Annotated in this window: 37 protein-coding genes and 2 pseudogenes (1 of these 39 running past the window's edge); 21 read left to right on the top strand and 18 right to left on the bottom strand. The window is 67.7% G+C overall.

Features of this window, described 5'->3' with window-relative positions; translation table 11 throughout:
- Window positions 1-330 carry the 3' portion of a GFA family protein gene (locus tag NR810_RS49160; protein WP_257462935.1) on the top strand. The gene continues 105 nt to the left of window position 1, outside the view, so 330 of the gene's 435 nt are visible here — the last part of the coding sequence; its start codon lies off the left edge, out of view; its stop codon occupies window positions 328-330.
- Between the two features lie 863 nt (window positions 331-1,193).
- On the opposite strand, the gene NR810_RS49155 is transcribed toward NR810_RS49160, so the two are convergent.
- On the bottom strand, window positions 1,194-1,502 hold the full coding sequence (locus tag NR810_RS49155; protein WP_257462933.1) for a hypothetical protein: 309 nt from the start codon (window positions 1,500-1,502) through the stop codon (window positions 1,194-1,196).
- 550 nt (window positions 1,503-2,052) lie between these two features.
- Window positions 2,053-2,440 (bottom strand): annotated as a pseudogene (locus NR810_RS52970) (helicase-related protein); the annotation flags it as partial.
- Between the two features lie 230 nt (window positions 2,441-2,670).
- Here NR810_RS52970 and NR810_RS49145 point away from each other — a divergent pair.
- The 4 genes from NR810_RS49145 (at window position 2,671) to NR810_RS49130 (ending at window position 9,217) form a co-directional block, all read left to right on the top strand.
- Window positions 2,671-5,541 carry an ELWxxDGT repeat protein gene (locus NR810_RS49145; protein ID WP_257462931.1) on the top strand — a complete coding sequence of 957 codons (2,871 nt, stop codon included), beginning with the start codon at window positions 2,671-2,673 and terminating at the stop codon, window positions 5,539-5,541.
- 942 nt (window positions 5,542-6,483) lie between these two features.
- Window positions 6,484-7,647 (top strand): hypothetical protein, encoded by a 1,164-nt coding sequence (locus NR810_RS49140; RefSeq protein WP_257462929.1) that lies wholly within the window; start codon window positions 6,484-6,486, stop codon window positions 7,645-7,647.
- 191 nt (window positions 7,648-7,838) lie between these two features.
- Window positions 7,839-8,630 carry a transposase gene (locus NR810_RS49135; RefSeq protein ID WP_257462927.1) on the top strand — a complete coding sequence of 264 codons (792 nt, stop codon included), beginning with the start codon at window positions 7,839-7,841 and terminating at the stop codon, window positions 8,628-8,630.
- The gene (locus NR810_RS49130; protein WP_257462925.1) at window positions 8,627-9,217 is read left to right on the top strand and encodes a DUF4291 domain-containing protein; all 591 of its coding nucleotides are present in this window, start codon (window positions 8,627-8,629) and stop codon (window positions 9,215-9,217) included. Before NR810_RS49135 ends, NR810_RS49130 begins: the two co-directional genes overlap by 4 nt.
- 362 nt (window positions 9,218-9,579) lie before the next feature.
- Here the strand turns inward: NR810_RS49130 and NR810_RS49125 are convergent.
- Both NR810_RS49125 and NR810_RS49120 read right to left on the bottom strand, forming a co-directional pair.
- Window positions 9,580-9,993: pseudogene (locus NR810_RS49125) on the bottom strand (protein kinase domain-containing protein); the annotation flags it as partial.
- A gap of 861 nt (window positions 9,994-10,854) precedes the next feature.
- On the bottom strand, window positions 10,855-14,739 hold the full coding sequence (locus NR810_RS49120; protein ID WP_257462924.1) for a DEAD/DEAH box helicase: 3,885 nt from the start codon (window positions 14,737-14,739) through the stop codon (window positions 10,855-10,857).
- 350 nt (window positions 14,740-15,089) lie between these two features.
- On the opposite strand from NR810_RS49120, the gene NR810_RS49115 reads away from it, so the two are divergent.
- The 3 genes from NR810_RS49115 to NR810_RS49105 all read left to right on the top strand — a co-directional run bounded on the left by NR810_RS49115 (window position 15,090) and on the right by NR810_RS49105 (window position 17,851).
- Window positions 15,090-15,356 (top strand): hypothetical protein, encoded by a 267-nt coding sequence (locus NR810_RS49115; protein ID WP_257462921.1) that lies wholly within the window; start codon window positions 15,090-15,092, stop codon window positions 15,354-15,356.
- Between the two features lie 32 nt (window positions 15,357-15,388).
- Window positions 15,389-16,492, top strand: a complete 1,104-nt coding sequence (locus tag NR810_RS49110; RefSeq protein WP_257462920.1) for a hypothetical protein — start codon at window positions 15,389-15,391, stop codon at window positions 16,490-16,492.
- 141 nt (window positions 16,493-16,633) lie between these two features.
- On the top strand, window positions 16,634-17,851 hold the full coding sequence (locus tag NR810_RS49105; protein ID WP_257462918.1) for a hypothetical protein: 1,218 nt from the start codon (window positions 16,634-16,636) through the stop codon (window positions 17,849-17,851).
- Window positions 17,852-17,936: 85 nt separating this feature from the next.
- Here NR810_RS49105 and NR810_RS49100 read toward each other — a convergent pair whose 3' ends face one another.
- From NR810_RS49100 to NR810_RS49090, 3 genes are all read right to left on the bottom strand, one after another.
- The gene (locus NR810_RS49100; protein WP_257462917.1) at window positions 17,937-22,034 is read right to left on the bottom strand and encodes a TOMM system kinase/cyclase fusion protein; all 4,098 of its coding nucleotides are present in this window, start codon (window positions 22,032-22,034) and stop codon (window positions 17,937-17,939) included.
- Window positions 22,035-22,127: 93 nt separating this feature from the next.
- A complete protein-coding gene (locus NR810_RS49095) occupies window positions 22,128-23,702 on the bottom strand; it encodes a protein kinase domain-containing protein (protein ID WP_257462916.1) in 1,575 nt (524 codons plus the stop codon).
- A 94-nt stretch (window positions 23,703-23,796) separates the two neighbouring features.
- Window positions 23,797-25,206 (bottom strand): FAD-dependent oxidoreductase, encoded by a 1,410-nt coding sequence (locus NR810_RS49090; RefSeq protein WP_257462914.1) that lies wholly within the window; start codon window positions 25,204-25,206, stop codon window positions 23,797-23,799.
- A 222-nt stretch (window positions 25,207-25,428) separates the two neighbouring features.
- Between NR810_RS49090 and ypfJ the strand changes: the two genes are divergently transcribed.
- On the top strand, window positions 25,429-26,307 hold the full coding sequence (ypfJ, locus tag NR810_RS49085) for a KPN_02809 family neutral zinc metallopeptidase (protein ID WP_257462908.1): 879 nt from the start codon (window positions 25,429-25,431) through the stop codon (window positions 26,305-26,307).
- A gap of 35 nt (window positions 26,308-26,342) precedes the next feature.
- On the opposite strand, the gene NR810_RS49080 is transcribed toward ypfJ, so the two are convergent.
- The 6 genes from NR810_RS49080 to bluB form a co-directional block, all read right to left on the bottom strand.
- Entirely contained in the window at window positions 26,343-27,440 is a 1,098-nt protein-coding gene (locus NR810_RS49080) for an ADYC domain-containing protein (protein WP_257462907.1), read from the bottom strand.
- A gap of 106 nt (window positions 27,441-27,546) precedes the next feature.
- A complete protein-coding gene (locus tag NR810_RS49075) occupies window positions 27,547-31,356 on the bottom strand; it encodes a bifunctional serine/threonine-protein kinase/formylglycine-generating enzyme family protein (protein ID WP_257462905.1) in 3,810 nt (1,269 codons plus the stop codon).
- 51 nt (window positions 31,357-31,407) lie between these two features.
- Window positions 31,408-33,360, bottom strand: a complete 1,953-nt coding sequence (locus NR810_RS49070; protein WP_257462902.1) for a CHAT domain-containing protein — start codon at window positions 33,358-33,360, stop codon at window positions 31,408-31,410.
- A gap of 186 nt (window positions 33,361-33,546) precedes the next feature.
- Entirely contained in the window at window positions 33,547-34,281 is a 735-nt protein-coding gene (locus NR810_RS49065) for an AraC family transcriptional regulator (protein ID WP_407653906.1), read from the bottom strand.
- A gap of 186 nt (window positions 34,282-34,467) precedes the next feature.
- Window positions 34,468-35,388 (bottom strand): NAD(P)/FAD-dependent oxidoreductase, encoded by a 921-nt coding sequence (locus tag NR810_RS49060; RefSeq protein ID WP_257462898.1) that lies wholly within the window; start codon window positions 35,386-35,388, stop codon window positions 34,468-34,470.
- Between the two features lie 60 nt (window positions 35,389-35,448).
- Window positions 35,449-36,129 (bottom strand): 5,6-dimethylbenzimidazole synthase, encoded by a 681-nt coding sequence (bluB, locus tag NR810_RS49055; RefSeq protein ID WP_257462896.1) that lies wholly within the window; start codon window positions 36,127-36,129, stop codon window positions 35,449-35,451.
- 345 nt (window positions 36,130-36,474) lie between these two features.
- Here bluB and NR810_RS49050 point away from each other — a divergent pair, with 345 nt between their 5' ends.
- Window positions 36,475-40,221 (top strand): globin family protein, encoded by a 3,747-nt coding sequence (locus tag NR810_RS49050; protein ID WP_257462892.1) that lies wholly within the window; start codon window positions 36,475-36,477, stop codon window positions 40,219-40,221.
- Between the two features lie 83 nt (window positions 40,222-40,304).
- Here the strand turns inward: NR810_RS49050 and NR810_RS49045 are convergent, their stop codons facing one another.
- From NR810_RS49045 to NR810_RS49035, 3 genes are all read right to left on the bottom strand, one after another.
- Window positions 40,305-40,811 (bottom strand): hypothetical protein, encoded by a 507-nt coding sequence (locus tag NR810_RS49045; RefSeq protein WP_257462890.1) that lies wholly within the window; start codon window positions 40,809-40,811, stop codon window positions 40,305-40,307.
- Window positions 40,812-40,886: 75 nt separating this feature from the next.
- Entirely contained in the window at window positions 40,887-42,041 is a 1,155-nt protein-coding gene (locus tag NR810_RS49040) for an SGNH/GDSL hydrolase family protein (protein ID WP_257462888.1), read from the bottom strand.
- A 47-nt stretch (window positions 42,042-42,088) separates the two neighbouring features.
- Complete coding sequence (locus NR810_RS49035; RefSeq protein WP_257462884.1) at window positions 42,089-42,976, bottom strand: oxygenase MpaB family protein; 888 nt, start codon at window positions 42,974-42,976, stop codon at window positions 42,089-42,091.
- Between the two features lie 225 nt (window positions 42,977-43,201).
- Here NR810_RS49035 and NR810_RS49030 point away from each other — a divergent pair, with 225 nt between their 5' ends.
- The 5 genes from NR810_RS49030 (at window position 43,202) to NR810_RS49010 (ending at window position 47,795) form a co-directional block, all read left to right on the top strand.
- Window positions 43,202-44,320, top strand: a complete 1,119-nt coding sequence (locus NR810_RS49030; protein ID WP_257462882.1) for a hypothetical protein — start codon at window positions 43,202-43,204, stop codon at window positions 44,318-44,320.
- Window positions 44,321-45,091: a hypothetical protein gene (locus tag NR810_RS49025; protein ID WP_257462881.1), complete on the top strand. Its 771-nt coding sequence runs from the start codon at window positions 44,321-44,323 to the stop codon at window positions 45,089-45,091.
- A gap of 174 nt (window positions 45,092-45,265) precedes the next feature.
- A complete protein-coding gene (locus NR810_RS49020) occupies window positions 45,266-45,715 on the top strand; it encodes a universal stress protein (protein WP_257462879.1) in 450 nt (149 codons plus the stop codon).
- A gap of 125 nt (window positions 45,716-45,840) precedes the next feature.
- Window positions 45,841-47,286: a M20/M25/M40 family metallo-hydrolase gene (locus tag NR810_RS49015; RefSeq protein WP_257462877.1), complete on the top strand. Its 1,446-nt coding sequence runs from the start codon at window positions 45,841-45,843 to the stop codon at window positions 47,284-47,286.
- A gap of 119 nt (window positions 47,287-47,405) precedes the next feature.
- On the top strand, window positions 47,406-47,795 hold the full coding sequence (locus NR810_RS49010; RefSeq protein WP_257462873.1) for a hypothetical protein: 390 nt from the start codon (window positions 47,406-47,408) through the stop codon (window positions 47,793-47,795).
- A 54-nt stretch (window positions 47,796-47,849) separates the two neighbouring features.
- Here NR810_RS49010 and NR810_RS49005 read toward each other — a convergent pair whose 3' ends face one another.
- Window positions 47,850-49,301: an amidase gene (locus NR810_RS49005; RefSeq protein WP_257462872.1), complete on the bottom strand. Its 1,452-nt coding sequence runs from the start codon at window positions 49,299-49,301 to the stop codon at window positions 47,850-47,852.
- A 264-nt stretch (window positions 49,302-49,565) separates the two neighbouring features.
- Between NR810_RS49005 and NR810_RS49000 the strand changes: the two genes are divergently transcribed.
- From NR810_RS49000 to NR810_RS48975, 6 genes are all read left to right on the top strand, one after another.
- On the top strand, window positions 49,566-50,354 hold the full coding sequence (locus NR810_RS49000; RefSeq protein WP_257462871.1) for a WecB/TagA/CpsF family glycosyltransferase: 789 nt from the start codon (window positions 49,566-49,568) through the stop codon (window positions 50,352-50,354).
- Window positions 50,355-50,422: 68 nt separating this feature from the next.
- Window positions 50,423-51,547, top strand: a complete 1,125-nt coding sequence (locus tag NR810_RS48995; protein WP_257462870.1) for an acyltransferase family protein — start codon at window positions 50,423-50,425, stop codon at window positions 51,545-51,547.
- Window positions 51,548-51,563: 16 nt separating this feature from the next.
- Complete coding sequence (locus NR810_RS48990) at window positions 51,564-52,844, top strand: carboxylate--amine ligase (protein ID WP_257462869.1); 1,281 nt, start codon at window positions 51,564-51,566, stop codon at window positions 52,842-52,844.
- Window positions 52,845-52,951: 107 nt separating this feature from the next.
- Window positions 52,952-54,187: an AAA family ATPase gene (locus NR810_RS48985; protein ID WP_257462864.1), complete on the top strand. Its 1,236-nt coding sequence runs from the start codon at window positions 52,952-52,954 to the stop codon at window positions 54,185-54,187.
- Entirely contained in the window at window positions 54,187-54,807 is a 621-nt protein-coding gene (locus NR810_RS48980; RefSeq protein ID WP_257462860.1) for a DUF4276 family protein, read from the top strand. Before NR810_RS48985 ends, NR810_RS48980 begins: the two co-directional genes overlap by 1 nt.
- A gap of 13 nt (window positions 54,808-54,820) precedes the next feature.
- Complete coding sequence (locus tag NR810_RS48975) at window positions 54,821-55,516, top strand: hypothetical protein (RefSeq protein WP_257462859.1); 696 nt, start codon at window positions 54,821-54,823, stop codon at window positions 55,514-55,516.
- 10 nt (window positions 55,517-55,526) lie between these two features.
- On the opposite strand, the gene NR810_RS48970 is transcribed toward NR810_RS48975, so the two are convergent.
- On the bottom strand, window positions 55,527-57,671 hold a 2,145-nt coding region (locus NR810_RS48970), incomplete at its 5' end, for a glycoside hydrolase family 44 protein (protein WP_257462858.1).

Raw genomic sequence — 57,671 nt, 5'->3', positions numbered from 1 at the left:
TGCACCTACTGCAGCAAGAGCGGATGGTGGGGGTGCCACACGAAGCCGGCGGCCTTCCGCCTCCTGAGCGGCCAGGAGAGCCTCGTCCGTCTCGGCAAGACGCCGGCCGCCGACCGGGACCGCTGCAAGACCTGCGGCCTGGAGCCGTTCGGGCACGGCGACATCCCGGAGCTGGGAGGGGAGTACTACTCCGTGAACATCCGGTGCCTCGACGGCGTGGACCTCTCCGGGGTGCCGGTGCACTACCTGGATGGGCTCCATGACACCTGGGGCCTGATCGCGGAGGGCTCCTACGTCAACCCGTTCGGCAAGGCGGGCGGCCTCGCCTGACGAGGCGAGGGGGGGTCAGGTCTTCTCTATGAAATTGTCCGCGGTGACCGGAATGGCTGGCGGATTGTTGATGAAAATCACGATCCGCTGCAGGTTTTCATCCGGGAGACTCGCTTCTCGGTTCCAACCTGTAGTCGGTCGAACACGCCCGGATGTGACACCGTGGCTGGCGGACGTCCGTGCACCAGAGGTGATGTCCAGGCGGGTCGAGCCGCCAAAGCCCCCCGCGATCATTGGCTGGTCTCGGTGACAGACCGGCCCAGGTAGGTCATGAGATGTGTCACCCGGTCTTCTCGTAGATGAGATTGACGGTATTTGCGTCGATGCGCGCGCGGTGGGACCCGGAAGGGCCGCCGGAAAGGGAGGGGGTGGCTTTTTTACAGGATGCCCGCGCAATCGTCCTGGAGTCGCACCTGGCCTCGCGGCCTATCTCCTTGAAATCAGAGGGGCTCAGGCATCACGGGAGTCCGGCACGGCGAATGCTATGGCTCTTCCCCGTGGTCGACAGGGGTCGACGAGCAGTACGGGGCAGGTCGGGCGGTAAGGGTTGGGCGGGTAGGGGTTGGAGGGGTTGGGCGGGTAGGGGTTGGGGGCAGTACGGGGCAGTGGCGGTAAGGGGTTGGGCGGGTAGGGGCAGTACGGATGTGACGAGGGGCGAAAGCCACTCGTGAAGCCGGCTCAGGGTATGGGGAAGGGATTGGGGCGCCGGTCCTCGACGGCACAGTCAAGTCGCGAGGACCGGTTTGCCTGACCCATGACGAGCCATTGAGCGCATGCCGAGTGTTACCGAGCACGCCGGATGAGGGAGAAGTGGGCCCGGGCGAGCAGGGGCGGGGCGAGCTCTACCGGGCGCTGGTGGGACGCTACGGGTTCCAGCAGTTGGCGGGTTGGTCGCTGATCCGAACCCAGAAACGCGTGTCGCTGCGGACGTTGCCGTACGAATACCAGGCCCAGCCACCACCGCTGTGGTGGAACTGTGCCATCTGCCAGCCCGCACCGAAATAACTGGCACAGAGTTGGTCCGCCGCCGATTGGCTGGTCAGCCACGTGCCAGGAACGGGTTGGGTCGTCGCGATGTTGCCACCGACCCATCCGTTATAGAAGTCGGTCCACAGGTTGCTGGGCTTGGGCGAGCCATCCAATTTGATACAGAGAATGGGCAGTGCCACCATGCATGAAGTATCCCCGGCATAGGCGTTACAAGAAACCCCGCCAGCATGGCACCCCACCTCGTCCACGCCAGGGGCGTCCCCGTGGTTCATCTTGCCCCACGTCATTCCCCTCCCGCCACTGGCGAAGGCTGGAATGGCACCAAGGGCAATGCACACCACTCCAGCTGCTCCAAAGCGAACAAACCTCATTCTCGCCCCTCCTTGAGTGTAAAAGGCTGGATTGCCTTGCTCGGCCGACATCTCAAGAGCCGAAATCTCGGCGGAGCGAGGAAAAGGTGAGGGGCTGCTCCTGAATTGGCAACTCAGGGCTGCTGAACAAAGACAGGAATTCCATGTCAATGACTGGGATTGTTCGTGGCGAATGAAGGAGTGGCTCGCGAGGGTGATGGGCTGAGTCGTACCGAAGGGCAATGGGACCGAGCGGTATCAGCGAAGTGTCCGGCAAATCCTTGGACATGACCTCGAAGCGACACGCGGAGGTGCTTCCGGGCGTGAAGTCGAGCAACTGGTCCGAGGGTCGGACCAGTTGGTGCAACTCGCGGCAGGCCGGTCAGTGCACCGTCCGGGGCGGTGCGTCTTCCCCGTCATCGCCCGCATCGCGCGGAGGTTCGCCCCCCGCGAGCAGGGCGAGCAGAGCCTTCGTCGTGAGCCGGGCCGCCACATCCGTGCCCTCGAGCACCTCCGCCACGAGCGCGCGCTTGTCCGAGTGCGGCGAGAGGAGCTGCTCCTCGAGCGACCCCCCGGGCGATGAGCCGGTACACCGTCACCGGCTTCGTCTGGCCGATGCGGTGTGCCCTGTCCGTGGCCTGGTCCTCGACCGCCGGGTTCCACCACGGGTCCAGATGAATGACGTCGTCGGCGGCGGTGAGATTGATGCCGGTGCCTCCCGCCTTGAGCGAGATGAGGAACACCTCGCCCTCTCCGTCCTGGAAGGCTTGATGGCCACCTTCATCGACTCCGTCCTGTTGGAGGGCACCCGCTACACGTCGCGCGGGAGCAGTGACCTGCTCTACCTGAAACTGACGCCGTAGGAGCCGGTGCCAGTAGGGCACGCGTGTCAGGGGCTCGCCACCCGGCGAGCCCCTGCACCCTCGGATTCCAAGGGGTTGGCGCTCGGCGCTCGCGGCGCGCTTCTTGCGGCAGGCCGTGGCCGCAAAGGAGAGCCGACATGCGTTCCAATCACTGGGTGTGGGGGGGCCTCGTTGCCTCGGTGTGGCTCATGGGCTGCCCCTCCACGGATGGACATGGTGGAAACCCCGAACCTTCTTCAGACTCAGGTACAGGGCCCGCCCCCTTCTTGATCAAGGACATCAACGAGACGATCCCTCAGGCCGCCATGCCGCGACAGGTCGTCACCGCGGGCGGTACCACGTTCTTCACGGCGACCGATGCCACCTCGGGCACCGAGCTCTGGAGGACGGATGGGACGGCAGAGGGCACGCAGCTCGTGAAGGACCTGCTGCCGGGACCCCTCTCCTCGTCTCCGTTCTCCCTGACGGACAGGGCCGGGACGCTGTTCTTCTTCGCCCAGAGCATCCTGGGCAGTCACACGCTGTGGAGGAGCGATGGAACGCCAGCGGGCACGGAGCCCGTGAAGGACTCGCTCGACCCGAGCTCGGGCCTGGAGCAGTTCGGCGAGCGGCTCTACTTCCGGAGCAACGACGGCCACGTCCTGTGGGAGAGCGATGGAACGCCGGAAGGCACGCGCAAGGCGCTCACCTTCATCGGCTACCAGTCCGAGGGCTCATACTGGGAGACGAAGCTGAACCGCCTCGCCGGGAGCGTGAATGGCACCCTCTTCCTCGATGTGCAGAGGAACACCCGGTCTGGCACGGGGTCGCGCTCGGCGCGGGAGCTGTGGCTGCGCGCCGACGACGGCATGACGACCGAGGCCTGGCTGATACTGCCTCCGTCCACCCCGTCCTCCACGTCGGGCTCCGACTTCGCGGTGGTGGGCGATGCGCTCTTCTACCGTGGGTTGTCCGATGACGGGACGATCGGCCTGTGGAGGACGGATGGGACGCGCGCGGGGACGGTGCGGGTGCGAGACGTCGAGCCGGTCGCGCTGGCCGCCGTGGGCGGAACGCTCTTCTTCCGGGTCGATGCCGGCGCGAGCGGCGGCACGGAGCTGTGGAAGAGCGATGGCACCGAGGCGGGCACCGTCCGGGTGACGACCTTCCCCCAGAGCGCGCGCCCCTCCGAGCTGACGGCCGTGGGTGGCACCCTCTTCTTCCGGCTCGACGAGGGCGCCAGCGGCGGCGCGGAGCTGTGGAGGAGCGATGGCACCGAGGCGGGCACCGTCCGGGTGCGCGCCTTCCCCGCGGGGGCATTTCCCTCCGAGCTGACGGCCATGGGCGGCACCCTCTTCTTCCGGCTCGACGAGGGCGCCAGCAGCGGTGCGGAGCCGTGGAAGAGCGACGGTACGGAGGTGGGCACGGTGCGGCTGAAGGATCTCGAGCCGGGGACGACGGGCTCGGGGCCCTCCGGGTTCGAGGACGCGGGAGGGACCCTGTTCTTCACCGCCCAGACGGGAGCCAGCGGCCCGGGGGTGTGGAAGAGCGATGGCACCGAGGCGGGCACCGTCCTGGTGCGCGCCTTCCCCTGGCCCACGGGTGACGCCTTCGAGGCGGCGTCCACGACTCCGCCCCCGTCGGCCATGCTGAATGGAACCCTGTTCTTCACCGCCCGGGACGAGACCACGGGCCTGGCGCTGTGGAAGAGCGACGGCACGGAGGCGGGCACCGAGCGGGTGTTGGACCTCTCTTCGGGAGCCTCTTTCTCCTCGATGCTCGCCACCGAGCGGATGCTGTTCTTCACCACCAGCATCCCGGGCATCCCCGGCACCGCCAGCCTGTGGAAGAGCGACGGCACGGAGACGGGGACGGCGCCGGTGGACTCCCTGGCGCCCGCGCTGATGGGCACCTCCACCAGCTGGTCCCGCGTCATGGATGGGATCGTCGTCTTCCAGTCCTCCGGCAGGTCGAGCGGCAGGACCGAGCTGTGGAGGACGGACGGAACGCAGGAGGGCACGGTGCTCCTGACGTCACGCAACCTCGCCATGCAACCCCTGGCGAGCCTCGACGGGGTGTTGCTGCTCACAGCCCCCAACTCGGACAACGCCCTGGAGCTGTGGCGCACGGATGGGACGGCGGAGGGGACCTTCCAGGTGAAGAGCTTCTCCCACGGAGCGCGCATCCTCGTCCACAGCCGGCGCGCGGGTGACGAGGGGCTGCTCTTCATCGTCCACGACCGGGCTTCCGGGCCGATGCTGTGGCGCACGGACGGGACGGAGGCGGGCACGGTACTCGTGAAGGGCTTCCCCATGCCCGGCAGTGAGCCCACCGTCGTGGGCGGACTGATGGCCGACGTGGACGGGACCGTCCTCTTCGTGCTGCGCGGCCAGAATTTCGACTCCGTGTTGTGGCGCACGGACGGGACGGAGGCGGGCACGGTGCCACTCAAGGCCATCTGGCCGGGCGCTCCCCAACAGGGCCAGGGCCAGTTCACCACCTCCGGCGGGAGGCTCTACTTCTGGACCGGCACCTGGGATTTCAATCTCTGGACGAGTGACGGAACGGAGGAGGGCACGGTCCTGTTGAAGGGCTTCGACTCGGGCACGCCCACGTACGAGCCCTTCGTGGTGATGGACGGGAAGGTGTTCTTCAGCGCCAGTGAGGGAGAGGCGGGCCGGGAGCTGTGGAGCACGGATGGGACGGAGGCGGGAACCCGCCGGGTGAAGGACCTCGCCCCGGGAGTGGCGGGCTCGGCGGTCGTTCCCATGAGCACCTGGAAGGGAAGGCTCGTCCTCCGGGCGACCCTGCCCGACAACCCGCGCATGCCGGTGCTGTGGATCAGCGACGGCACGGAGGCGGGCACGGTGCCCTTGCGAAAGGACGACATGGGCCGCATGCCCTACAACCCGTACGCGATCTTCCAGGTGGGTTCGCGGCTGCTCTTCCGCGCCACCACCCCCACCACGGGCTACGAGCTCTGGGGCCTGGAGCTGCCCGACCCTTCACCGGAAGACTCGAGCGGGTGAAGCGGGGTAATCCTCGCTGGCGTAGTGGCTCCCCCGGTCCGAGTGGTGCAGCAGCCCGCGTGGTTGCTGTCTCCCCTCGAGGGCCATGTCCAGAGCGCGCAGCGACAGGCAGGGGCTGGAGCGGCTGTGCCGCTATGGGGCGCGTGGCGCGCTCGTCGTCTGGCGTCGCTGGTGCCTCCGCCTCGGACAAACCTCACGAGGTTCCACGTCCACCAGCTCGCCCACCTTCCTGGAGAGGTTGGCGCGCAGGTACTACAAGGTGGAAGTGATTGGAGGCGAAGGTGAAGGCATATAGCCGGACGGTGTCGGCGCTCTGCTGGACGGCTCGCGCCAGCACTCCTCCCACCACTTCATTCACCTCCGCACAGGGGCGCAGCAACAGCCGCCCCTGGTAGCTCCTGAACATGACGAAGCAGTCGCCCTCCTCCTGGAACATCCTCAGCGGCCAGCCCATCCCCTTCCCCCTTCTTGCGCTTCGTTGACACCTTCTCGGGGGTTTTTTTGGGACGCAGGGCGCGTCATTCCCTCTTTATCCCCCGAGATGCCGAGGCGGCCCAGGTTGCCTCGTGCATGGAGCCATTCCAGCGGGAAAGGGAAGCCCATGGGCGGTATGGAGCCAGTCGGTGGAGCTAGCGACGCGCCGAGGAGGCCCGCCAGCAGAAGGCCACGGCCGACGCGCCGCCCCTCGGCCGTAGGGGCTGGCAGGACGAATTCGTGCATGGCTCGCCGCGAGCCTGTGTCTGACCCATGCGGAATAGGCCGCATGCATAGATGGAGGTGTACATTGACGAAGAATTCAGTGGCACTGTTTTTCGGCGCTGTTCTCCTTGTTGTCAGTGTGTGGGTAGTCCCCACTCCGGCGTCTGCGAGTGAGGGTATCTCGGTGCGTACCCAGTCCCGTGCGTCAGCGGCGCTCAGTCACACGGTCGTGCAGACGGAGGCATGCTCGTGATCGGCTCCATTCCTCGCCGAGTCACCACCACGGGTCAGACGGCGGTCACGAAGCCTCCGGCTGCCAAGCCGGAGGCTGCCAAAGCGCCGCAACGGCCACCCGCAGCCACGCCCTATTTCCAAGACACCCTGGAAAAAGGACGGCCCAGCCCCGTGAACCTCAGCGGCTTCGGGAAGGCGTCACCGGCCGCGGTTTCTGCGCGCGCGGCTCGTCCTGATCCTGCTCATTTTGACGGCCCGAGGTTGCTGCATCTGCCCAAGTGGACGCCACAAGGCCAAGGCTACGACGCCAAAAACGGTGAAGTGCTCACGACCTATTACGGCAAGGAAAAAGGCAAGGTTAAAGTGCTGCTTTCCGTGCAGAACAAGGTCTCGGGCAAAGAGACGCTGCAGGTCTTTCTCGGAGGGAAGGGTGCGATGGCTGGACCCACGCACGGCGGTGGCGTCTCGACGGACGGCGAGTTCGTCTACGTTTCCGACACCAAGCGGATCTACGTCTACACTCGCAAGGAGATCGAGAGGGCGGCGGATCCGAAGGCGAAGACCGAGGCCCAAGCCATTCAGGTGATGGATGTCGAACACCCCAAGGTGGTGGATCCGAATTCGAAAACCAAGGACTTCCTCGCGTCTGGTGGCAGCTACATGACCGTGAAGGACGGCTACGCGTACATCGGCGGGCACAGCGACAAGGACGGTAAAGAGAGGGCTGGTGCCGTCTGGCGCTACAAGATCAACGAGGCGACTGGCTTACTCGACAAGAACTTGAAGGAGGGTCCCATCCGTGCGCCGCACCGCGCACAGGGCATGACGGTGGTCGACGGCGGCCTGCTGTTCACCACGGGGGAGAAGAAGCTGATCTACCAGCCGTTCGACGCGGACACGTTCAAGACGGACTTCACGCGCCAGGTGGATATCAGCAGTGGGTTGATTGATCCCTACGCCCAGGGCGTGAACATCATTGATGGCCAGCTCTGGGTGACGTACGAGAGTGGCTCGTACAAGTACCGCGATAAGCTCAACCCAAAGGACAAGAATGGCGAGAATGGCGAGAATGGCGAGCGCGTATACGCGCCACGGGATCACATCCAGCGAATCCCGCTGGATTATCTGAACCTCAAGGCGGCCGAACTCAAGCCGGGACAACTCAAGGGCTGAGCGTCCGGGGCGGCGCATTCCCACCCCGTGAGGGCGGCCAATGAGCCATCCTTCCCCGCGGCACCATGAAGCTCGAGCGCCATGTCGCGTATAGCGGTGATGAAGCGGCTGGCTGGCCACGTGCGTGGAGGCCCACCGAGCCCTGACTTGCGGCGGCACGGAAGTGACCGCCGAAGTGGGGGGAGTGGGCGATGGAGAACATCGGCATCGACGTACACAAGCGGGACAGCCAGGTGTGCATCCTGGGCGAGGGTGGCGAGGTGGTGCTGGAGCAGCGGGTGCGCACGCAACGGGAGCGGTTGGGGGAGCTACTGAGCAAGCGCCCGAAGGCTCGGGTACTGCTGGAGGCCTCCACCGAGAGCGAGTGGGTGGCACGGTGCCTGGAGGGCTGGGGGCACGAGGTGGTGGTAGCTGACCCCAACTTCGCGCCTATGTACGCCACGCGCAGCCGCCGGGTGAAGACGGACAAGCGGGACGCGCGCACCTTCAGGCTGAAGGCGGAGGTGGCCCCGCTGTTGAGCCTCCTGCTGCACCTCAACGAGCAGATTGCCTTCCTGGACGGGATGCTCGAGCGAGTGGCCCGCCGGGACGAGCAGCTCGCGCGGTTGTGCACGGTGCCGCATGTGGGCCCGGTGACGGCGTGCGCCTTCGCCTCCGTGGTGGATGACCCCAAGCGTTTCAGCGGGCCGCACCAGTTGGAGGCGTACCTGGGGCTGGTGCCGAGTGAGAGAAGCTCGGGGGAGAAACAACACAGAGGCCCCATTACCAAGACGGGAAACAGCCGGGTGCGCTGCTTGCTGATTCAGGCGGCCCTCTCGCTGCCGCGGGTGGGGAAACCGCTCAGGCCTGGACCTGGAGGGCCGCTCCGTGGCTCGTCCCGCTCAGCGACGAGCCGCTCGCCTTCTCCCGTGCGCAAGAGCCCTGACGTCCCGGCCCGCCGTCCTATCGGGGAGCCATGGTGGGCGGCTAACCTGTCCGGATGACCCGCCGCCGAGAGATCCGTGCCGACCATGATCGGACGTCCATCGTCGTGTACCAGGCCTATCCGGACGCCATCGCCGATGTGGCGCTCGAGCGGCAGCGGTTCGGCCCCCCGTTCTCGCTGAACCGGATGACGTGGATCAAACCCAGCTTCTTGTGGCTGATGGAGCGCAGCAACTGGGGGCTCAAGTCCGGACAGGAGCGGATCCTCGCCGTGCGCATCCGGCGGGAGGGGTGGGAGGCCGCGCTGGAGCTCGGGGTGTTGACGGCCTTCGAGCCAGACGCCCACGGTACCCCCCAGAAGTGGGAGCAGGACTTCGCGAGCGCTCCGGTCCACATCCAGTGGGATCCCGAGCGCTCGCTGCGAGGACAGTCGCTCCTCCATGACAGCATCCAGGTGGGGCTGGGGCGGACGGTCATCGGCCGCTACGTCGAGGAATGGATCCTGTCCATCGAGGATCTCACGGAGCGGGTGAGGAAGATTCGCAAGCTCCTCGATGCCGGGCGGGCCGAACAGGCCACGCGGCTCCTCCCGCGAGAGTCCATCTACCCGGTCCCCGCGCGACTGATGCGCCAGCTCGGGATGTAACGGGAGTCACATGGCGTAGGGTGCTTCAACTGTTGCGTCTCGGAAGAGAATGCGGCCGATGAGGCCCTGGACGGCGGCTTTGGCAGTAGTCATGGCGGTCCCGAGCCCCTTCCCCGTCCAACCCGTCTACAGAGTCGTGCGTCGAAGCGCATCCTCGAGTGAGCGCGGCGCGCGACCGGTGAGCCAACGGTTGAAACGGGCCGCGCTTGTAGACGTCTGCAAGCAAAGCCGGCGAGCGCCCGCGAATCAGAATGCACGGCCGAGGCTCGCAGGGTGGGGCAGGAGGAGCGGACCCGATTGCCGGGCGCGAGGGGCCCGCGCTCCTCACTGCCCGAGCGACGAGGGCGGCGGCTTCGCGCTAAGATGCCGTCGCCATAGGTGCCCACGTCATAGAGGGTGACGACGTTGGAGTGGGAGAGGCGGGCCAGGGACTGGGCTTCACGTAGAAGCCGTTGCTGCAACTCCTGCCGTTGGTGCCCCTCGGGGCGCAGCACCTTGAGGGCGACGCGGCGGCCCAGCTCCGGGTCATCCGCCGGGTACACCACACCCATGGCGCCGGAGCCGAGGCGCTCGCGCACCACGTAGCGGGAGACGGTGGCGCCGGGGGCCAGCGGCGGGGAGGGGCTGGACGGCGCCTGAGCGCCATCACCTGCCGCCAGCACCCACTGGCAGTCCGCACAGTGTTCCACGTGTGCCAGGACTTCACCTCTGCGCTCCTCGGCGAGCAACCCCGCCAGGAAGTCACTCAGCGTCGTTTCTTGGGGGCACGTTTTCATGGGGTGAGACTCCATGAGGAGTTCTTGTTCTTCTGTGTGTCAGAGGCTGGGGGCGGTGGTCACGCGAGCGACCAGAAGATTTTTTGGGACGCCGGCCGGGTCATTCCCTCTTTTACCCCCGAATGCCCGGGCAGCCCTTGCCTGGCTGCCTCACGCACGGAGTGGAGATGAGCTTGCCTGGATTTTTGAAGCCTGCTGGCACCCCTCGCCCTGCTTCCGTATCGAGTTCATCGACGCGCCGCTGGACGGGGACCTGCGCGTGGAACGGTTCAGTCGCGTGGCGGCCTTCTCGAAGTTCCACTTCCACCGGCAGTTTTAGCGAGCCGGGGCGTGGGCGTGTCCGTGGTGGACCCCCGCCATATCGAACCGGAGAGTCCAAGGGGAGGGGAGCGCGGACTGCGGCTCCATTGCTGCTGAGTGCTTGCTTGACGGGAGATGGCTCAGGCGGCGAGGTGGCGCACCATTCCTGCCTCGGAATGAAATCAACCGGGACATGCAACACTTTATTCGTGGGGCCGATAAATAGAGCAGTTGTCAGCCTTTCTCGTGTTCCCTCTCGCCGTATCACCATGCGCACACGATGTGCGCCAATAAGGAGACGACAATGCGCTTACCCCCTCCCAATCCCCCTCGTCCCAGGCCTCCCAAGAGCCCAGAGGGACCAGGCAAGACAAAGAAGCCCGATAAGACAGGGAAGCCAAAGGCGCCAAAAAGTCCCGGTGGCAACAGCGTTACGTCCAGTCCGGGGAGTGCGTCCAAAGCCAAGGCCAACACCGACCGCCATCGGGACTCGTTCGAGCTGCCCATTCGTCCCCGGCCGGCGCACCGCACCTGACGGGACTCGTCCGGGTTGGGGGGATGTCAGTGCACCGTGCGGGCCGGCGCGTCTTCCCCATCATCGCCCGCATCGCGCGGAGATTCGCCCCCCGCGAGCAGGGCGAGCAGATCCTTCGTCGTGAGCCGGGCCGCCACATCCGTGCCCTCGAGCACCCCCGCCACGAGCGCGCGCTTGTCCGAGTGCAGCGAGAGGATCTGCTCCTCGATGGTCCCCCGGGCGATGAGCCGGTACACCGTCACCGGCTTCGTCTGGCCGATGCGGTGCGCCCTGTCCGTGGCCTGGTCCTCGACCGCCGGGTTCCACCACGGGTCCAGATGAATGACGTAGTCGGCGGCGGTGAGATTGATGCCGGTGCCTCCCGCCTTGAGCGAGATGAGGAACACCTCGCCCTCTCCGTCCTGGAAGGCTTGAATCCGTCTGGCCCGTACGCCCGCCGCCGTCGCGCCATCGAGGTACAGGTACTTGAAGCCCGCGCGCTCCAGCTCCTCGCGGACCAGCTCCAGGTGCGAGGTGAACTGGCTGAAGACGAGCGCCCGGTGCCCCTCGCTGCGCAGCTCCTCGAGCAGCTCCAGCAGGCGCCTCATCTTGGACGAGGACACGCTGGACTGTGAGTCATAGAGCCGCGGGTGGGACGCCAGCAGCCGCAGCCGGGTCAGCGCCGCCAGCACCTGGAAGCGCTGCTGCTCGTTGCGCAGCCCCTTGCCCTCGGCGCTCACCTCGGCGACCGCCGCCAGCCGCGCGTCCTCGTACAGCGTCCACTCCTCCTCCGAGAGCGCGACCGGAACCTGGATCTCCGTTCGCGAGGGAAGCTCGCGCGCCACCTCCTGCTTCGTGCGCCGCAGCAGGAAGGGGCGCAGCACCCGGGCGAGCGCGGCTCTCGCATCCGGATCCTTCCCGCGCTCGATGGGCCCGGCGAAGCGCTCGCGGAACTGCTCCCAGCTCCCGAGCAGGCCCGGAAACACGATGGTGTACAGACTCCACAGCTCGCCCAGGTGGTTCTCCAGCGGCGTGCCCGAGAGGGCGATCCGGAACCCCGCCTGGAGCTGCCTCGCCGCGCGTGCGCGCCGTGTGTTCGGGTTCTTGAGCGCCTGCGCCTCGTCGACGACGAGCGTGGAGAACGAGACCGCGGCGAGGCTCGCCGCATCGCGCACGAGCAGCCCGTAGCTGACGATCAGCACGTCGTTGTTCGTGAGCCCCGTGAGGCACTTCGTCCGATCGGCCTGGTTCGCATAGAGCACCGGCCGGAGCCCCGGCGCGAAGCGCTCGAGCTCCTGCACCCAGTTGTAGGCGACCGACGTCGGCGCGAGCACGAGCGCGGGGCCGAGCCGCGCCCGGTCGAGCAGGATGGCGATGGCCTGCACCGTCTTGCCGAGGCCCATGTCGTCGGCGAGGCACGCCCCCGCGCCCCAGGCGGCCACGCGGCTGAGCCACGCGTGCCCTTCCACCTGATAGTCCCGGAGCGTCGCCGCGAGCCCCTTGGGCGGCTTGGGCTTCAACGAGAGCGAGGTGGCCAGCCGCTCCGTCAGCAACCGCCACGCGGGAGCGGCCTTGAGCTCCGCGCCCGCGTCGACGAGCGCGCTGATCGCCGGCACGGCTCCGGGGGAGAGCTCGACACGGTTCTTGCCGGTGAACGTGTGGTCCGCCACCGCGAGCAGCCGCTGGCGCAACTTGTCGCCGAGCTCCACCCAGCGGTGGGCATCGACGCGGACGAAGCGCTTCTGCCTCCGCGCGGCATCGAGCAGCACGGCCAGCTCGAGCCGGCCCGCTTCGACCTTCAGCTCGCCCGAGACGCCGAACCAGTCCCGCTTGCGCTCGATCTGCACCCTCAACGCCTCGGGGCCGACGGAGGAGGTGATGTGCGGCTTCTCATCGAGCCACTCGACCTCGAGCCCGTTGGGGGGCTCTCGTAGCGCGGCCACGAGCCGCAGCGCGGCGTCCGTGTCCCCGATGCGGAAGCAGTACGGAGGGCCTTCCTCGGCATCCTCGAGCGGAAGCCCGGCGAGCGCGGCGCGTGCACGCTCGTCCTCGGTCAGGAGCTGCCGGCGCACGTAGACGCGCTCCCCCCCGCGAGAGAGGAGCACGTCCCTCGGTCCCACTCCGGGAGGGTACAGCGGCGCGCCCTCTCCCGGACGCACGAGCAGCTCGAGCTCCAGCGAGATGTCCGGGAGGAGCCGCAGACGCACGACGGTGCGCGTCTCCGTCTGCAGCTCGCGGCCCTTGAGCGTGTTCGGCACGACGAGCGGAAGGCGGGCCTCGAGGCGCGACAGCCTTTCGAGCAGCTGCTCGTGGCTCTCGGGGGGGAACCGGTCGCCGTGCTTCTCGAGCACGTTCCACATCTGCCGGGCCTCCTCGTTCACGTCGATGAGGAGGCACCGTGCGCGCTGCTCCTCGACGGTGAACAGCGGCTCTCCCGGAGCGAACGCCCGGAGCAGGGAGCCCAGCAGCTTCGGGTTGAAGCGCTCTCCCTCCACTGAGGGCTCCAGGCGGATGTGGTCCTCGGCGGCCAGCGCGGTGAAGCCCAGCCGGACGCGCTTCACCTCGACCGGCTCGTCCGGACGGAGATCCGTCACGACCCGGGGATGACCGGCGAGTGCGAGGAAGGCCCGCGAGGGGTACGTCCCCGCGGCCCGCGAGGCGGGAGCCCACGAGGCGAGGTGCTCGGCGATCCGCAGCTCCGCCTCGGACAGCAGCTCCCGGTGTTCCTCGAGCAGCCGGGCCGCCGTCATCCTCGCGCCCGTGCTGAGCGTTCCGCGGCGCGTCTGCTTCTTCACGAGCGGCGAGACGGTGAGCGTTCCGAGCTCGTGCTCGATGCACCACCACACCTCGATGGAGGCGCGAGGCTTCGCGGCCGCGGCCTCGACGAGCTCCAGCTCCTTGAGCGCGCGGGCCCAGCTCGGGCGGAGGAGCTCCTCGGCGATCGCACGGGCCTCGGCGGCACGCGGAGGGCTGTCGAGCAGGTCCAGCGTCGTGTCGATCAACGCGAGCACATGCGTACAGCCGCGTTGCCGGGTGGAGCAGTTGCACTCGGCCTGGCCCGCGCCACCGCCGGGGAAGGTCAGCCGCGCGGAGACGCTCACGGTGGAGTAGTCGGGACCGGGGCGGACCACCCGGTCGCGCTCCTTCCACGTCAGCGCGCAGGTCTGGGCGTCGAAGCCCCAGGTGCCCTGTGCGCGCCGCTCGCGGGAGCGCGGAGAGGCCTGGAGGCGGAGGGGGCGCCGCAGCTCCAGCAAGCGGGACCAGAGCGGAGCGAGCACGGTGTCCGGATGGGCCTCGCGACGCGCGGCCTCTTCCGAGAGAGCCTGCTGGACCGAGGTGGCTTCGGCATTCAGGTAGTCCCAGGCGGCCTCGGGAATGGCCGTCTCGAGCCCTCTTCCGCGAGCGCCGCCGTGGCGCAGCGCACCTTCGCGGGAGCCGACGTCGCGGAGGGCAAGGCCGTTCAGGGCGAACCGGAGCCCGTTTCGCTGAGCCTCGTTGAGCGGCAGCTCCGGGAGGACGATCTCGGCGGAGACGGAGAGCGCGTACTGGACCTGGTGTGCCTCGGCCCAGTGCTCGAGGTCCTTGCGCGTGGAGAAGGGACCTTCCCGTGCTTCTTGCGAGGGCGTCTCGTCGAGCGGTTCCGGCGTCCCGGGAACGTGGCCGCGCTGGGCGAGGAACGAGAGGCCGAGCGCGACGGCGTGCTTGCAGACACCATCCCAGGCCGGACAGGTGCAGTGGGCCACGAGGGCGCCGCGCGGAGCGGACACCCGGACACGGTACTGCTGTGTTCCCGAGACGAGTCCCTCGAGGGCATCGTTCTCGAGGACACAGGAGAGGACACGGCCCTCGCGCCAGTAGGCTTCGCCGCGGGCGAACGCGTTTCCAGCGGTGGCGCGGAGGTTCTCGGTGGTGAGGAGCGCGGGCAACGACACGGGCGGCGGACTCTAACCGCGAAGTCGCGGCGGGCCGACACTTCTCGCATCGGAGCTCTTCGCCTGCCCGGCTGCTCACTGGCTGTCCGCTCCGGAAGGCTTTCCCGGAAATGTGTCGCCGAGTTGCTGGTCAAGCGTCCGAAAGCCCGGTACCGGTGGAACCCTGGCTGGGTGGGGCCATACTCTGACGAGCGCTTCCTCACGAAGCGCCTGTCATTGCACGGAATTCCAGAAATATTCTCTCTTTGCGGCTTCTCGCCAATGCCATTGATTATGCCGGTCTCCGTGCTCTTGACAGTCTGAATGTGACCGGGTTAATGTTTTTTCAATTTTTATTAAAAGGAGACGTCATGGATGATTCGAATGCGCAACCCAAGTCGTTGCTCTCTTTCTTGTACAACGTCATGTACGACGACAAGAAGACCCGCCCGGCCTTCCACGATGATCCAATCCAAGCCGCGCGTAGCTTCGGAATCACTGACCCGACGTTGCTGGAGGCCATCAACACGCTGGGCAAGGAAGAGACCAGCACCACCAGCGGTAATCGGGAGGCCTGGACGCCCATCCTCAATGCACTGGGTGATGAACTGCACGGAGAGCGGAACACCTTCTGGTGAGCCCTTCATCGTTGCATGGTGTTTCGAGTCAGATGGGCGAGCGCGACCGACAGCTGCAGACGGCCACGCAATCCTGGCCCGCACATGTGTCATTCTCCTTGACCGGCAAGTGGTTGCATCGTGAGTTGATCGATGCGTCCACCTCCGTGGGAATCGGACGATTCCTGCAAGACGTGTCGGGTCCTTTCTCTTCCTATTACCTGGAGTGCCGTCTCGCTGAAGGCGAGTCCCGCGTGGATTTCCTGGCGAGCCTCACCTCCGCGTGCGTCCAGGCCGCATATGACTCCGCCACCGTGATGAGGCGGGCCGGAGGTAGCGCGCCTTCGTGGACGGGGGTCGAGCGTTTCTTGAAAGAATGGGCGAATCCGGCCACCCGGCTGCACTCCGAGGTGCCGATGGTCTGGCTGGAATTCGACCACGTGCATGATGCCACCAGCCACCCTCCTGGGCCCAGCTTCCACATGTGTGTGGAGCGCGATTACCTGAGCCGAAGCGGTGGCACCGTGGCTCCGAAGGAGGATGACGGCCGTCAGCGCGAGTTGCTCGCGACTTCGTTCGACATCCTACTGGGTGCTCCACTCCCGCTCGAGCTCTCCCAGGGATTGAGCGTCTGCCTCCAGGCGGCGCGGCCATCTGGACGCATCATCCACGTCTCGGCAATGCTGGCGCGAACACCCGTGGCCATCAAGCTCTATGGCTGTATCCCGGCGCGCGTCTTCCCGGATTATCTGCGGGAAATCGGCTGGCCAGGCTCCTTCGAGGCGCTGAGCCGGCTGATGGACGAGTTCTGCTCACACGAGACGATCGATGAGATGATCTATTTCGATCTGGCGTTCGATGAGCGAATGACAGCCTATGCCGGCATCGTCTTTTCTCAGCCCCAATTGTCCGCAGCCTCCAACAGAGATCCACGGCGAACCGCACTCCTCGAGAGATTGGTGGGGGCTGGACTCTGCACGCCGCACAAGCGAGACGCATTGTCGCAGTGGCCGGGAACTGCTCGAGTGCAATATCCAGGCTCGGTCGAAGTGGCGCGCATGCACCGCTGGCTGGACGTCAAGGTCTCCCTTCATCCCAACCGCCCCGTCGAGGCCAAGGCCTATCTCGGCTTCAGGCCCGCTTTCTCGCTGTTCTAACATCGTATGCGCATTCCATTTCGTCCCCCGGCCATCCGCGCGAGGCGTCCACACCTGCTCATTTCTGGCTGCGCGCTCATTCTCCTGCCCGGTATGGGTTGTGTGACGAAGGCAACCAGGCCGAGTGAGCCGACCCTCCCCGTGAGCTCGACGGCTTCGTCGGCCGTGGCCCTTTCCACGGCGAGCGAACGGGTGGGCTCGGAGCGTCTGCCGACCTTCGAAGGGTCTCGCCAGTTTCTGGACCTCTCGTTCCTGGCGCAGAGCTGGTATTGCCGGTGGATCAATGCGGAGTCAGAGGCGGCCGCGGCTCATAGGACGGCACTGCTCGACATGGCGGAGAAGGACCCAAGGTGGGCGCGGCGGATGATGGATATCTACGCCTGGGATACCTTCCTGGCGATGAACTGGCCGCAAGGTTCGGGTGATGGCGGCCCCAACCAGAGCCTCCCGGACAGCAATGTCTATGTTCCCGTCTGGTCCTCCTGGGCCAGGAAGGACGAGCTGCCGAACAAGTTTTCACCGGATCCCAACCGGAACTGGCGTTGTGAAGGGAACTGTCTGGAGACGGATCTCCCGGGCGAGACGGGCACCGACGCGACGGATCCTCTCATCGCTCAGAACGGCCAGTATGTCTACTTCGAGTCCCGGGCCAACCCTGTCGTGGCCGAGCAGCTCAAGACGTACTGGGAGTCGACGCTGCTGCCGCCGATCACTTTTCGAGCTGGACAGTGCCTGCGAGGGGGGGATCAGTACGACCGGGCTCCCGCGGTCGAACTCAAGCTGGCCTGGAAGGTCCTGGACCCGAAGGTCGATGACAGCAAGCGCTTCTTCATGGTGGAGAATGTCCGCCTGCCCTCCAGGGATTCGGAGCAGGTCGTGAATCTCGGACTGGTCGCCATGCACGTCATGCCGAAGGTGAAGACCCGGGATTGGATTGCGATGACCTTCGAACACGTCGACAACGCTCCCGACCAGTCAGCGGTTGGCGGTGGGAGGACGTGGTCCTTCTTCAATCCAGCGTGCACTCACTGTGTGGAGAACGTTCCATCGAATGGCACCCCGGTGCAGCTCACCCGGACGACTCCCATCGACGCCGACACGCAGGCCCTCAATCAGGAGGTCCAGAGCTGGCTCAGGACCCAGAAGTCGGTCTGGCAATATTATGAGCTCGTTGGCACCCAGAATCTGACTTCGAGCACGCCGAGCCCGGATGAGCTGCGAAATACCGTGCTCGAGGCGTACATGGTTCCCCCCCAGAAGGCAGCTTCGAGCTGCCTCGGGTGCCATGACAAGAGCAAGAGCAGGGATTTTAGTTTTCTGGCAGATGACGTCCTGGGGTGGTCACAGTTGAGCAAGTAGGTCCGGCAAGCCCGCCGGAGGCGCGAGGAGCGCCTTTCCGCGAGCCGCGTTCGCGGCGGCTCGCGGAGCGGCCTCCGGGCGGTGCTCACAGCTGGCGAAGCAGTTCCGCCGCTTCCATCAGGTCACGCGTATCCTGCCCCTCGCTGAAAGCCCCGAGCACGTCCTGCAGCAGGCGGCGGGCGCGGGCTTCCTCGCCGCGTTGCTTCCACAGGCGGGCAGCACTCATCGCGGCTCGCAGCTCCAGGGCCCTGGCCTGCTGCTGGCGGGCGCGCTCCAGCGCTCTCGCGAAGCATTCCTCGGCTCGCGCCTCCGCTCCCGGAGCCGCGAGCGCCAGCAGCAACTCCCCATGAAGCCGGTGGCTCTCTGCCTCGTAGATGCAATCCTGATTCTTCTGGCACACCTCGAGCGCCTCGGAGATCGCGGCCAGTCCTTCCTGCGCACGCCCCACCTGCCGGTAGGCGTCCGCCAGCACGGTCAGCGACCACGCGCGATGCACCTCCGCTCCCGTCTCCGCCCAACCGGCGATGCCCGCGAGCATGTCGGCAATCCCCTCTTCCGCCCGGTTGCTCTCGAGCAACGCCCAGCCGCGCAGAATCCTGCCCTGTGCATGCCACAGCGCCAGGCCCTTCTCCACCGAGGTGGCGATGATGCGCTCGGCCTGTTCCAGCGCGATCGCACCTTCTCTCCGGAGCAGGTGGAGTTGCGTGGAGCGAACCAGTGTATGGACCGAGGTGTGAAAATGGTTCAGCACGGCGGTGAGCCTGGTGGCTTCACGGGAGGATGCGAGCGCCTGTTCCGGATACCCGAGGAACCAAAGGGTCAACGCGAGATAGGAGCGGGTCGAAATCCCAGGCTCGTAGGAATAGAGATCCGCGAGTGCTCCGTGCTTTTCGGGCTCGTGCTTGCGAATGCTTTCCTCGAGATGCGTTCGGGAGGCGCTGAATTCTCCTCTCCAGAGCCGGGTTCCGCCGTTCAAGAGGTGGGCGGGAACGGAGAGCGCCGGATCCCCCTGCCTCTCGGCCATCTCCAGGACCTCCGTCCCGAGTTCGAGGGCGGTGCGGTGCTCCGCCCGCACCGCGTAGAAGGCGCCCAGTCCCCACAGCACCGGGAAGAGCTGCGGCGGCTTTTCCAGTGACTCGCAGAGCGAGCGCGCACGCGTGAAGGCATTGCCCAGACTGGGGGCGGCGTAGCCCTCGGCTGTCATCAGCGCCGGCGCGAGGACGCCGATGATGGCCAGCTCCGTTCCGGCACGCTCACGTGGATCTTCAATGGCATCCAACCAGCCCATCGCCGTCCGGCAATGGGCGAGGGTCTGGCTGGTCGCCGCACGTTGGAGGGCACTCAACGCCGCCCGCCGCGTGTAGTCGATCGCCTGCCGTTTCTGATCCGCCGCCGCGTGGTGATGGGCGAGCAGCTCCGGGTGCTCCGAGACGGTCTCTGGGAATCGCTCCGCCAGGGCCCTGGCGATGCGCGCATGCACTTGTTGCCGTGAGCGCTTGAGCATGGTGTCGTAGGCCGCGTCCCGGATCAGTGCATGTTTGAAGACATACATGGAGCTCCTCAGCCGGCGCCTGCGGTAGATGAGTCCTGCCGAGATGAGCTTGTGGAGATCCTCCTCCAGCGTGGGTTCGGCGAGGGGACTCACCGCCCGGAGCAGCTCGGCCGAGAACTCCCGCCCGATGGCGGAGGCGACCTGGGCCGTCTCCTTGCTCCGGCCGAGGTGATCCAGCCGTGAAACGAGCGAGTCGCGCAGACTGGCCGGAACGAAGACGTCGGACAGTGGGCGCTCGAGCATGTAGGCGCCGTTGCGCTCCACGAGGACACCCGACTCCGTCAGGGTTCGCAGGAGCTCCTCCACGAAGAGCGGCACGCCGTCGGTGCGGTTCGAGAGCTGCTCGAGCACCTCGGGTGGAAGTGGCCGGTTGTGGGTGAGCTGCAGGGCCAGATGGTCGACTTCGGCCCGTCCGAGGCGTCCGAGCTGAAGCGGGAATACCGTGGCCAGCCAGGGAGGGGTGAGCTCGGGCCGGGTGGTGAAGAGGGCAAGGACCCGGGCCGAACCGACTTCGGCGAGGAACTGCCCGAGCAACTCCAGAGTGCTGGAGTCGGCCCAATGCAAGTCCTCGATCACCAGCGTCACCGGGGCCTTTTCAGCGATCTCGAAGAACAGCGACAGGATCGCCTCGTGGAGCAGCTCCCGCCTCTTCTGGGCCGAGACATCGAGCTCGGGCCAGCGCTGAGGCAAGGGCAGGGACAACAAGGGGGCGAACAGCGGCATGGCCTCGGCGAGCTCGAATCCATAATGGGAGAGCATCTGCTCGAGCTTGCCCACCTTGGCTTCCGCGCTCGCATCCCGTGACGAGTCCAGCAACCCGCTCAGGAGGCCACCGATGGAGTAGAAGGGACTGTTGGTGCTGGTATGCGTGCAACGGCATTCCAGCCAGGTGTGGGCCTGTCCCTCGAGCTTCACCTGGAGCTCGCGGACCAGCCGGGACTTTCCAATACCGGGCTCACCGCTGATCAATACTCCCTGTCCCATGCCGGCGGCGGCCGCGCGCCAGCGCTCGAGCAGAATCTCCAGCTCCTTGTCCCTACCGACGAGGGGAACCCCGGACAAGCCCTTGGAGTGGTTCTCCTCGTAGAGGTGGTGGAACTCCAGGGGAGAGTCCGCGCCGTCGAGGGGATGGAGACCCTGGGATTCGAGGACGAAGTGCTTGCGCAGCAAGCGCTCGGTCTCACCGCTGACGGCGATGTTTCCTGGCCGCACCAGCTCGCAGAGCTGGGTGGCGACCTTGGGCGTTGCTCCGACGACGTAGCCCGACGGGGAGCCCGAGCTCGTCCAGTCACGCAGCTCCCGCGCGACGACCATGCCGGTGTGCAGCCCGAGGCGGAACTCGATGCGTACCCGATGCTGCGCTTCGATCTCCGCTGCACGCCGCCCGAGCTCGGCTGAAATCTCCAGCGCGGCCTTGGCGGCGAGCTGCGCGTCGTTCTCCCGTGCCTTCGGGTACCCGAAGTAGAACAGCATCGTGTCGCCGAGCGCGCCAGCCACCAATCCCTCGAAGCGGCGGATGATGTCGCCGCAGACATCCTGCTGGGCTCCGAGGAGTTGATCCTGCTCTTCCGAGTCCACGTTCGCATCGGCAACGCTCGAGGCGGCCAGCTTGCAGCACAGGGCGGTGATCTGCCGGCGCTCGCCCTGGACGAGCCGCTCGGAAGGAGGAGGGCTGTCCTGTGGCGGACTGGCCTGCTCCAACGTGGCGGTGTCCGCCCCCAGCGCCGGATGCCGCTCCACCGAGCCGGAGCGGCTGGCCAGCCCGCTCATGTCGATGGCCTCGAGCTCCCGCAGCAGCTCCTTGGCGGTGACATCGCGAGCGGAGGGCTCCTTCTGTGTCGCCCGCCGGAGCAGGTCTCCGAGCGGGTGCCCCAGCAGCGTCTCGGGGAAGGGGATGGGCTCCGCGGACAACTGCTTGTAGATGACCTCCGCTGCGGAGGCCCCTTCCATGACGCGCTTGCCCGTCAGACATTCCAGGAAGATGAGGCCCCAGGCGTACAGATCCGAGCGAGGCGTCGGTGGCAGGCCCCGGAGTTGCTCGGGAGCGGCATAGGCGGGTGTACCGATGGACTCGTTGGTGGGGGTGATGTGTGGATGAGGAGCGTCCTCTCCGGTGAGCACACCAATGCCGAAATCGACCACCAGCGCGTTCCTGCGAGCGCCCGTCGGTACCACCATGATGTTGGCGGGCTTCAGGTCCCGGTGGATGACGCCCATCGAGTGAGCGCAGGCGAGTGCATCCAGGAGCTGAAGCATGAGGTGCCGCGCCTCGTTCGGCTCCAGGCCCCCCTCTTCCTCGAGCACCTGGGCCAGGTTCTTGCCGGGCGCGTACTCGAAGACGGTGTAGACGAGCCCCTTCTCCGCCTGTCCCGAGTCGATGAGCTGGACGATGTTGGGGTGATGCATGCGGGCGCAAATCTGCATCTCGCGCTCGAAGCGCCCGACGCGCTTCTCCCTTTCCTCCGCGGAGGCGTCCTCCGCGACGCGCAAGACCTTGAGCGCCACCGGTTGACCAGTGGCAAGCTGGCGCGCCTTGAAGATCGTTCCGAAGCTTCCTTCCCCCAACTTGTATAGGAATTCGTAACGCTCTTTCAATGCAGCAGCAATCACTTGCCTCTTCGCTTCATCCATGGCGCTCCCTTGCACGGGCCACGGACTATAGCTGCCTTCATGGGAGCTGAAAACCCGACGGCGGGCTCGCGTCCGGATGGAGCGGGAACCTTGTCAGGGCCCGCCGTTCACGGGCTCGTTCGCCCGGTGCCCCTGCTGACTCTTGAGCCAGAATGTCTGCGATGACGAAGAGGCGGGGCCGTGCTCTCCCTCGAGCTCGAGGATGAAACTGGCCCGAAGCAATTGTGCCGTGTCCGCGCTCACCAGTATTCGTCCCGGCGGTGCACGGGTGCTGAGCTGCGCCGCGATCCTTGGCACCGTGCCCAACAGGCCGGCGCGGTGCGCCACGGTCGGGCCACTGTGGAGGCTCGCTCGCACCTCCAGGGACTCCCGCTTGTGCGCGGGAGCCCGCGCACTGCGCCGACGAAGCTCCTGGATGAGCTCCAGGGCGGCATAGGCGGCGTTCTGTGCATGCTCGGGATCTCTGGCCTCAAGCCCGAAATAGAGGAGCACTTGATCTCCGAGGATGCTACCGAGGCTGCCGGAGAACGAGCGTCCGACCTCGATGCAGACCTGCTGCCCGAGCTGTATGCATTCGTCGCTCTCCTCCAGGTCGAACCCGTCTTTCGACTTGGGCGTGAGGTTGAGCGTGCAGCACAAGGCGGTGTGCCAATGTCGTTTGTCTTCCAACTGGGGGGAGTGTGCACCCTCCACCGGTTTTGGCGCCGTCAACCCCACCTGGGGCATGGCCGTGTGGGTGGAGACGTCCTTTTCCTCGGAGGGCTGGTCCTTCTGCTCGGGACCCGTCGAGGCCCGCTCGGGCACCGCCACCGGGAGCTGCAGGCCCTTGAGATCGCAGGCGTCGATCTCGCGTAGGAGCTTGCCGCTCTTCACCTGCCGCGCTTCGGGGTCCTTCGACAACAGCCGTGCCAGGATTCGGCCGAGCGGATGGGCCCGGAGCGCGGAGGGCATCGGGATGGGATGGGGGCCGAGCTGCTGGAAGATGATCTCCTGCATCGTGCGGCCACGGACTGGCCGCACCCCGGTGAGACATTCCAGGAACACCAGCGCCCAGGAGAAGAGATCGGAGGAGGGGGTCGCGGCCAATCCCCGGAGCTGTTCGGGGGCCGAGTAGGCCGGGGTGCCGAGGACCTCATGCGCACCGGTGAGCGTCGCGTAGTTCTTCTTGAACTGGGAGTCGTCCACCAGGGTGGCGAGCCCGAAGTCGAGCACCAACGCGTTCCGTCGCGCGCCCGTGGCGACCACCATGATGTTATGGGGCTTGAGATCCCGATGGACCACTCCGATGGAGTGCGCGCAGCTCAAGGCGTCGAGGGTTTGCAACATGAGGTGCCGCGCCTCGGTGGGCGCCAGCGCACCGCCCTCCGCCAGGAGCTTCGCGAGGGTCTGACCAGGAACGTACTCGAACGCGGTGTAGACACGCCCATCGTCCAGGACGCCAGAGTCGATCAACCGGACGATGTTGGGGTGGTGGAGCTGGCCGCACAGCCTCATCTCCCGTTGGAAGCGGGCGATGTGCCGCTGCTGGTCCTCATCGCCCAGTCCGCGGAGTCCGTGGAGAACCTTGATGGCCACGGACTGGCCAGTCGCGAGCTGCCGGGCCTTGTAGACGGTTCCGAACCCACCTCGGCCCAGCTCGGAGAGGATTTCGTAGCGGTCCAACAGCATACGACAACATAGGGCCAGAGTTTTCCCTGTATGTCCAGCCTACCCGGGAGCCTGGATGTGCACGCTGGAAAAGCTTCCGAGTGCTCGAGCGGGCTCAGGCTGGAGCCCGTGGCATGGTGTGCACGTTGGCCCGCCGAGGGAGGGGAACGAAGAGGCTCTTGAGCCCGTAGGTGGTGAGGAGCGCGAGGAGATCGGGCCGCAGCAGCGCTTCCGAGCCACAGCGCATGTGCATCATCTCGTAGAACCGTTGGCAGGCGAGCGTGCTCACCGAGCTCAGGTCGAGCAGGGAGCCGAACCCCCAGTGCAGCAGTCCCAGACCCGGGCTGCGCCGGCCCCGCACCTGGGGATACTTCAGGTCCATGGTGGTGGACATGAACCAGGGAACACCCACGAGCCGCGAGAGCTTGTTCTGGAAGCGCCGGGACAGCCCATGGAGTGAGCCTGGGGAGGACCGGGCCCACTGGGTGAGCACCTCCCCGAGCAATCGGGCGCTCAGGCAGCAGACCGTCATCCCCTGTCCATGGACGGGGTTGAGGGCGCAGACGGCATCCCCGAGGATGATGAAACCCTCTGGGAATCGTTCCAGCCGCTCGTAGTGCATCAGCCGGCTCGAGGGGATTTTGTGGACGGTGGCCCTGGTGAGCGGCTGGGCTTCGAGCAGGGCCTCGTGGATGTCGGGTTTGGGCAGCGAGCGGGCGAACTCCAGGAAGCCCTGCTCATCCGAGGGAGGGGCGTCACCGAAGTACCCGAAGAGGGTGACGAGCCAGCGGTTGCCTTCCACGCACGTGATGGCGCCTCCCCTCCATTCCTCGGGTGACCGGGGGAAGATGGACAACATCTTCCAGTCCCCCTTATGGCACGCGGGGGGAGCGAAGAGTTGGCTGGTATAGGTGAGCTGAAGAAGGTCGACCTTCTCCTCCTCGGGCTTTCCGTAACCCAGCGTCTCCAGCCAGGCTGGGGCGTGCGAGCCGCGGCCACTGGTGTCCACGATGAGATCCGCCGAGAGGCTTTCCTCACCTTCGGGGGTCTTCATCCTGACGCCCGTGACACGGGTGGCGGATGCGTCCGTGAGCAATCCTTCCACGGAACAGCCCTGGCGGAAGCGCACCTGGGGGAGCGCGGTGACGCGACCGCGTACCTTCCACTCCAGCCAGGGGCGGGTACAGAGAATGAGTTCGATACCGCTGACGTAGCGCGGCTTCCAGGTGCCAGACGTGTACCAGGCCCCGTCGCGCGCCATGTCCATGCGCTCCGCACCCTCGGCATACAGTTGCTGAATCAGCCCGGGGAAGAGCGTGTCGAGCACCTGTCGTCCCGCATCCAGGAGCCCGTGGGCATGGCTACCCTGGGGTACACCCTTGCGCGCATCGGGCCCATCGCTCACGGGATCCCGCTCGAGGACGATGACCTCCTCGAAATGATCGGCAAGCACTCGGGCCGCCAAAAGGCCCGCCATGCTGCCGCCCACGAGCACGGCGCGTCCGAAGCGCATCTGATTCCGCATGACTCCCCCCTGGGATGTGAGTCGCGTCCAAGGCTACGTCATTGCGTTCGCCTCTCCAATCCACCAGGTTCGTGGGACGAGCGGACGCCATGTTGAATGGCTCTCGTGCACGAATACGCTCGCTCCCCCTCCTTCCTCGCGAGCGGGCGCCAGGTGGTCGATGCCGTGTGCCTCGCTGCCTACCTTGGTGCGAGCGAGGTGTTCGTCAGGAGAGGGGGCCAGATGAGGTGGCAAGGGGGTCGTCGCAGTTCGAACATCGAGGACCGGCGCGGCATGCGCGCGGGGCGCCCGCTGGCGGTCGGTGGCGGCGCCGGGGCGCTGGTGCTGGCGATCTTGTTCATGCTGTTCGGTGGTGACCCCGAGCAACTCCCGTCCGGGGCCTCGCGGAGCCCCTCGGGGCAGGTGGGCACCGGCGGCTCGGGGGCGCAGGTGGACCCCGCGCAGGCGGAGCTCGAGGACTTCGTCTCCGTCATCCTCGCGGACACCGAGGACACCTGGCCCGGTCTGCTCGAGCCCCAGGGCGTGCGCTATGCCGAGCCGCGCCTGGTCCTCTTCTCGGACGCGGTGGAGTCCTCCTGCGGCTTCCAGGAGAGCGCCGTGGGGCCCTTCTACTGTCCGTTGGACCAGCGCGTGTACCTGGACCTCACCTTCTTCCGTGAGCTGGACCGCCGCTTCGGCGCTCCCGGTGACTTCGCGCGCGCCTATGTGGTGGCCCACGAGGTGGGTCACCATGTGCAGAACCTGCTCGGCATCTCCGACGAGGTCCATTCGATGCGCGGCCGGATGGGACAGACGGACGCCAACGCCCTGTCCGTGTTGCAGGAGCTGCAAGCGGACTGCTTCGCCGGTATCTGGGCCCACCATGCGCAGCGCCAGCGCCAGGTGCTCGAGACGGGGGATGTCGAGGAGGGGCTCAACGCCGCCTCGGCCATCGGTGACGACACGTTGCAGCGGCGCGCGAGCGGCCGGGTCATGCCCGAGTCCTTCACCCATGGCTCCTCCGAGCAGCGCGTCAGGTGGTTCCGCCGCGGGCTCGAGCAGGGCACCCTCGAGGCGTGCGACACCTTCGGCGCGGCCTCGTCCGGCGAGAAGGGTCGTTGAGCCGGCCGCCGCAAGGCTCTCAGCCGCCCGCGGGACTACCGGCCTCCTGTCTGGGCACTGGCGTCCTTCTGGCCTTCGTACGAGCGATTGCGCAGCAACACCGTCTCCGCGTTCAGGTCCGCGCGCCGCGCGGTGCAGCGGTCCTCCTGTCCCAGCTCCACCGGCTCGCCCACCTGGAAGCGCCCCGGGCACTCCTTCAGGATCGTCTCCAGCGCCCGCCCATCCCGCGTGCGAGACAGGCACGTGGCCCCGTCAGGCCCCCAGGCCGCCTCGAAGGATGCGCGCGCAGGGTCCCAGCCCGCCGAAACCTCCGTCGTCGGTGAGAGCACGCCCAGCCTGTCATAGATGTCGATGAGGGTGCCGTCATGGGTGTGGCTCCGGCCGTTGCCGCAGTAGTCGGCGCGAGCCATGCGCGTGCAGGCCTGGTGCAGCTCCGCCAGGGATTGTCCGTCCCGGCTGGCCCAGGGCTTGTAGCCCCAACGGATGCACTTGGTGATGACGCCAGCCTCACAGGCCAGGGTGAGCTTGCCCGGCACGTCGTGGCGCGCCCCGCTGGCGTCCCACACGCCGCCCACCGCCACCGCCCTCGGGTCGGCGACGGTGTCGCTGGCCGCGCACGGGTTCTCCCACTCCTGGGCCACCGGGTTCCACGTCTCGATGCGGTACCACACCATGTCCGGATCCTCGGGCGCGGGCTCGGCCCCGCACAGTGCGACCTCCACGGGCTTGCCCTGGCTGGAGGTGCCTTGCAGCACGGTGCCCACCAGGCTGGTGGACGCCTGGGGTGAGGCCACCAGGTGCCCCTTCTCCAGTCGCAGGCTCTTCACCCTGTCATCGGTGAGGCGCGGAGCGTCGAGGTCGACCGAGACGAGCACACTGCGCTGCTCGTCGCCCTGCTGCTTGGAGTTCCACGCTCGCTTGGTGCCCCACAGCAGCGTCCCCTGGGTACTGTGGTTGCGGCTGGGCGCATGGCTTTGACAACGGCGGGCGTACCGCTCGGCCTCGGGCACCGGGGCGGCCGCGCTCCCAGTGCTGGGGCCTTGGGACTTCGAGGCGGCGGGGCCAGCGGAGAACGCCGGCGAGCTGAACAGCAGAAACACCGAGGCGACAAGGGACTTGCGCAACCCGTTCATGGGAACACCTCTTGTTGAGTGTTGTGGATGAAGTACCAACAAGAGGGCTGGTGGGCTGTGAGCGTCTTCTCGCGCTTCGTGTGATGGGGCGCACAGCCCCCTGGGGCTACTGGACGGAGAACGACGCGCAGACGCGCACGCCCAGCAGCACGTCATGTTGGGTGGGATCTCCGGGCGAGCGGTTGGCGGCACGCGCGGAAACGGAATCGTAGTACCAGGCGCCTCCTCGCAGGACGATGCGCCCGAGGTCTGGTGTCACGGGCCGCGTGAGCTCGTACGCATTGCCCGTCATATCGGTGAGACCGAAGGGGCTCGCCGAGTCCAGGTGGGAGCCAACCTCGTCGGGTCCGAAGGCCAGGGGCTGCCGATTGTAGGTCGCATCGATGTTGGCGTCGTCAGGACGCAGCCGGTTGCCATGCGGGTATCTGCGTCCGTCGGCACCGCGGGCGGCATACTCCCACTCGTGCTCGCTGCACAGGCGCGCTCCTGGCAGACGCCCCGTGCGGTCGAGCCAGTAGAAGTAACCGGCCAAATCCTCGGCGGAGACGCCGGAGAGGGGGAACTTGCGCCAATCGACGGTGTTGCGCTGGGACCGGCCGGGATAGTGGAACGGCTCTCCCTCTCGTGCCGAGAGGACGTCCTTGTTCGTTCGATAGAAGGAGAAGTGCCAGCGCCCATCGGGTTGTCGCCGCAGCGTGATCGCCCCAGGGGTGCTGAAGTGCGGCTGCTCGAGGATGCGTCTCGCCGGCGCGTCCGCGGGCAGGGCGTCGAGGTAGGCCATCCAATCCTCGAACGTCACCTCCGTCTTGCCTATCAAATACCCCGCGTCGAGACAGAACCGGTGGAGTGGCGGGCTGCTCATGAAGCCTCGCACCTCCTCTGGATCAGCGCTACCCCGGAGGAAGCAGCCGGGTGGGATGTAGACATAGCCAGGGGGCAGGGTGGTGGGGAGTGTAAGGCGGAGCTGCTCGCGGCCACCGCGCGTGAGGAGCAGGGGCAGGTCCAGTGGCGGGCGCTCGGGATGCGTGATGCGCAGGAGGTAGGAGCCCTCGGGCAGCCGCGCGTGGGTGATGGGGGTCGGGCCAAACTCCCGAATAGGCTCGAGGCGCAGCACCCCTTGCTCGTCAGGTTCATAGCGCTCGAGCTGGACACGTGCCCCAGGGGGCTCCGTCACGAGCTCGAGCTTGGCCGGTGCCGAGAGCCGCTGCCGCCACTCGTCCCTGTCTTCCGCGCGGTCGAGCAACTGCTCCAGGCGCCGCAGCAGCTCGTCGCGCTCGCGCTGCTGGTGGAAGTCCTCGGCCAGGAGCAGGCGTTCATAGGTGGTCTCGATGAGAAGCCGTCGTGCCTCCCCGTGGCCGCGCTCACGCTCGAGCGCCCTCTCGAGAGACTGGCTGGCGCGGGCCCGGGCCGCATCGCTCTTCTCGCGCAGCTCGAGAGCTTCGGCCCACCGCCGCTCAGCGGCTCGCCAGAGCTCTTGAGGGCCGGATGAGACAGCCGGGCTGAAAGACGCGGGAGCCCGGTTGTCGAACAGCGCGAGCGCCTCCTCGCGCCGGGCACGGGCCTGCTCTCCCAGGGCCTTGCCCTCGTCGAGCGCCTTCCTCGCGGTGTCCACCTCGGCGGCGACGAAGCGCGCATCCTCAAGGTAGGTCTGGAGGCGCGGCACCCCGTAGACGGCGGCGAGGGCGAGCACCACCAGGAGCACGGTCAGGTACTGTCTCCATCGACGCAACTTCAGGACACGGCGCGACGCCTGGAGGAAGGCGTGCTCGCGGGGGCCCAGGCTCGTGGGCGCCAGCGGGCGCGTCTCGTCGAGCTGACGCTGCCCCCACAGGGCATCCCTGGCACGGCCCAGGCGCTCCCACTCGGCGCTCGCCACCTCCAGGCGCTGGCGCACCGCGCGATGGCCGATGTCGTCGTCGAGCCAGTTGCGCAACGTGCCCCAGCTGGTGATGAGCGAGTCATGGGCGATGCCGTAGCGGGCCTTGCCGCCCGTGGTCCGCGCGTGCAGGAGCCGCCCCTCGATGAGCGCGTGAAGGGCGGCGCGGGAGGCGTCATCCGTGTCCGCGACGAGCTCCTCTTCACTGCGCTCACCGCGAGTGCCCTCCGCCGTCACGAGCTGGAGGAGGAGCCGCCGTGCCGCCTGCTGCTCGGCCGGGCTCAGCGCCGCGAGCACCCCGTCGGCGTGCCGCGACAGCGCTCCGGCCACGCCGCCCATCTCCTCGAGCGCCGCCCGGGTGATGCGGCCCTGAGCGGGGTTGCGCCGCTCCCACAGCTCGGCGAGCGCGAACTGGAGGAGGGGCAGGCTGCCCATGCCCTGCGCCGTGGAGGCGACGAGTGTCTGGAGAAGCTCCTCGGACTCGAAGACCACGCCGCGGCTGCGCGCCGGGCCGACGATGGCCTCGCGCACGCCCTCGGGGGACATGGGGCGCAGGATATAGAGCGCCCGCTCGGCCTCGTCGCCCAGGCCGGGCAGGGCGCACACGCGCGTGAGGAAGTCGCCGCGCACGGCCAGCAGCACGCGCACCCCCGCCGAGGGCAGGGCGAGCTCCCGGAGGATGCGGGCGAAGCGCACCGCCTGGCTGGGCTCGGCGAGCGTGATGAGCTCCTCGAGCTGGTCGACGAAGAGGAGCAGGCCGCGCTTGCCCGGGTACGCCTCACGCAGTGTCTGGCCGAGCCCGTGCGGGGTGTCGGTGAGGGCGGAGAGGAACTCCGACTCCTTCCTGCCGAGCAGTGGCGCGAGCGCGGCGGCGAGGGCCTGGAGGGGCCGGAGGCCGGGCCAGAGCGTGACGGTGTAGACCTCCCGGCCCTCGTCCACGGCATTGGCTGCCACCCGGGGCAGCACACCGGCGCGGCACAGCGAGGACTTGCCGACCCCGGAGTCTCCGGCGACGAGGGTCAGGGGCTGGTTGCGCAGGCGCTCGAGCACGGCGCGGATGTCGGTGTCGCGCCCGAAGAAGAGTGACTGGTGCTCGGCCTCGAAGGGCGCCAGGCCGCGGTAGGGATTGCCCTCGGCGAGCGGCGTGGCGGCGTGGAGCTGCTCGAGGCGCTCCAGGGCCTCGCGCAGCAGGTCGGCCGAGGCGAAGCGTTCGGCCGGGTCGGGTGCGAGGCAGCGCAGGATGATCGCCGCGAAGTCCGGATCCACGCCCCGCTCGAGCTCGGGCGAGGGGTTCTTCCCCGGAGACGTCCGGCGCGGGAGCTTGCCCGTGCACAGCTTGTGGAGGGTCAGGCCGAGTGAATAGACGTCGCTCTGGGGGGTGGCCGGCGCGCCCTGGAGGACCTCGGGCGCCATGTAGTGGGGCGTGCCCGCGGGCGGGTGCGCACCGGAGGCGCGCGAGGACTCGCCCGGGTCGAACTGCTCGGCCAGGCCGAAGTCGAGCAGCTTCACCTCGCCGCCATGGGTGACCAGGGCGTTGGCGGGCTTGATGTCCCGGTGGAGCACGCCCTGGCGGTGGGCGGCCGCGAGCCCCCGGGCCAGGCCCACGCCGAGCGTGAGGACGCGCCGCCAGGGGATGGGGAGGGCGAGCTGCGCGAGGGTCCGGCCGGCGACGTACTCGGAGACGATGTAGGGGTGGTCGCCGACCGCGCCGACGCGGAACACGGTGACGACATTGGGGTGCTGCAGGCGGGCGATGGCGCGCGCCTCGGTCTCGAAGTAGGCGCGCACCAGGGGCTCGGGCTGTCCCGAGGCGATGAACTTCACCGCGACGGGGCGGCCCAGGGAGGTGTCGTGGGCGAGGTAGACGACGCCCATGCCACCGCGGGCGAGCATGCGCTCCAGGCGGAACTCGTTGAACTCGGTGGGGGGAGTCCAGGTGTCGGCCGGTTGGGGGGGCGTGACGGGGGTGGCTTTCGGGTCCAGCCCGGCCACCGTCTCGGTCCGGTCCTCCGGAGCATCCTGCGCGTTTGGCGGACCCATGGAATCGATGACCTCAGTCTTTCAGAATCCGTCGAGCCAAGTCGAGCGCCGCTACCCGCGGAGGTGCGGGGAGATGGCCCGGAGGGGCGTATCCTGGCCCAGCGCGATGAAGGGAGCCCAGTAATACGGGTGGGGCCAACTCCCGCGCAGAGTGCGCATGGCCTCGCGCAGCGCCTCGGCCCGGCCCTTTCCGGCCCGCAGGTGGCGGTAGTAGTCCTCCATGAGCAGGCGGGTGGTCTCGTCGTTGACCTTCCAGAGGCTCGACACCACCGTCTCCGCGCCCGCGATGACGAGCGCGCTGCGCAGGCCGTGGATGCCCTGCCCGGGCTTGACGTCGCCGCGGCCCGTGTCGCAGGCGGAGAGGACGACGAGCTGCGTGCCCCACAGGTCGAGGCTGGAGAGCTCGAGCGCGGTGACCAGGGTGCCAGGGCCGTTGGTGGCTGCCGCGTGGGTGTTGGCGAGGACCAGGCCGGAGCGCAGCAGCGGCTGGGGTGGGAGCCGTGAGGTGGCGCCGACGTGGATGAGGGCACGGGTGTCCTCGGGAGCCGCGGTGTTCTCCAGGAAGAAGCCATGGGTGGCGATGTGGAGGATTCCGGGCGCGGCCTGCTGGAGCAGGCGCTCCGAGGTCGCATCGGGGCCGAGGAAGAGCTGGGCCTGGGGCATCAGACGCTGGATGGCCAGGGCTTCCTGGCGGGTGCCGGGGATGGGCGCCCAGCGGTATTCGGAGGGGGACGCGCGTTGCGTGGAGGGCGGGGACTCGAGGAGTGGATCCGCCATGACGACGACCGAGCGTGAAGGCGGGGGAGACCGGGGGCGGGGCAGCAGGTCCCTGCCAGAGGTGAGATAGGAGACGTCGAAGGACTCGATGAGGAAGTGGTGGCCATCGTGCAGCGCATCGAAGGGAACGAGGCCGAGCTGGCCGTCTGGCGCGATGAAGAGGCGGCGGACATCGCCCAGCAGTGGCAGCAGCGGTTGGAACGCCAGGGTGTAGAGGGTCTGGGCGGGGAGCTGGTAGGCGGCATCACGGCTGGCGAGGGCGTTGCTCAGGTCCGAGGTGGCCAGGTCGATGGGCGCCGCGGGTCCCAGGTCGAGGGCGCGGGTGCGTCCACCGGGGAAGAGCACCAGGACCAGGTAGCGGAGCTGAGCGGGAACTTCCGAGGCGTGAGGCCCCGGCTTGGGGGAGCGCGGACGGTCCTCGTAGACGACGAACTCGACGAGGGCCGCCTCCTGGGGGAGGGCGGCGGCGACACGCTCGACCATCTCGGCGGGAGGGGGAAGGGTGATGAGCGCACGCAGGGGAGCCGAGCGCCTGGTGAGGGTGGCCTCGAGGGCTTCGGCGCGGGAGGCGAGCTCCTCGAGGCGCCGTTGGTACTCGGCGTGGGAGTGCGAGCCGGGGCCCCGGAGCGCCAGCGTGGCGAATTGGGAGCGCAGGGCGCGCAGTTGCTCGAACTGCTCGCGGTCCTGGGGGCCGAGGTCGTGGTAGAGGATGCGAGAGGTGTTGGCGGTCTCCTCGATGGAGCGGCCCTTGCGCAGCAGCACGGCGGTCAGGGCCAGGTGCCGCACGCGGGCATCGTCCGGATGGGCCCGGAGCAGGGCATGGATTCGCGCTTCATCGTCCCGGAGGAATTGCAGGAAGCTCGTGTGGCGGGACTCGGAGAGCGCGAGCGCCTCGGTGCGCAGGTATTCCTCGGAGAGGGTGAAGGCGCGCTCGAGGAGCGGTCTGGCACTGGCTGCTTTTCTTTGCCGCAGGAAGATCTCGCCCAATTGGTTCAGGCTGGCGGCCACCTCGGAATGATTGTCACCCAGCATGGCCTCTCGCAGCGTGAGCGCATGTTGGCTGTGTTTGAGGGCCTCGGTGTACCTGCCCGTCTCGATGAGCCAGTTGGCCTTGTCGAACGCCGCCCGTGCCTCCAGCAGCCTCGCCTTCGCTTGCTCCTCGCTGGCCGCGATGCTCGCACCATGGACCAGGGCGGCCAATATCATCCATCCAAGCGCTCGCCACATGTCATCCCCCCCGCGTGTCTCGAGGCTACGGCTCCTCGAGAATTGGGCGATGACGTAAAATTACAGTGAGCGAATGGGTGGCGCTGTGAGGGTCATCACTGTCTCTGTATGAGATTGCTCACGAGCACGGACGCGCATCTCTGTGACAGTGTGTCTGCTCTGCTTTCGTGGGTATACCGATTGGAGTCAACCGGCGGTGGCCCGCCGCCTCCACGCGGCCGGGGTGACGCCGTGGAGGCGCCGGAACAGGCGGATGAAGTGGGTCGCGTCCGCGTAGCCCACGCGCTCGGCGATGATGTCCACCCGCTCGTCCGTGCCCCGCAGGCGCCGCCGCGCCTCGGCCATGCGGTACTCCAATATCCACTCACCCACCGTGCGGCCCGTCTCCTGGCGCACCACGGAGGCCACGTGCGGCCCTGACCGTCCGAGTGCCTGGGCCACGCTCGCCAGGGACAGCGGTTCCAGGCAGTTCGCCTCGATGTGCGTGAGCGCCTGGCGGGCCAGGCTCAATCCCGGTGGATCGGGCACGACGGGCGGAGTGGCGATCCGCTCCAGCTCCACGAGGATGAGGCGCAGCAGCGCCGTGCAGGCTTCCTCCTGGCCCCGCTCCTCCTGGCTCAGCTCCTCCTCGAGCAGCTTGAACCATCCCTCCAAGCGCTTGCGTTGGGCGGCCGAGGGCTTCAGCACCGGGTGGCATCCGCTCCTCACGCGCAGGAGCGGGCCCAGCTTCAGTCCCCGCTCACTGCCCCAGCCCTCGTCGGAGGGAAAGGCCTCGGGGTGGAAGGCGAGTCCCCAGCCTTCCATGTCCTGGAAGTGGGCGGCGCCGTGCGGATCTCCCGGGGGAATGAGGTGCACGTCTCCCTCGTGCAGCACCTGCTGTCCCGCGTGCCGCAACTTCGTCTGCCCACGAGTGATGAGCATGATGACGGCATACGCGTGGGTAGTCATTCCCCGGGCCGGGTCGGACGAGACCGGTCCGTATCGTCCCACCCAGATGGGGAGCTGATGGCGCTCGAACCTCGCCCACGCGGGGGTCCGGCTCCTATGGTCCTCCAAGGGGTGGCGGGAAGGCATCCTCACCGTCGTAGCCTCTTCCAGGGCGCCGTCTCAACCCCCTCGCGTGGCGTTCTCCATGTTGAGGGAGTGGTTCATCATGTACCCGGCCATGGCCCCCGCCGAGGCCGCGACGAGTGCGCCCTGCAGCATCGTCGTGAGGTCTCCCGCCGCGTGGATGCCGGGGACCGAGGTCTGCTTGTGGGGCTCTTCCACGCGCACGAACCCCTGCTCGTCCAGCGCGAGTCCGAGCTTCCCCACGAGCTGTTGCACGAGCTGTGTCTGGCGTTGAGGCGGGCGGGTGAAGAGCACCTGGCGCTCCACGCGTGCTCCATCCTCCAGCTCCACGGCCTGGAGGTGGTCCTCCCGGACGATGAGCTGGCGGATGCGCCGCTCCTCCAGACGGACTCCCGCGTGCTCCAGGCGCGACCGCTGCTCGGCGGGCACCGCGAGGGTTCCGTTCGTGAAGACGACCACGTCCTTCGACCAGCCCGTCACGAACAGGCCGAAATCGAGCAGGTGCTCGTCCGTCGCGAGCACTCCCCAGGCCTGGTCCCGCACCTCCCAGCCGTGGCAGTAGGGGCACTGGAAGAGGCTCTTGCCCCACAGCTCGCGGTAGCCGGGCAGGTCCGGCAGCACATCCACCATGCCCGTGGCGAGCAGCACCCGCCGGGTCTCCACCACACGGCCTCCCTCCAGCTCCACCCGGAAGCCCGAGTCTAGCCGGTCCACCGAGAGGACTCGCGCGTTCTGGTACTCGACATCATAGGGACGGAGCTGCTCCCGGCCGATCCGCCGGAACTCCTGGGGAGGGGTTCCATCACGGGTGACGAAGCCTTGCATGTGCTCGGCCGAGGCGTTGCGGGGCGTCCCCGCGTCGCAGAGCAGAACCTTCTTCCGACCGCGGCCCAGCACGAGCGCGGCACTCAGGCCCGACGGGCCTCCTCCGACGATCACCACGTCCTTCGAGTCCATGTCCCTCATCCTCCGGAGGAACAAGTACGCGGGGGCCTGGCGTGTCTGGAGGGCGCGCTCTCAGGTGGAATCGGCGGATCGGCGGGTGTCCGTGGCGCCTCCTCGCCACCGGTTCTCCCAGACGAGCTGCTCCAGCGGCCGGCGCGAGTCCCAGCCCTCGAGCTCCAACATCGGCCGCTCATAGAAAGCATCGACATGGCCCAGGCACAAGATGGCGATCGGCTCGCTGCCTTCCGGGGCGTCCAACAGCTTCGCCAGCGCGGTGGGCTCGAACAGCGAGACCCAGCCCATGCCAATGCCCTCGGCCCTCGCGGCGAGCCAGAGGTTCTGGATGGCGCAGCTGGCGGAGGCGAGGTCCATGTTCGGCAGGGTGCGCCGGCCGAAGACGTAGCGCTCGCGCTGGTCCGTCAGCGCGACGACCCAGAGCTCGGAGCACTCCCGGATGCCCTCCACCTTGAGACGCATGAACTCCTCGCCCCGAGGGCCCAGCGCCTCGGCCGTCCGGACGCGCTCCTGGTCCACCAGTCTGACGAGCTCACCCCGGAGCGCCTCATCGGTGATGCGGATGAAGCGCCAGGGCTGCATGAAGCCAACGCTCGGTCCGAGATGGGCCGCCTGGAGGAGCCGCGCGAGGATCTCCGGGTCGATGGGCTCGGGCCGGAAGTGGCGCATGTCACGGCGCTCGCTGATGGCTTTGTAGACGGCTTCACGCTCGGCGGGGGAAAAGCGGTGTTTCGTCATGGAGCGAAGAGATACTTCGTTCCGGACGGCCCGCGGTGCGCGGATCGGCGCAGCCGGGGCGTGTGTTCGTGGCGGGGGAGTACTCGGGGAGCTTCACCTTCCGGGGGCAGGCACGGCCTGCGGACGGGAAGGACGCCTTCATCGCCGCATATAATGATGAGGGCCACGAGCTCGATGTCGGCACCGGGCCGGTGTCGGTGCCTCCACGGAGAGTCCCGGTTACCCGGACTCCCAGGCGTGATCCTCTCGACCGGCGAAACTCCAAATCCCGGATTTCGATAATCTTCGACGGACGGATTTTCCCGACGATGAGCAGGGCCTTTTCGCGCCTGGGAGTGCCGAGCGATGACCACGATCAACGGAAACGGAAGCGCGGCGGCGGCCGCGGCGGCGGCTGCTGCGGCCAGGGCGAGGGCCGAGGCGGAGGCGCGGCGTCGCGCGGCGGCGGAGGCGGCGAGGAAGGCGGCGGAGGCGGCGAGGAAGGCGGCGGCGGAGGCGGCGAAGAAGGCAGCCGCGCAGGCGGCGAAGGCAGCGGCGGCGAAGAAGGCGGCCGAGGCGGCGAAGGCAGCGGCGGCGAAGAAGGCGGCCGAGGCGAAGAAGGCGGATCCGAAGAAGGATCCGGCGGCGGCGAAGAAGGCCCAGGAGGAGGCGAAGAAGGCCCACCAGGAGGCCGTGGCGAGCCAGAAGGCGGCGGAGGCGGCGCAGAAGGCCGCGGAAGCCGCGAAGGCGGAGGCCGCGAAGGCGGCCCAGGTGGCCCAGAAGGCGACCGTGGAAGCCAACGAGGCCGCGAAGGCCGAGGGCAAGCCCGAGCCCTTCCCGCTGCGCAACGAGCTGCAGAAGACCGGCTTCGAGTCGGCGAACGGGGGGGATGCCAGCGCGAAGCTGGGTGGCGCCTCCGGCCCGTCGAAGAAGGAGCTGCAGTCCCAGCTCGACGCCAACAGCGACTACGAGCGGCTCGCACAGAAGCCGGAGACGCGCCAGGCGCTGGACAAGCTCGGCATCAAGGATGGGAGCGGGCTGAAGGACCTGGGCGAGAAGCTGGCGCGCTCGGCGGATGGCGACGCGGCGCGCGATGCGGCCACCACGAAGCTGGAGGAGGCGCGCAAGGGGACGGAGCCCAAGGCGCTCGCGGACATCATCCAGGCGGCGGGCAAGGCGGCGGGTGGCGAGGCCGGCAAGGTCGTGGACCAGAAGTTCGCCGAGGCGGTGGCGGGTGGGAAGAGTCCGCGCGAGGCGGCCCTGGCCCAGAAGGCCGACGCCATCCCCGAGGAGACGAAGAAGGGCCTGGAGAAGCTGGGCGTGAAGCCGGAGGAGTACGCCGGTGCCAGCAAGAAGGCCCAGGAGCACCTGGCCGCCGCCGGTGAGGCCGCGCTGAAGGACAAGCCGGAGGAGGCCCTCTCGCACCTGAGCGACGTCGCCTCCGAGGGCTCGCGCGCGCTGGCGGAGAAGGGCCTCGCGGCGCTGGCCGAGCAGGCGAAGCCGGGCCTGGGCCGCGAGCTGCTGAAGGATCCGAACGTGGCGAAGCAGGTGCTCGACGACAAGGGCACCAACGCGGCGCTCGGGAAGATCCTCGGGGGAGACCCCAAGGCGAAGCTGGAGGGCCTGAAGGACCTGACGCGCAACGACGCGCTGCGCGACACGGCGCTGAAGGCGGCCGGCAAGGACGCGGACATCCAGGCGTCGCTGAAGAAGGCGGGCCTGGAGGCCAAGGACCTCGAGACGCTCGGCAAGGGCGCCGAGGGCGTGCTCGACGCGGTGGGCCAGCTCGAGGCCGGCCAGTCGGACAAGGCGCTGACGTCGCTGCGCGACGCGCTGAAGGCCAACCCCGAGCTCTCCAAGGGCGAGGTGGCCAGGAAGCTCTTCTCCAAGGTCGCGGCCGGCGCCGAGGGCGTGGCGAAGGACCTGCTGTCCGATCCGAAGGTCCGCGAGAAGGTGCTCGAGGGCGGAGCGGCGGCGCTCGACGCGGTGGCGAAGCTGGCCAACGGCGAGACGCAGCTGGCGGGCCTGGCGGACCTGGCGAAGAACGAGAAGCTGCGCGACGTCGTGGCCAACGTGGCGGGCAAGGCCCAGGCGGTCAAGGACGCGCTGGCCAAGGTGGGCCTGGAGCCGAAGGACCTGCTGCACGCCAAGGACGCGCTGCCCTCGCTACTGGATGCGGCCCAGAAGGTGGGCAACAAGGACTTCGGTGGCGCGCTCGACAGCGTGCGTGACGCGCTCCAGAAGAGCGGCCCGCTGGGCGAGAAGCTGCTCGAGGGGCTCGCGAAGCAGCTCCCCGAGGGCATGGGCGTCGGCAAGAGCATCCTGAAGGACCCGGCGGTCATCCAGGAGCTCATCCACAACGACGAGGCCTTCGAGTCGGCGAAGAAGCTCCTCCAGGACGGCAAGCAGCTGGAGGGCGTGGCCGGCCTGCTGAAGAACGAGAGCCTGCGCAACGCGGTCATCGACGCGGCGGCGAAGGACGAGACCCTCAAGGCCAAGCTGGACAAGGTGGGCCTGACGGCCGAGGACCTGAAGCAGGCGGGGGCGGCGGCGCCGCACCTGGTGGAGGCCGGCCGCGCGCTCCTCGAGGGCAACGACTGGAAGAAGGCGCTGGACGAGCTGGGCCAGGCGGGTGGCGCGGCGCCGGACCTGCTCAACAAGCTGGGCCAGAAGATCTACGAGAAGCTCCCGGCGGGGGTGCAGGAGAAGCTCTCCAATCTGGGCATCACGCAGGAGCACCTGAAGGAGGCGGGGGCGGCGCTGCCGCACCTGGTGAACGCGGGCGAGGCCTTCGCCGCGGGCAAGCCGGAGGAGGCGCTGAAGGAGCTGGGCCAGGCGCTGCAGGGCTCGCCGGAGATCGTCTCGACGATGCTCAACAAGGTCGGCGAGAAGCTGAAGCCGGGCCTGTTGAGGGACGTGCTGACGGACCAGAACCTGGTGAAGGAGCTGGTGTCGAACAAGGAGCTGCACTCCTCGATCGGCCAGCTGCTGAGCGGCACGCCGGAGGGAATCAAGGAGGGCCTGCGAGGCATCTCGGCCAACGCGCCGGCGATGACGGCGATCGCCGAGTCCCTGTGGAAGAACGAGGGCCTGCGCACGAAGCTGGAGAAGATCGGCTTCGAGTCGGCGGAGGACCTGGCGGACGCGGGGTCGGCGCTCGACGACATCATGACGCTGAAGGAGTCCATCGAGAACAAGGACTTCGGCCAGGCGATCGAGTCCTTCGGCGGGGTGATCAACGATCTACCGGACGGGCTGAAGGACCGGATCGCGGACAAGCTGACGAAGACGATGAAGCTGCCGCCGGGCCTGGCGGACGTGGTGTTGCAGGGAGGCGAGGCGCTGTCGGATCCGGAGGTCCGCAAGAACCTGGGTGAGGCGGTGAACGCCTTCACGAAGGGGGACGTGCCGGGGTTCATCGAGGCGCTGGGGGCGACGGGCGAGACGCTGGCGACGAACCATCCGGACGCGGCGGTGGGGTTCCTGGACCTGATGAGCAAGCTGCCGGGGAGCGTGGGCCGGTTCTTCGGGGATCACACCCTGAACGAGGGGTTGGTGAAGTCGGGCTCCATCGCCGAGGTATTCCAGGCGACGCAGAAGCTGGCGTCGGGGGACATCACGGGGGCGTTGGGAGACGTGATGCAGGCGGTGGGGAAGGTGATCGGCTACGGCGAGAACTACAAGCTCGAGGTGCCGGTGTGGCCGCACAAGCCGAGCGTGACGCTGCCGTTCGGACAGGAGGGCCTGGAGCTGATGGGGAAGCTGGCGAAGCAGTTCGTGTCGGCGCTGCCGGATTCGGTGAGGACGACGATCGAGAAGAAGATCGCGGAGGTGGTGGCGAAGGCGGGAGGGGCGGCGATTCCTGGCGGGAGCATCATCAGCGCGATTGGAGACGGCAAGGACCTGTACGACGAGTTCAACAAGGACCCGAAGGACTGGACGAGCATCGCGCTGAAGGGCTCAGAGGTGGCGCTGGACATCGCGGGCACGTTCGGACTGGGCCCGTTGGTGGCGCCATTGCGCACGGTGGTGGGGACGATCGACACGCTGCACGACGTGTCGAACATGATCGAAGACGTGAACAGCTTCGGGAAGGAGTTCGCCTTCGGGTGAACGGGGTTCAGACCCTCTCCCTCTGGGAGAGGGACGGGGTGAGGGTATAGAGGACCGGGGGTTGAACCCCTCGGTCCCAGCCCTCAGCGTTGCTTGGAGCGAATGAACGCGACAGCGGCGGCGACCTTCTGTGAATCAGAACCACTGACCTCGGTCATCCGCTCCGGAGGCACGCCCTTGAGAAAACCGCGGACGGTCTTCTTGGCCTCCTCGACGTAATAGTCATAGGTCTGGTCGTTCATGCCCAGCTTGTGGGCGCGAGCGCGCTCGTTCTGCATCTGGTCGAAGGAGAGGACGACGGCGTCTGGCTTCAGCCCATAGGTGAGCCAGGTGACGCTGTGGACGGCGATGCGAGACTGCCCCTGGGTGAGCTTGTCGAGGGCGGCCTGGTAGAAGGGGGCCATGCGGGGGTCGGCGCCGACGGTGTCGATCTCGAGGAGGACCTTGCGGGCCGCGGGGTCCTCGGAGATGGCGCGAGCGATGTCATCCTGGAGGACGAGGAAGAGGTTGGCCTGGGATGCGGCCTGCTTCATCCAGGGAGTCGGCTCGTTGATGGGGGAGGCGTCGAACACGACGATGAAGCGGTCCATGGTGGGGGCTCCAGGAGACAAGGGCGGAGCGAGCATACACGGAGCCCCGGACGCCTCGCGAAGGCACGGGGAGTGTCAGAAGCCGATGTCCAAGAGGAAGGGAGCGATCTCATCGGCCATCCTGGAGTGGGACTCGGCGGTGGGGTGCCAGTCCTCGCCGTAGGGGTCGCTCAGGACGGGGGAGTAGGCGAAGTAGTGGACGTTGGGGTCGCCCAGGGACGTCACCATCTCCTTGACGTATTCCTGCATCTTGGTCCAGTGCTTGAGGCCGGGCGGGTAGTTGTCGTTCATCATCGGGCCGACGGAGGCGACGATCTTCGCGTGGGGGTAGTACTCGCGAAGCTGGAGGATGAAGTCCCTGTAGGCGGCCTTGAACTCCTCCTTGGGAGGGGCGTGAGGCTGCCGGGTGTTCTCGTCGATCACATTGAAGTCGTTGTTGCCCAGGTTGATGATGATGGCGTCGGGGATGAACCTCCAGGTGTCCCAGAGGGGAGCCTCCTGGCTGGGGTAGATGCGCGGGTAGAGGCCGGGGAACGTCTTGGACCTGTCCGTGTCGCCATTGAGGTTGCGGTAGATGCCGGTGCCGGAGATGCAGGTGGTGACGACATCGGCGTCGAACCTGCGGCCGAGCAGTGAGCCATAGGCCTTGGAGATGTCCTCGTTCTTGGAGTGGTAGCCGGTGTTGGGCTCGGTGTAGTTGGGGGCGAAGATGCGCACCTCGTTGCCGTAGCCGCAGCTGATGGAGTCGCCGATGATCTCCAGCCGTTTGGACTTCTGGGGCGGCGGCTCGAGGATGATGCCCTGGAGGCTGAGGCCCGTGAACTGCATGTCACCGGCATAGGACTCGGTGCGCTTGACGATCTCGATGACGTGCTCGCCGGACTCGAGGTTGCGGGCGCCCTTGTAGAACTGCGCACCGCCCTGCTTCAGCTCGACCTTCGCCTTCGTCTCGCCGTCGACGATGATGTTGACCCAGTTGGTGTGCTCCTCGCCGCCGGTGCCCTTGTCGGCGAAGGCCACGTCCACGCCGGTGCAGTTGCACCGGAAGCGGATGGTGACACCGGGATGGGCATACGTGGGGCCATCGGGGGTGGAGAAGTCCATGCGCCCGATGAACTGCAGGTTCGGGTCGTCCGGGGCGTAGTCGAACCAGGGCTCGAAAGGCTCACATCCAGCCATGACGAGGACGGGCAACACCGGGAGCAACCAGACGAAACGGGAGAGGCTCATCCGTGTTTCCTCCTGGACACGGAGTATCACGCGGGAGGAGGGGAGCGTCATCCTTCGTGGGAGGGGCCACCGTTCACGCGCTCGCGCTGGGTCCCCGGGGGACCGAGCTGTTCGATTTCATACCCCGCCGGGTAGCTCTTGTGTTGCAACCGGGTAACAAGTTTTGGATGGAGGCGTTCGGGGAAGGCGCGGAGCGCGAGGCTCCGGGCGCGCAGCAGGCCCTGGACGGAGCGTTGGAGCGCGGCGGGAGGCCGGGGGAAGCCGAAGGCCTCGCGGAGCGGTTCATCCATCATGGAGTGGACTGCGGGACGGCCGAGCTTTCGCAGGGGCCGGGGCAGGTACCAGCTGAGGAACAGCTCGCGCGTGGCCTCTCCGATGCGGCGGTTGGTTTCCGAGTAGCGGAAGTGGGCGCGCTCGTATTCCACGTTGAAGCGCTCGAAGTCCTCGTAGGAGGAGGGGATGTCGCGGATGTTCATCATCCGGCCGATGTTGCGCCAGAAGAACCAGGTGGCCAGCCGCTCGTGCTCGCTGTAGGGGCGCCAGCCGAAGCGGTTGATCCACCGGCGTGGCTCGAAGACGAAGGTGGAGAGGACATAGAGGTAGTCCTCGTTGGGGATGTGGAAGCGGTGGTGGAGCTGGTTCATCCGGCGGATGGCGCGCCGGCCGCGCTCGCTGTGGTAGCCGTTCTCGACGAACTCGGCGATGAGCAGCTCGGTGTCGTCGTAGCGCTGCTGGGTGCGCTGGAGGAACTCGCCGGTGGAGTCGAGCAGGCCGCTGATGCTCGGCACGGCGTAGGTACGGAAGAGGGCGAACTCCAGGGCCTTGCGGCAGTCCCAGGGGAAGTCGTGGTACCAGCTCAGGAAGAGGATGCGCTGATCATCCTTCTCCGGGTCGAGCCGCTGGATTCGCTGAAGGATGGTGCGTCGGAAGAGCATGGGGAGACCTGGGGAAGGCGGAACCGGAGGCCCCCTTTCTTTACAGTCCTCGGGCTCATGGGTGCTCTAGATAACCTGGGATTCCCTGGGCAGGCAGGCGAACGGGCGCTGCTTCTCCGGATTCACTCAATTTTGTCGATAAAGGCCCTTATCCCCATGAAACGGGGGGTTTTTCTGGCCTGAAATGGCAATATCGACAGAATTGAAGTAATCAGGGTGTTACCTATGGCGCTCCACGAGCTGCTCTGGAAGGAGCCCCTTCCGCTACCGCGAGGGGTGGAGCTCCGTCGCCAGGATTCCATCGTCGTACCTCAGCGAGGGCCCGGCGGCTCGGCCGTCTATGACCTCGTGCAGGTCCAACTTCCACAAGGGCAGGTGCCGGTGTTGATGGCCTACCGGGCGCCTCTGTTTCCAGTGGACATTCCGCGCCTGCGGGATCGCCTGTTGCAGCTTGATGCGGAGTTGCGGCTCCGGGAGTCGTCAGTGGGACGCGCTCTTCCGATGCCGCGCGTCCCGATGATCGCCACGGATGTGGCGAGTACGGGGATCATCGATGCGTGCGAGCGGGAGGGCGTGGCGCTGGTGGATTTGCGTGGCACGCTCCTGCTTCGCTCGGAGAGGGCATTCGTGCGCGTTCAGGGGCAGGGCCAGTTCAAGCGGACGCCCCGAGCGCCCGTGTTTCACGGCAAGGGCTGCCGCCTGGTCCGGGTCCTCTTGGATGCTCCGGGGGAGACCTGGACCGTTCGGAGACTGGGGGAACTGACGCAGACGGGCTACGCCTACGCGCACGGTGTCGCCACCCGCTTGGAGCAGGACGGCTACTTGGAGCGAGCCCCCAAGAGGGCGGGGCTGCGAGTGAGGGATCCGGCGGGGTTGCTCCGGGCCTGGCTGTACAGCAACCAGCGGACGGCGGTGGTGGTGGATGCATTCAACGCGCCCGCCACGACGGCTGAAGCACTCCAGCGAGGCTTCTCCGAACTGGAGACCCAGGGGATCCGGGCGATCTTCACCCTGGCCAGCGGACTGCAGCCGGTGGAGCGCTTCGCGTCGGGATTGCCGCACGGGCTCTATCTCAGCGGTTCGATCGAGCCCGTTGTTCAGGCCTTCGGTCTACGCCGCATCACGCCGCACAACTTCCTGGTGATGCGCCCGGAAGTGGCCGCGGAAACAGAGGCTGGGGGAGTCTATTTCGCCCCTCGGCGGTTTCCGCATGGACCCGGCGTGGCACTTCCCCAACTCATCGTGGACTTCCACCTCAGTGGAGGGCGAGGCAAGGAGCAGGCGGAAGCGCTGTTGGAGCGCTACGTCAAGGCACTGCCCCTCTCCGAGGAGCCGGTGGCGTAGATGGACGAGCTCGAGCAGTTCGAGGCGGTTCTGCGGGAATTGGGGGAGCTGCTGTTGGATCTGGCGGACCTGTCTTCCCGTGTGATGCTCATTGGAGGGCAGGTGCTCGCCCTGGAATCGCGGAAGCGAGGCCGGTCGGGCATGATCGAAGTCGAGACGGACACCGGTGAGGTGGTGCCGCGTGGGTTCACGCTCGAGCCCGACCTGCTCTTCGATCTGGACGGCACCGTGTTCATGGCTGGGCGTCTGCTCGAGGTTCTCAGGGAGCGGGGCTACTCGCGCGTGCGCAATTTCCGTTGGTCCAAGCCGCTGGGGGAAACTTCCGTCAACCTCGATCTGTTCGCACCCGCGGAGGTGGATCCGGAGGAGCTTCCCACGTTCATGACCCCTCTGCCGGATGCGCGTCTGGTCCTGCGGCGGCAGCAGCCCATCGAGCTGACCATTGGGGATAGACCGTTGAGGGTCGCGATCCCCGATGCCGTGGGATTCCTGGCCATGAAGACGCGGGCGAAGCTGGAGCTGCGCCCGGATGAGAACAAGGACAGCTTCGACATCTTCGCCTACGTCAAGCTGGTGGGAGCTGGTGCCGTCCTCGATGCGCTGCAACAGGCTGGGCAGGAAGGATGGGACATCCAGAAGAAGCTCCTGGCGCTTTTCTTCTCGCGCTCATCGCCTGGAGTACGGGACGTCGTGGCCTACGCCAACTCTTTCGACCCCGAGCAACAGGAGTTGCTGGCGCAGTCGGTCGTCGACCTGTTCGCGGAGTTCTGAGGAGCACCGGATCTCATGGTCCGTGCCACGTGCGTTCAGCGCATGCGTGGGTGCAGGAATTGCGTCATGTGAGCGGATACGCAGCCTTTGCGCCCGGGGCGCGGACCTTTCCGAGGGGAGCGGGTGGGAACGGCCATTGCACCAGTCATGGGTATCTGACCCAGGAGTGGAACCATGAGCAAGATCCAGCGAATCCTCGTGCCGGTCGACTTCTCCGAGACCTCGAAGAAGGCCCTGGAGTACGCGTACTTCATCGCCAACCGCTTCGACGCGAAGCTGGACGTGCTGCACGTATGGCGTCCCTCGGAGTACGCGGGGGATGCGATGGTGGTGCTGACGCGCAGCGAGCCGGAGCTCACGCTGTCCACGGTCCTGCGCAACCACGCGGACCAGCAGCTCTCGGTCTTCCTCCAGGGCGTGCCGCACTCGAAGCAGTTGCTGGAGTCGGGTGAGCCGGCGCAGGTCATCGCGAAGGTGGCCGGCGAGGGCGGGTACGACCTCGTCATCATGGGAACGCACGGGCGCACGGGCCTGTCGCACGTGATGATGGGGAGCGTGGCGGAGAAGGTGGTGCGGATGGCGCCCTGCCCGGTGCTCACGTACCGCACCCCCGAGAAGAAGTAGCCCGCCTGGCAGTGAAGCGGGGAGGGAGCCGGTCCATCCGGGGTCTCCCTCCACGCGGTTGAGCTTGCGAGGAAGCGCGCCCGGGACGAGAGTGGAGACCCCCCCTCTCTTCCCGGAGTCACGACGTGCCCTCGGCCCTTCCCCTGTCCGCCGCACTCCTCTCCCTGCTCACCGCCCCGCCGAAGGCTCCGGCGGCCGCGACGAAGGACGCGGGCCCCTCACCGCAGGTGGCGGCGCAGCTCATTGGCGCGGCGCTGTCCGAGGGCCATGCCTACGCGCGGCTCGCGGAGCTCACCGACGGCATCGGCCCGCGTCTGTCCGGCTCCGAGGGAGAGCAGGCCGCGGTGCAGTGGGCGAAGCGGAGCTTCGAGGCCGACGGTGTGAAGGTATGGCTGGAGCCGGTGAAGGTGCCGCGCTGGGTGCGAGGCGAGGAGAGCGCGCGGGTGCTCGCCTCGGAGCGTTTCCGTGGGCACCCGCTGGCCATCCTGGCGCTGGGAGGCAGCGTGGGGACGCCGGCCGAGGGAATCACCGCCGAGGTCATCGAGGTGCGCTCGCTGGAGGAGGTGGCGGCGCTGGGCGACAAGGTGAAGGGGAAGATCGTCTTCTTCAACCACGCGATGGCCGAGGCGGCGGACTACGGCAAGTACGCGGGGCTGCGCACGAGGGGCGCGTCGGTGGCGGCGAAGGCGGGGGCGGTAGCCACGCTGGTGCGCTCGCTGGCGACGGCGTCGCTGCGCTCGCCGCACACGGGAGCGATGCGCTACGAGGAGGGCGTGCCGCGGATTCCGTCGGCGGCGGTGTCGGTGGAGGACGCGGAGCTGCTGCACCGGCTGGTGGGGGGCGGGCCGGTGAAGGTGGAGTTGAAGCTGGGGTGCCAGACGCTGCCGGACGCGGACTCCTTCAACGTGGTGGCGGAGGTGAAGGGCCGCGAGAAGCCGCGGGAGGTGGTGCTGCTGGGAGCGCACCTGGACTCCTGGGACGTGGGGACGGGGGCGCACGATGACGGCGCGGGCGTGACGATGGTGATGGAGGCGGCGCGGCTCATCGCGAAGGTGAAGCCGGCGCCGAGGCGCACGGTGAGGGTGGTGCTCTTCGCGAACGAGGAGAACGGGCTGAAGGGAGGAAGGGCCTACGCGGAGGCGCACGCGGCGGAGCTGGGCACGCACGTGGCGGCGCTCGAGATGGACTCTGGGGGAGGCAAGCCGTTGGGCGTGACGTTCCGTGCGGGCCCTGGGGGCGAGGAGCTGATGCGTCCCTGGCTGAGGCCGCTGGAGGCGCTGGGGGCGGGCGTCATCCTGCCGGGCGAGGCGGGGGGAGCGGACATCTCGCCGCTGATACCGGCGCGGGTGCCCTTCGTGGGGGTGAGGGTGGACAGCAGCCGGTACTTCGACGTGCACCACTCGCACGCGGACACGCTGGACAAGGTGGATCCGAAGGATCTGGCGCAGAGCACGGCGGCGCTGACGTGGGTGAGCTACGTGCTGGCGGAGGTGCCAGGGGTGCTGCCGCGTCCCGAGGCCCCGCCGGAGGTGCCCAAGGCGGCGACGACGCCGAAGCCCTCGGCGCCGTGAGAGTCGAATCAAGCACCACCACCGTCACCACCACCAACAACAACCCCTCTCCCTTCGGGAGAGGGACGGGGTGAGGGTATCGAGAATCCCGGGTTCCCACCCGTGAGAGCGGAGAGGACATGAGCAAGAACCCGGAGGACAAGACCCCGGATCCGGAGGACCGTCGAGTAGCCCGAGAGGGTCAGCTGAAACAGGAGCATCGGGAGTCGATCCTGCGAGCGCTGAAGGAGACGCACGAGCGGGTGCAGGAGGCGTATCCGGAGAAGTCGAGCCCGAGGCTGTCACAGGGCTGGGTGGATCGGAGGAGGCTGCTGCTGGTGGATCTGGCGTTGAACCTCTGTGAGGAGGCGGTGAAGGGGGAGACGGTGGGGACGCGCGAGCTGGCGGAGCGGGTGCACTCGGTGCTGTTCGTGGCGAAGGAGCTGGCGCCGGGGCACGCGATCGAGAAGGCGGCGGAGCAGGTGCTCGAGGCGCTCGGGGAAGGAGAACCGGGGCTCGAGGTGGATTGACCGTGTATGCCCCCTCTCCCTCTGGGAGAGGGCTGGGGTGAGGGTCGTCCCCGCTCAGAACCCCGGGGGCTTGCGGAACTCGCCAGTAATCTCGGTGAGGGCCTCGCAGAAGGCGAGGAGCTCCTCGTCCTGCCATCTGCGGCCGATGACCTGGATGCCGAGGGGGAGGGGCGAGTCGACCAGGCGGGTGAGGGGAAGAACGGCGACGGGGTGGCCGGTGAGGTTGAACACGCAGGTGAAGGCGCAGGTGCCGGTGATGTAGGGCACCTGCTGTCCGTCCACGTCGATCCACTCGCCACTGCGGCGGTGGGTGAAGGCCTGGCCCACGGTGACGGGGCAGAGCCAGGCGTCCCATTGGGAGAGGAAGGACTCGACCTGGCCGGTGATGCGGTCATGGAGGGCGAGGGCTTCGATGTACTCGGGCATCTGGCTCTGCACGCCGCGCACGATGCCGCGGTTGAGGGGTGCATCGCCGCGCATGGCCTTGAAGCGGAGGCTGAAGACGAAGCGGGTGACGGACTGCATCTCGGCGCCGAGCTCGGCGCCGAGCACGCGGCCCCACACCTCCCACAGCTCGTCGTAGTCGAGGTTCCTGGGCCCGGCGCGCTCGATGCGGCAGCCGAGCCGCTCGAGGGTGAGGGCGAGCTTCTCCAGGGCGGTGCGCGTCTCGCGGGTGACGGGGAGGCCGCCGAAGTCATCGGTCCAGGCGATGCGGTAGGAGCGCAGCTCGCGGGGGCGCACGTTGCGCAGGGGGACGGGGGGGACATCCCAGTCCTGGTCATCGGGGCCGGCGAGCAGCTTCAGTCCCAGCTTGAGGTCCTCCAGGCTGCGGGCGAGGGGCCCGGCGGCGCCCTCGTAGCGCACGCCGCGGGGGCGGCCGGGCATGGGGGGGATGTGGCCGGAGGTGGGGACGCGGTGCTCGGTGGGCTTGAAGCCGAAGATGCCGCAGTAGTGAGAGGGGACGCGGATGGAGCCGGCCAGGTCGCTGCCCACCTCGAAGGGGGACATGCCGGAGGCGACGGCCGCGGCGCCGCCACCGGTGCTGCCTCCGGGGGTGCGCGTCTCGTCCCAGGGGTTGCTGGCGCGGCCGAAGAGGTGGCCGTTCGTCTGCAGGTCCAACGTGAAGGTGGGCAGGTTCGTCTTGCCCAGGAGGATGGCGCCGGCGGCCTTGAGCCGGGCGACCACGGTGGCGTCATGCTTGGGGACGTGGTGGCGCAGGCGCTTGTAGCTGCTGGTGGTGCGCACCCCGGCGGTCATGAACGAGTCCTTGATGGTCATGGGGACGCCGTGCAGGGGGCCCCAGGACTCGCCGCGGGCGAGCGCCTCATCGGCCTCGCGGGCGCGCTGGCGGGCGTTTTCCTCGTCGAGCGTCACGAGGGCGTTGAGGCGCGCGTTGTGCCGGGCCACCTGCTCGAGGTGCACTTCCAGTAGCTCCCGGGCCGACACCTCGCGAGCCCGCACGAGGGCCGCGAGCCGGTGGGCCGGAAGGAAGTGGAGCTCCTGCATAAGGCGCCTTCCTCCGCACGATGTGTGCTGCGTCGTTGGGTCCAGAAGCTAGACACGAGCCCCGAGCGATCCGTCACCCACTGGCCGGAAGTCTTCCCGAGGCGTTCACCAGCTGGCGGAGCGGGAGAGGGCGCCTGTTGGTGGAGGACACTCGGCCGGGGTCGAGGTCCCCGGACACCCGGCCCGAGGCGGGGTCCCACGGGCCGTCAAACCGTTCCGGAGCCCGGCCGGGTCAACTATCCTCCGGGCACCTCAGGAGGAAGCATGGAGAGCCAGGAGGGCATCAAGGCCGAGCGGGCGCGCAACTTCATCACGTTGATGGAGCGCATCCGCATCATCGACGACGAGGCGGCGGAGCGGGCGCTGCTCGACGAGCTCACGCGCCCGGGGCGTCCCTTCATCCTCTCCTTCGTCAACGCGCACGCGGTGAACCTGGGTTGGAATCAACCGGGGATGCTGGACGGGCTGATGCGCTCGGACATGCTGCTGCGCGATGGCATCGGGGTGAAGCTGGGGCTGAGGGCCTTCCAGAAGCCGTTCGGGCTGAACATGAACGGGACGGACTTCATCCCCAAGATTGCCCGTGCGTACAAGGGCCGGAAGGTGGCGCTCTTCGGCACGCGCTCGCCGTGGTTGGACAACGCGCGGCGCACGCTGGAGGAGTGGGGGCTGACGATCGTCGCGAGCCAGGAGGGGTTCGACCCGCCGGAGACGTACGTGCGGCTGGCGGTGGAGACGAAGCCGGACCTCATCATCATGGCGATGGGGATGCCCAAGCAGGAGGAGGTGTCGGTGAAGCTGCGCGAGGCCCTCTCGCACCCGGTGCTCATCGTCAACGGGGGCGCCATCCTGGACTACATCGGGGGCAAGGTGCCGAGGGCGCCGCTGGTGATGCGCAAGACGGGGATGGAGTGGCTGTTCCGCCTGGCGGTGGAGCCCCGGCGGCTGTTCAGCCGCTATGTCCTTGGCATCCCCATCTATTTTTCCCACGTGGCGGAAGTGCGGCGGTCGGGGAGCGTGGGGCAGCCGGGCGGGCGAGCGGAACCCCGGTGAATCCGCTGGAGGGCCGCGCGTGCACCTCTTGTGACGCGTCGGGAATTCTGCGTTCCTAATGGGCGGATATGGAATCAGCCAAAGCCGCCCATCAAGCGTTTCTCAAGACCAAGACCTTCGGAGCGTTGGATGGGCTCCGAGCCCTCGCCATCTTCGCGGTGGTGCTCTACCACGTGCTGGAGGCGCGTGAGGGGCTCGTGGGGCGCTTCTACCTGAGCGTCTCGCTGTTCTTCGCCATCAGCGGCTTCCTCATCACCACGCTGCTGCTGCGCGAGCGCGAGAGCACGGGCACCATCTCGCTCAAGGGCTTCTACGCGAGGCGCTCGCTGCGCATCTTCCCGCTCTACTACGCGGTGACGGCGCTCTACATCGTGCTCGTGTATTTCTTCGAGCAGGACATGGTGGTGCGCGGGGCCTTCTTCGACAACGTGAAGTACTACCTCACGTACACGTCGAACTGGTTCATCAAGCTGGAAGAGGGCCGCATCATCTTCTACTTCGCGTGGTCCATGGCCACCGAGGAGCAGTTCTACCTGCTGTGGCCGTTCGTGGTGCGCTACTTCAAGAGCACCTGGGGGCCGGTGGTGTTCATGTCGGGGATGCTGGCGGTGGGCATCTTCATGGGCTGGGCGACGAAGACGGGCTACCTGGACACGACGCACCTGTGGGTGCGCGTCCTGGCGAGCATCTCCATCTCCGTGTGCATGGGCTGCCTGTCGGCGTACCTGGTGCACTACCCCCAGCCGTTCGAGTGGACGTGGAAGGTGCTGGGGCAGGTGTGGAGCGTGCCGGTGATTGTCGTCCTGGTGTTCTTCGCCATCTACAACCACGACACGCCGCTGTGGCTGTCCTCGTTCCTGCTCACGGCGATGGTCATCGCCATGTGCATCCGTCCCCACCACGTGATGGCGCCGCTCATCGACCACAAGTGGCTGCGCTACGTGGGCTCCATCACCTACGGCATCTACCTGATGCACATGATTTCGCTGAACATCGTGCGCCGGGTGGTGCCGCACAACCTGATTCTCTATTACGTGCTGACGCTGGCGCTGAGCATCGGCCTGGCGACGCTGAGCTACCGTTACTTCGAGAAGCCCTTCCTGAAGCTGAAGAACCGCTTCGACTGGCGCGACAAGAAGCCGGCGGAGCCCGCGGCGCAGCCGGTGGCGAGCACCCCGGTGGGCCCGAGCTGACGAGGAATCCGACACCATGACGAAGCTGGTCCGTCCCCCCATCCTGCTGACGATGGCCGACTATTACGGCACCCTGGCCGCGGTGCGGTGCCTGGGCCGCCGGGGCATTCCGGTCACCGTGGCCGAGTCCAAGCTCCTGGCGCCCGCGCGCTGGAGCCGCTACGTGACGCGGCGGGTGGAGTGCCCGGACGTGGGGGACTCGGACGCCTTCCTGGAGTGGCTGTTGCGCTTCGGCGAGGCGGAGCCCGGGCACGTGCTGTACCCGACGAGCGATGACATGGCGTGGCTGTTCGCCCTGCACCGCGAGGAGCTGGGGAAGCACTTCCGGATGTACCAGCCGGGGGTGGACGTCATCTACGGGCTGCTGAACAAGCAGAGGCTCCACGACCTGTGCAAGGACGTGGGGCTGGACGTGCCGGACACGTGGTTCCCCGAGGGGGAGGCGGACCTGGGGAAGGTGGCGGCCGAGGCGCGCTTCCCGGTGCTGCTCAAGCCGCAGACGCAGATCCTGTTCGAGAGCCACGTGAAGGGCGCGCAGGTGGAGCGCGCGAGCGAGCTGTTGCCGCGCTACCGCGAGTTCCTGGAGCGCAACCGGTACGGGCGCAAGCTGATGGAGTACGACGCGCGGGCGAACCGGCCGATGGTGCAGGCGTTCTACACGGAGGCGGCGCAGAACATCTTCAGCCTGAGCGGCTTCGTGGACCGGACGGGCGAGCTGTTCGTGGCGCGCGGGGCGGTGAAGGTGCTGCAGAGGCCGCGCAAGCTGGGCATCGGCCTGTGCTTCGAGGAAGTGCCGGTGGACGTGGAGGTGGCGGAGAAGGTGAGGGCCCTGTGCAAGAAGCTGGGCTATCACGGCACGTTCGAGGTCGAGTTCATCCGGGCGGGAGGCAAGCAGCTGCTCATCGACTTCAACCCGCGCTTCTACAGCCAGATGGGCTTCGACATCGCCCGGGGGAGTCCGCTGCCGCTGTTCGTGTACGAGGCGGCGTGCGGGCACGAGGCGCTGCTGGGAGACCTGGCGCGCGAGGCGTTGCAGTGGAAGGGAGGCGGCCAGTACATCTACTGCCACCGGGGCATCTTCGAGCTGCTGTTGAGGGCGCAGGGCCTGTCGAGGCGGTTGTCGGGAGACGAGGTGAAGTACTGGCGCGAGTGGTACGCGCGCAACCGGGAGCGCGCGGTGGACGCGGTGCTGGACACGGGTGACTGGGTGCCGTGGATGGTGGACGTGGCCATGCACCTGCGCTCGTACGCGAGGCACCCGAAGGGCTTCATCCGCACCATGGTGCTCGACAAGTAGGGCGGGCGGAGGAGTCCGCGGCCTTGCGGGCCGCACACATTCGTCTACGCTGCCGCCCGTGGATACCGAGCTGTCGTCAGCCCTGGAGACGTCATTGGAGAGCTCTGATGCCAGCGCCTGAGGCTCCTGGGCAGACCTCCTTGTTCAACGTGCCGAGGAAGCGCGTACCGTTCCTGACACGCGTACAGCTGCGCAACTACCGCAGCATCGCCGCGTGTGACGTGGGACTCGGGCCCCTGACGTTCCTCGTGGGTCCGAACGGCTCCGGGAAGAGCAACTTCCTGGATGCGCTGCGGCTCATCACCGACGCGCTGCGGACATCACTCGAGCACGCTCTGCGTGATCGCGGCGGGGTGCACGAGGTTCGTCGGAGATCCAGCGGCCATCCCACCCACTTCGGTATCCGGATCGAGTTCCAGCTCCCCGACGGGGAGTGGGGGCACTTCTCATTCGAGGTGGGCGCGCGCTCCCATGGTGACTATGCGGTCCAGAAAGAGGAGTGCAAGGTAGGGAAGGCACGATACCTCGTGCGTGAGGGAGAGGTCGTCATCAAGCCCACCCCCATTGCACCACCGGGCTCGGATGATCGACTGTACCTCGTCAACGCTGCGGGTCTGCCGGAGTTCCGTCCCGTGTTCGACGTGCTCTCGAACATGGGGTTCTACAACCTGAATCCGGACAAGATTCGAGCCCTTCAATCTCCCGACAAGGGCGAGCTGCTCGCACGCGATGGTCTCAACCTGTCGAGCGTGCTCGAGCGCCTGGAGAAGCTGGACGGGGGGAGTACGAAGCGGCGCATCGAGGAGTACCTCAGCCGTATCGTGCCGGGGTTGGAGGGGGTGGATCCCAAGCGCGTCGGGCACATGGAGACCCTGGAGTTCCGCCAGCACGTCGAGGGCTCCAAGGATCCCTGGCACTTCCCGGCGATCAACATGTCCGACGGGACCCTTCGAGCGCTGGGTATCCTCGTTGCCCTCCTCCAGGCCCGGGTCGAGGACCGCGTGCGCCTCGTGGGGATCGAGGAACCCGAGGTAGCGCTGCACCCCGCCGCGGCGGGAATCCTGCGCGATGCCTTGCGCGATGGCTCACGGCATGCGCAGGTGATCGTGACGAGTCATAGCCCCGAGCTCCTCGATGCTTCCGATGTCTCCGCCGAGGAGATCGTCTCGGTCGTCGCCGAGAAGGGGAAGACCTTCATTGCCCGGCTCGACGAGGCCACGCGCTCCTCTCTCAAGGATCGGCTCTACACGGCCGGCGAGTTGCTGAAGGCGAACCAGCTGACGCCCGATCTCGATGCGGTTCCCGATCCCAAGCAGCTCCAACTCTTCGAGCTGGAGGCCTGATGAAGGTAGGGCTCATCGTCGAGGGCCACGGGGAGGTGGCATCGGTCCCCATCCTCTTGCGGAGGATCCTGCGAGAGCTGGCACCCGCACTGAACCCCACTGTCCTGCCTCCGCATCGCGTCCCCCGGGGGCAGCTCGTCAAGCAGGAGGGACTCCAGCGTGCCGTCGAGCTCATGGCGCGAAAGGTGGGGGACGATGGGCGAATCCTCATCCTGCTCGATGCCGATGACGACCTTCCCTGTGTGCTGGGTCCCAGGCTCCTCACCGAGGCGGGACATCACCGTCCGGATCGCGACATCTCGGTGGTCGTCGCGACGCGTGAGTACGAGGCCTGGTTCCTGGTTGCCGCGGAGTCGCTTCGGGGTCGTAGGGGGCTTCCAGAAGGGCTCGGCCCGCCTCCCGCGCCCGAGGAGATTCGCGATGCGAAGGGCTGGCTGAATCAGCACATGGCGGACGGTTATAGTGAGACCGTCGATCAGCCCGCCCTGACGAGCGTCTTCGACCTGACGGCGGCGCGACGCGCGGGCTCCTTCGACAAGCTCTTCCGGGAAATCGGGCGCCTGTTCGGCCTCGCTGTTACTCCTCGTCCGGCTCCCGTCGAACCTGACGGAAGCTCGTGAAGAGGGCATACAGATGGACAGGAACCTCGCGCGTGCCAACCCGCGCGCCTACGCCATTCTCCACACCGGAGCGGACCCCGAGGCCGAGGCCGCCTTCCTGCGCACGCTCGCCCCCGCGGACGTGGCGCTGCACATGGAGGCGCTGCTGGCGGCGCTCGTGTTGCCGCCCCACCCCGTCACGGGGGGCCAGCTGGAGCCGACCGTCGAGGTGCGGGGCGCGGAGGCGCTCGGCCTCGCCGCGAGCCTGTACGTCGAGGAGCCGGAGGGCGAGCGGGTCACCGGCTTCAACGTCGTGAAGGCGTACTGGCTCGAGCCCGCCGAGATGCACGGGTTGCTCGAGGCGTTGTGGCTGGCCAATGCCTCGTTCGCTCAGCGCCCCTCGAAGACCACCGTCCTCTTCAGCGGTGGCGGCCAGGGCCTGTCGTTGGATGCGCGTCTGGGGCTCGTGGAGACCCTGTACGGAGGGCTGGCATTCAAGCGTGTCGACCTCACCTTCTCCCGTTGCTCGATCGGCCCCGATGGCAGGCAGGGAGAGGGGTGCGCTTCTCTCTCGTTGCACTGGCTGGCACCGGACGGCGGCGAGGCCCTGGCGCTGTTCTCCCATGTGAAGGGCAACGCCCACCGGGATGAGGTGGTGTCCTGGGCGCGGGCGCTCTCCCGGGAGCGGGGCTGGCCCCGCTGGGAGAATTGCGAATACGTGGAGGGCTGACGCCCGGGGCTCACTCCGGGGCGACCGTGAGGTCCAGCACGGTCATGGACCAGGGCGGCAGCAGCACCTGCATGTTGCCCCCGGACTGGAAGAAGGACTTGCGCTCGGAGAAGCCCGAGGGCTCACCGGCGTAACCCATCACCCGGGCGCTCTTCACGTTGCCGCAGCCCTTGAATTCCACCTGGGCGTTGCGGGCCACATCCGGCTCCAGGTTGAGCGCGACGGCCACCATCCGCTTGCCATCGTCGCTGCGCGAGGCGAACAGCGACATGCCCTGTCCCTCCGAGGCCTTCTCGAAGCGGGACGGCACGTAGTTGTCCTGGAAGCGCCCGCCCTTGCCGTCGAAGTTGCGGAAGGCTCGGAACGCCCAGAACGTGGGGCTGCGGAAGGGCGGGTAGGTGAAGTGGAACGCCGAGGTGAGGTTCTGCTCGGCGAAGCGGCCCAGGGCCTCGGCCTGCGCGAGGCCTCCGCTCATGTGCTTCGTCGCGCCGAAGTTGTACTCGCCGATGGACAGGCCCCGGCCCGGGTAGTTCTCGGCGATCCACCGCTTCACGCGGGGAATCAGCTCGACCTTGTCGTCGATCCAGGACTCGTCCTTGTACGTCGGATCCCACAGCGCGCGGGTGGAGCGGATGCGCCGCGCCGAGGTGTCCGGATCCGTGGCGCCCGACTCCTCGAAGCCGATGCCCTCGCCCTGCGGGTAGAAGTGCACGTCCACCACGTCGAGGATGCGGGTGCCCGTCTGCTTCTCGTGCTCGGCGAGCTTCTTGAGGTACCAGGCCAGCAGCGGCACGTTGCCGTGCGCCTTGCGGTCCTTCTTGTTGCCACCCGGGGCCACGTCCGCCGCCGAGTTGAAGTAGTTCGTCCAGCCCCACTCGGCCGGGCCCGCGATGACACCTTCCGGGTCCGCCTGCCGCACGGCGGTGCCGTAGGCGATGGTGCGCTCGAGCAGCTCGTCGTAGGTGGCCGGCTCCGGGTGCACGTCCCGATGCGTGGTGTTCCAGAGCATCGGCTCGTTGTCGAGCAGGTACATGTGCACGCTGCGCCCGCGGGCCTTGTCCTTCTCGCGGATGGTGCGCACCCACTCGTGGATGAACGAGGGCGGTGCCTCGACGCTCGTCTGCGTGGGCTGGGGCGGGATGAGGGCCTCGCCCGAGGGCGCGATGCCGTTGCCGGCCTCGGGCACGTCCGGGTCCATCTTCTGCTGCATGCCGAAGACGGACCTGGGGAAGCCCATGGAGGTGGCGTCCTTGGACACCCAGCCCAGCATGGGGACGGTGAGCGCCGTCCGCACACCGCGCTGCAGGTTGGACTGGAGGAAGTTGTCGTAGGTGTACTGCGGCGTGGCGACGATGATGTTGCGGAAGAAGTAGTCGTTGGCCGTATTCCAGACGTTGCCCAGCTTCCAGTTGTAACGGGAGGTGGGGTTGCCGCCCCAGCGGCGCGCCGTGGCGCCGAGCTCCCACTGGTGGCTGTCCTTCGTCTCGCGCATGTTGTTGAACGCGATGCCGTAGATGAGCGGGCTGATGGGGTGGCCGGGCTGGGTGCAGTCCACCACCACCTTGGACGCCTTCGCGTCGCCGAAGGCCACGCGGCCACCGCCCACGGCGGCCGCGTCCTTGGGGCCCTGCGCCACGGCGGGCGTGACGAGGTTGGCGAAGCCCACCTGGTTCAGCTCCACCTGCTCGTTGCCCACCTTCTTGTGCGCGCGCAGGACGATCTGCGTGAAGGGGTGCTTCTCCGGGTTGAGCTCCTTGAGGGGGATGAACACCTGCGTCCACCCGCCGTCGCGCGCGGTGACGTGGGAGTCCCCCAGCCGCACGCGGGGGAAGAGCATCTCGCCCTCGGAGTCCAGCCGCACCTCGAGGAAGTCGCCGAAGCCGGAGGGGGCCTGGTAGCGCAGCGTCAGCCCGCCGTACTCCGTCTGCAGGCCCTTCTTGTGCAGCACCCAGCCGCCCAGGTTGGCCATGCGCAGCTTCGCCGGGGTGGCTCCCTTCAGCTCGCGCTCGGACCAGCCATGGTCCTCCCAGCCCGGCTGCAGGCCGTTGTCATAGGCCAGCTCCACCGGCTCGATGACGGGCCGGGCGGCGCTCCCCTCCACCTGCCGCGTCTGCTCCACCAGGGCGGTGCCGTCCATGGGCGTCATGCCGCCGGG

This window comes from Archangium lipolyticum (genome assembly GCF_024623785.1).
Taxonomy (GTDB): Bacteria; Myxococcota; Myxococcia; order Myxococcales; family Myxococcaceae; genus Archangium; species Archangium lipolyticum.
Note: the sequence above shows the minus strand (reverse complement) of the source record. Positions and strands in the feature narration are given on the sequence as shown.

What these genes read in the sequence shown, in the direction of transcription:
- NR810_RS49100 (WP_257462917.1), bottom strand. Translation starts at nt 22,034, where the DNA reads ATGGATGAAGCGAAGAGGCAAGTGATTGCTGCTGCATTGAAAGAGCGT.
- NR810_RS49025 (WP_257462881.1), top strand. Translation starts at nt 44,321, where the DNA reads ATGGACGAGCTCGAGCAGTTCGAGGCGGTTCTGCGGGAATTGGGGGAG.
- NR810_RS49040 (WP_257462888.1), bottom strand. Translation starts at nt 42,041, where the DNA reads ATGAGCCTCTCCCGTTTCGTCTGGTTGCTCCCGGTGTTGCCCGTCCTC.
- NR810_RS49045 (WP_257462890.1), bottom strand. Translation starts at nt 40,811, where the DNA reads ATGGACCGCTTCATCGTCGTGTTCGACGCCTCCCCCATCAACGAGCCG.
- NR810_RS48995 (WP_257462870.1), top strand. Translation starts at nt 50,423, where the DNA reads ATGGAATCAGCCAAAGCCGCCCATCAAGCGTTTCTCAAGACCAAGACC.
- NR810_RS49135 (WP_257462927.1), top strand. Translation starts at nt 7,839, where the DNA reads ATGGAGAACATCGGCATCGACGTACACAAGCGGGACAGCCAGGTGTGC.
- NR810_RS49095 (WP_257462916.1), bottom strand. Translation starts at nt 23,702, where the DNA reads ATGCTGTTGGACCGCTACGAAATCCTCTCCGAGCTGGGCCGAGGTGGG.
- NR810_RS49065 (WP_407653906.1), bottom strand. Translation starts at nt 34,281, where the DNA reads ATGCTCATCACTCGTGGGCAGACGAAGTTGCGGCACGCGGGACAGCAG.
- NR810_RS49005 (WP_257462872.1), bottom strand. Translation starts at nt 49,301, where the DNA reads ATGCAGGAGCTCCACTTCCTTCCGGCCCACCGGCTCGCGGCCCTCGTG.
- NR810_RS49000 (WP_257462871.1), top strand. Translation starts at nt 49,566, where the DNA reads ATGGAGAGCCAGGAGGGCATCAAGGCCGAGCGGGCGCGCAACTTCATC.
- NR810_RS49140 (WP_257462929.1), top strand. Translation starts at nt 6,484, where the DNA reads ATGCTCGTGATCGGCTCCATTCCTCGCCGAGTCACCACCACGGGTCAG.
- NR810_RS48975 (WP_257462859.1), top strand. Translation starts at nt 54,821, where the DNA reads ATGGACAGGAACCTCGCGCGTGCCAACCCGCGCGCCTACGCCATTCTC.
- NR810_RS49030 (WP_257462882.1), top strand. Translation starts at nt 43,202, where the DNA reads ATGGCGCTCCACGAGCTGCTCTGGAAGGAGCCCCTTCCGCTACCGCGA.
- NR810_RS49155 (WP_257462933.1), bottom strand. Translation starts at nt 1,502, where the DNA reads ATGGTGGCACTGCCCATTCTCTGTATCAAATTGGATGGCTCGCCCAAG.
- NR810_RS49075 (WP_257462905.1), bottom strand. Translation starts at nt 31,356, where the DNA reads ATGGGTCCGCCAAACGCGCAGGATGCTCCGGAGGACCGGACCGAGACG.
- NR810_RS49050 (WP_257462892.1), top strand. Translation starts at nt 36,475, where the DNA reads ATGACCACGATCAACGGAAACGGAAGCGCGGCGGCGGCCGCGGCGGCG.
- NR810_RS49130 (WP_257462925.1), top strand. Translation starts at nt 8,627, where the DNA reads ATGACCCGCCGCCGAGAGATCCGTGCCGACCATGATCGGACGTCCATC.
- NR810_RS49060 (WP_257462898.1), bottom strand. Translation starts at nt 35,388, where the DNA reads ATGGACTCGAAGGACGTGGTGATCGTCGGAGGAGGCCCGTCGGGCCTG.
- NR810_RS49090 (WP_257462914.1), bottom strand. Translation starts at nt 25,206, where the DNA reads ATGCGGAATCAGATGCGCTTCGGACGCGCCGTGCTCGTGGGCGGCAGC.
- NR810_RS49035 (WP_257462884.1), bottom strand. Translation starts at nt 42,976, where the DNA reads ATGCTCTTCCGACGCACCATCCTTCAGCGAATCCAGCGGCTCGACCCG.
- NR810_RS49115 (WP_257462921.1), top strand. Translation starts at nt 15,090, where the DNA reads ATGGATGATTCGAATGCGCAACCCAAGTCGTTGCTCTCTTTCTTGTAC.
- NR810_RS49020 (WP_257462879.1), top strand. Translation starts at nt 45,266, where the DNA reads ATGAGCAAGATCCAGCGAATCCTCGTGCCGGTCGACTTCTCCGAGACC.
- NR810_RS48985 (WP_257462864.1), top strand. Translation starts at nt 52,952, where the DNA reads ATGCCAGCGCCTGAGGCTCCTGGGCAGACCTCCTTGTTCAACGTGCCG.
- NR810_RS49110 (WP_257462920.1), top strand. Translation starts at nt 15,389, where the DNA reads ATGGGCGAGCGCGACCGACAGCTGCAGACGGCCACGCAATCCTGGCCC.
- NR810_RS49145 (WP_257462931.1), top strand. Translation starts at nt 2,671, where the DNA reads ATGCGTTCCAATCACTGGGTGTGGGGGGGCCTCGTTGCCTCGGTGTGG.
- NR810_RS48980 (WP_257462860.1), top strand. Translation starts at nt 54,187, where the DNA reads ATGAAGGTAGGGCTCATCGTCGAGGGCCACGGGGAGGTGGCATCGGTC.
- NR810_RS48990 (WP_257462869.1), top strand. Translation starts at nt 51,564, where the DNA reads ATGACGAAGCTGGTCCGTCCCCCCATCCTGCTGACGATGGCCGACTAT.
- NR810_RS49070 (WP_257462902.1), bottom strand. Translation starts at nt 33,360, where the DNA reads ATGTGGCGAGCGCTTGGATGGATGATATTGGCCGCCCTGGTCCATGGT.
- NR810_RS49080 (WP_257462907.1), bottom strand. Translation starts at nt 27,440, where the DNA reads ATGAACGGGTTGCGCAAGTCCCTTGTCGCCTCGGTGTTTCTGCTGTTC.
- NR810_RS49010 (WP_257462873.1), top strand. Translation starts at nt 47,406, where the DNA reads ATGAGCAAGAACCCGGAGGACAAGACCCCGGATCCGGAGGACCGTCGA.
- bluB (WP_257462896.1), bottom strand. Translation starts at nt 36,129, where the DNA reads ATGACGAAACACCGCTTTTCCCCCGCCGAGCGTGAAGCCGTCTACAAA.
- ypfJ (WP_257462908.1), top strand. Translation starts at nt 25,429, where the DNA reads ATGAGGTGGCAAGGGGGTCGTCGCAGTTCGAACATCGAGGACCGGCGC.